Raw genomic sequence first — 56,188 nt, forward strand, 5'->3', positions numbered from 1 at the left:
CGCCGAGCATTCCCCCGAAAAGTTCGGGCCGCCGCAGCACACCATCGTGCAGCGCTTGTTGCGATCACTCAGACGCAACGGAGCCAAGGTGATCATCCCGCGTACAGTACCGGCCACTACTGGTGATCCCGGGACTGGGGCCGTCGCTGCGTGTGATGGGCACTCCGCGACGGCCCCAGTCCCTCCGATCCTGCGAGCAATGACGCAACCTCGGACCGGCCGACAGTCGGAGCTACATCCGTCAAGCGAAAGTAACATCCTCAGATGAGGCAATACGCAGATCCAATATTGTGCGATGTTGCCCGGGGAAACCGCGCATGATCGCAAGACTGCTGTTGCAGAATACGATCTTCGTCGTCGCGATGGGCGCGCTGCTGTTCGCGTCCGCCGGAACGCTGCACTGGCCCGGCGCCTGGGCAATGCTGGCCGCGTCCGCCCTGCTCGGCCCGCTCTGCGGCTGGTGGCTTTACCGGCTCGATCCGGCGCTCTTGGCCGAGCGTCTTCGCCCGGTCATCCAGAAGGACCAACCACCCGCCGACAAGGCCTTCATGACCGTGTTCGTGGTGGTAATGGTGGCGTGGCTGGTCGCCATGGGGATCGACCGGCGCTATCTCGCGTCCAACGTGCCGCTCGCACTACAGGCGCTCGGATTTCTGCTGTTCCTGGCCTCGACGTTGTTCACGATGTGGGTGTTCCGCGAGAACTCGTTCGCCGCGCCCGTGGTGAAGCTGCAGGCCGAGCGCGCGCAGCGCGTGATCTCGACCGGGCCTTACGCCCATGTCCGCCATCCCATGTACAGCGCCATGATCCTGTTCTTCGCCGGCGTGCCGCTGCTGCTGGGATCGTGGTGGGGACTTGCGATGACGCCTGTCTTCCTCGCCCTGTTCGCGGTCCGCATCCGCATCGAGGAGCGCACGCTGAAACAAGGTCTGCCAGGCTACACCGATTATGCGGCCCGGGTGCCCTATCGCCTGCTGCCGGGTATCTGGTGAGCGCGCATCAATAGCGCCGCGCAATTGGGAAAAGGATTCCTGTCCCCGATCAACTGACGGACCGGCTAATCATCGAGTTCGCGGTAACGGCGGAAGATGCCCTGCTCGTTGAAGGCAATGCGGCGGTCGCTGGCGAGATACGCCTCGATGTTCGGCCGCGCCGCGACGCGATCGTGCAGTCCGACCAGGCCCCGGATATCTGCCTCGAAAGCCTTCATCCGTTTGGGGAAAGCGTAGCGCAGCCCGTCGACGATCTGGAACAGCGAAAGATCGACATAGGTCAATTTGCGGCCGGTGATGTAAGCACCGCCACGATCCGTCAGAAGCTGCTCGAAATAGCCGAGATATTTCGGCACGCGCTCGCTCCAGAAATCGGCCGTTCGCTTCTTCGCCGGCGGCTTTTGATCCTCGTAATACAGCGAAGGCCCGAGCGGATGATGGGTGTCGTGGATCTCGACCACGAAGTCGGCGATGGTGAGCTGAAGCTGATGCACCCAGAGTTGGCCTGCTTCCGTCTTCGGCGCGAGCCCGTGGCGGGCGCCGAGATAGAGCAGGATGTTGGCGGTCTGGCCGATGACGAGCTTGCCGGCTTTCAGAAAGGGCGGCGCGAACGGCGGCGTGCCGCCATGCGCGTCCATCATCTTCATCATCGCACTGGTGCCGCGCGGACCGCGTGCGACATCGACGTACGTCGCACCCGCCTCCTCCAGGGCTAGGCGCACATATTCGCCGCGGCCCTGAATCTCGGGCCAGTAGTAGAGCTCGTATTTCATGAGGAGCGGTCCGTGAGCGTGGGTGCGGTCATACCAACGTAGCACGCAGGCCACGGTTCCGTCAGCGCTAGACGCACACACACTCGATTCGCCGGCGCGACGGCATTCCCGATCGCCACCCCCGCGGCACGGAGCCAGACCGCCCATGTCGATTAATTGCTTCCCCGGACCGCTGCGCCCGGCGAGCATGCCGAGCCTGGCCGATCGCAAAGTGATCGCCCAGGGAGGACGTGGGGACAATTTGTGCGGGCCGTTCAGGGCGTGTCCGCGATCGGGCTTTGCCGCGAGCCGCGGCGCTAGGGGAGATCGTCCATGCATCGGAAGACCACCAGCCGCATTGCAGCGCTTGCGAGCTATGTCGCGCTTTCGTGCCTTGCCGCCGGACCGGACCGCGCCTCCGCCGAGGAACTCCTGAAGGCTCGCCTTGCGCAAAACCTCGGGCCGATTTCCGGCCTTGCGATCGTAGCCAAGTCGAAAGGGATCTTCGAGAAGCATGGACTGGAGATCACGGTATCGAACTTCACCTCCGGCAAGCAGTGCCTCGACACCGTGATCGGCGGCGGCGCGGATATCGCAACGACGGCGGAAGCGCCGGTCACGGCGTCAGCGATGGCAAACCAGCCGATCGCCTTCGTGGCCGGCATGGAATATTCCGATCTCAAGACCGTGGTTGCCGCCAAGGCCGGCATCAAAACCAAAGCGGATCTCCGTGGCAAGCGGATCGCGTTCACCGCCGGCACCGGCAGCGAGGTCTATACGGCGACGCTGCTAAAATCGGCGGGCTTGATGGCCAAGGACGTCACCTTGGTCAATCTGCGCCCGCAGGAGATGCTGCCGGCGCTGGCGGCCGGAAGCATCGATGCGTTCGACACCTGGGAGCCACACATCTCCAACGCGAAGAAGGCGCTCGGCGAAGCTGCCGGCGAACTCGACACAAAGGGGACCTACTCCGAGACCTTCAATATCGTAGTGATGCGGGCTTATCTCGACGCCAATCCCGCGCTGGTCGAGAAGTTCATCGGCGCACTGATCGATGCCGAAATCTGGACGAAGGCGCATCCGGACGAAGCGATCGCGGTAGTGGCGGATGCGGCCGGCATGAAGCGCGACGAACTCTCGGCGATCTGGGCCGAGTACATTTACCGGGTGCGTCTTGATGACCGGCTGATCGAAATCCTTCGAACACACGCGGCATGGCGCCTTGAGAGCGGCAATCATCCGCCGGGCGCGACGATGCCGGATTTCCGCAACATCATCGCCGCGGAGCCGCTCAAGAAACTCGATCCCGCGCGAGTCACCCTGTCGTGGAAATAGGTGCCGAAGCGACCGTGCAGAACCAGACTCCAAAGCGCGCTGCTGTGACGGCCGGGGCTGATCGTCCCGGCCGGCGGCCGAGCTCAGGCCGTTTTCGTCGTCTCAATGTCTTGGTTGGGGTACTTTCGATCCCCCTGTTCGTCATTCTTTGGGAGCTGATCTCCCGATCGGGCATCGTCAATATGGTGCTATTCCCGCCGCCGACCGTGGTTGCGGCAGCCGTCCTGGAATGGATGCGAAGCGGACAGTTTTTTTGGGACGTAGCAGCAAGCCTCTATCGGGTCACCGCAGGTTTCCTCCTCGGCAGCGCGCTCGGCGTCCTGCTCGGCATTCTCACGGGCCAATTTCCCGTCATTTCCAGCCTGCTGTCGCCGCTGTTTCAGATCCTGCGGCCAATCCCGCCGATTGCCTTCGTGCCGATCGTCATTCTCTGGTTTGGCCTGTCGGAAGCAGGAAAGCTGTTTCTCGTCGTGTGGGGCGTATTCTTCACGGTATGGCTGTCGACCCATATTGGCGTTCAGAAGGTCGACCGCGGCTTGATCCGCGCCGCGTTGATGCTCGGCACGCCGCGGCGGCAGATGCTGCAGGAGATCATTCTGCTGGGCGCGTTGCCCTACATCGTGGTCGGGCTGCGCACTGCGGTCAGCATCTCCTTCTACACGCTGGTCGCAGCGGAACTTGCCGGCACGTTTGCGGGCGTTGTCTACCGGATCGAGATCGCGCAGCAAAATCTACAGACAGGCCAGGTGATGGGCGGGCTTGCGGCGCTCGGGCTGATTTCCTTCATCGCCGATCGGCTGTTTGCCGCTCTTGCAGAACGAACGGTTTGGTGGCGCTGATGTCGGGATATCGCTCGACCACAAAACTGGCGCTGGCAAGTTCGCAGCCGTCTGTCAAGGCGGCGTCGAAACAACCGGCGATACAAGTCTCAAACCTGAGCATCGTGTTCGACACCAATCGCGGCCAGATGATCGCGGTAGACCGGGTTTCCTTCGACGTCGCAGCCGGCGAGTTCGTCTGCATCGTCGGTCCTTCGGGCTGCGGCAAGTCCACAGTGCTCAATACGATTGCCGGGCTGGAGCTGCCGTTCGAAGGCGAAATCCTGGTGGAAGGGTCGCCCGTGGGCAATCCGCGGCCCGATATCGGCATGGTGTTTCAGCAGCCGCATCTGTTTCCCTGGAAGTCCGTTCGCAGAAACATCGCCCACGGTCCGAGAATGCTCGGAAGGTCCGCAAAGGAGGCCTGCGCCATCGCGGACGATCTGATCGCGATGATCGGCCTTAAACGCTTCGCCGACGCTTATCCGAACACACTGTCCGGCGGCATGCAGCAGCGCGTCGCAATTGCGCGCGCGCTTGCCAATGAGCCGCGCGTTCTGCTGATGGACGAGCCATTCGGGGCACTTGACGCGCAGACCCGAGCGGTGATGCAGGACAATCTGCTGGAGCTGCGGGACCGGATCAAGGCGACCATCGTGTTCGTCACGCACGATATCGATGAAGCCATCGTGTTGGCCGACCGCGTCCTGATCATGAGCGCGGGGCCCGGTCGCATCCTGCGGGAAATCGCCGTCAATCTGCCGCGTCCGCGTTCGAGCGCGATCCTGATCGAGCCGACCTACCTGGCGCTCAAGAGAGATTGCCTCGAAGTCATTCGCGCGGAAGGGTTGCGGGCGTTCAATCAATCGGACTCGAGCTGACCGCGCAGATGCTCGCGTGACGGCAAGCCCCCGGTAGTGCGCTGGCATGGTTCTTGAATAATCGAAGCCGTCTCTTGACGTGGAGCCGGCGATGCACAGGGCGAATAGCACGGTAGCGGCTGGCGTGATGCTGGCGGAGTCGGACAATCTTGTGAGGCCGCTGCCCGGCCTGTTGGATGGCCTGAGCAGCGTCGATTGCAAGCGGTTGCGCGCGATCGGACGAGAAAAGCTCTTGGAAGCAGGGCAGCTGGTCTGGAGCCAGGGCGATGCACAGAACGGAATCTATCTCATCCGCGAGGGGCGCGTTCGCAGCTATTACGTGGCGCCCTCGGGACGGGAGGTCACGCTCGCCTACTGGTTTGCGGGCAATTTCGTCGGCGGTCCCGATATCTTCGGAATGGGTCCACATATGTGGACCTCGGTTGCAGCAGAGCGCAGCCTGCTGACGTTCCTGCCTGGCTTGGCCTTGCGGCGCCTCGCGCTGGAATCCTCTTCGATCGCGGTCGCCTTGCTGGATGCCCTCGCTTTCAAGGCGCGGTGCTATTCGGCGATGGCCCAGATGCTGGGCACGCGGTCAGTCACAGAGCGGCTGCACCGGCTGTTGATCTTCCTCTCGCACGTCTATGGCGTGCAGCGCGACGGTGAGACCGTCATTGGCATGCCTTTTACCCACGGCGATCTCGCGAACCTGATCGGATCCACCCGTCAGTGGGTGACGGTGCAACTTGCGCGCCTCCAGGAGGAGGGCGTCATCACCTACGATCGATCGATGATTTCGATTCTTGATCTTTCGAGGCTTGATCGGGAGATGAACTAAAGCCTCTTGGAGAAAGGTGAAGAGGTCCGGCAGCCGATTTAGCCATCGAACATCACGCTCAGCTGTCGATCGCGCTCATGCGCGGGATTTCAGCTCGAACGCCGCGCTGCTGCACTTGCCTTCGATCTGGCGCGCCAGGCCGATCAGTGCTCGGTCCTGCCAGGCCGGCGCCAGCAGGGTCACGCCCATCGGCATACCGTTTGACAACGTCGCGTTCGGAATCGCCACGCCGCAGAGATCAAGCAGATTGGCGAAATAGGAGTAGTAACCGAGGCGATTGTTGAGGGTGATCGGATCGCGATGCATCTCCTCGAGCGTGAACGGCCGTGGCGCCGTCGGGACCATCAGCACGTCGATGCCGGCGAAGATCTTCTCCGCGTCCCGGCGCAGCCGATAGAGTGTGTGGATGGCGCCAAACGCATCGACTGCCGAATAGCCGAGCGCCGATTTCAGCACGGCGCCCGTGACCTCGAGCAAGGGAGGAGCTTCGATTTCCATGAGCGAGGCGATGGCCGAACGGCGCTCGGAAACCCAGGGACCATTGAACATCAACTCGCCCGTTTCGCGGAACGGGGCGAAGTCAATCTCGATCGGCGTTCCGCCGGCTTGCGAAAGACGCTCGCAAGCACGCTCGTACAGCTCACCGCATTCGGGCATGCCGAAGCATTCGACATGAGCTGCAGCGATGCGGCCGAAGCGGAACCACGGCCCGACCTTGCCGCCGGACAAGCCTTTGGGCAAACGGCTGTAGGGATCCTCGGGATCGAACCCTTCGATGACGTCGAGGACCGCCTCGCCGTCGGTGATGGTATTGCAGAACACCGAAACGCAATCGAGCGTCGGGCAGTTCGGCACCAGGCCGCGCGACGACACCAGCCCCACCGTTGGCTTGATCCCGACGATGCCGTTGAAGCCCGCTGGAATGCGGCCGGAGCCGCCGGTATCGGTGCCGAGCGCGAATGCGACATGCCCGGCCGCAACAGCAACCGCCGAGCCGGAACTGGAGCCGCCCGAGACGTAGCGCGCATCTGCAACTGACGCGCAGGAGCCGTAGGGTGAGCGCGCTCCGGAGAGTCCCGTGGCAAACTGATCGAGATTGGTCTTGCCAAGGCAGATGGCTCCGGCCACTACGAGACGCTCGACGCTGCGCGCGGAATGCCAGGGCATGTAGCTGAATGCCGGACACCCGGCGGTGGTCGGCATTCCCGCGACGTCTATGTTGTCCTTGACGCCAAAAGGAATGCCGAGCAACGGCAGGCTCTCGCCGGCTCGCGCGCGCGCCATGAACCTGCGGCACTCCTCACGTGCTTCATCCCTTGGACGCACATGAATCCAGCAGTTGCGGTCACGCTCGGCCTCGATCCGGTCATAGGCCACATCGATCGCCTCCAGCGGCGACATGGAATTTTTCGCAGTGACTTCGTGGCGTGTCCCGGAGCGCGCAATGGACTGGCTCACTGAGTATCTCCCTATCGGCCGGCGTGATCGAGATTGCGGGAGGGCTGTTTGTGCAACAAGCAATTAAGTGCCTTGCCCAAGCGCGAGGCGTCACCAAGGGCGAGCGCACACGCTCGGCGAACGCCCGGATACCTTCCGTGAGAAATGAAATCATGAGAAATGAAAATGGCGCCGCGGACTAAATCGCGGCGCCATGAATCTCGGGCCAGTAGTAGAGCTCGCATTTCATGGAAACAGTCCGTGATTGCGTTGCGGCAACCACGCAACCACGAACGCCATGACGGCGGAGAGCGTTCCGCGCCTCAATTCGACGCGAAGCAATACAGCAGCCCGTCGCCGCCGGTGCTCTTCAAGTCGGCCTGCGAGCAGCCGCCATCGGGGCCGCGCGAGAGATGCGAGCTGTTCCAGGATTTCGACGGCTCGTCGTCGCGCAGGCCCTTCCGGTCGGCATGGCCGACCACCGCGGCACCTTGCGTGCTGGACGACCAGTTCTTGCAGGTCTTGTCCTCGCCGGCGGCGAACGCAGTGCCATCGGGTTGCGATCCCGTGAGGATGTCGTGCCGGTTCGGTGTATCTCCGGCGCCGTTGTTGACCTCGCCCTTCTCGCTCAGCGCCGTCTGCTTTGTGAGGTTGTTGGCGGGGCCATGCAGGTCGGCAACGTCCTTGGCGATGACCGCGCCCTTGGCATTCTGCCACGGCCCCTTGCCAATGCGATCGCGCGCATTGATCGCCGGCTTGCCGTCGGCCGCCTGGGTCGACAGATAGGCGCGCCAGCTCTTGGCGCCGGCGCCGGCGGCCTGGGCGAGCTTCTGGCAATGCGCATCGGCCCCCTCCAGGCCGCCGAGATCGGCTCCCTTGCCGGGGCCGCTCGAGGTCACGAAGAAGGTCATGTCGGCCGACTGCGCCTGCGCGGATGGCGCCGCAAGCAAGGCAAAGGCGGCCGCGGCAAAAACAAGAGCTTGGGATTTCACGGATCCGTCGAAACGATTCATCTCTTCCTCCGATTGTGTTTTGTCGTTGGCTGCCTGACTTGAACCCAAGGCATGCCCTGTTATTCCGTGATACGAGGCGCGCACGACAAAAAGGGCGCCGTGCCGAAGCACGACGCCCTCATTTGTTACGTCACGTGCGATCAGTTGGTCTGCTGGATCGCCGACAGTTCCCAGCCGGCGCCCGGCCGTCGGGCAAACGTCCAGACTTCGGTGGCTTCGCCCGGTTGTTCGCTGCCTGCGACGAGCGCACCGGTGTTGCGGTCAACCGTCGTGTCGGTGAGCGCGAAGCGGAGTGCCACCGTCGCATACTCGGTCTCGCCTTCGCGCCAGGCTTCCGCAAGGTCACCCTGCAACAGCTTGACGTTGGTCACCTTGTTGACAGCGTTGCGCGCGCGGTTCTGGGCGAGGTCCTGCTCGAAGTAGGACACCATCTCCGGCGTCGCAAGCGTATGCAGCTTGGCCACGTCCTCGTTCGACCAGGCGGCCTGGACATCGCCAAGCAGGCGCTCGAACGCCTCATAGTCGTCCGGCTTGATCTCGAGCGGCGCGTTGTTGGCGCCGAAGCCGAAACCGCCAAGACCGCTGCGATAGTTCGTCTGCGGTCCCGGAGCGGCACCGGCACTGGCATCCGCATTGGCGTAAGCCGCCTGCGGCGTGTGGCGGCGCTGCCACCACGACATCGCCAGCCGCGCCACGACCACCACCAGCACGATCTGGATGATCAGGCCCAGGATGGACGACAGGCCACCGAGGCCGCCGAACAGGCCGCCGCCGAACAGCATGCCCAGAAGGCCTGCGCCGAGGAAGCCGGCGGCGAGACCGCCCAGGAAGCCGCCGCCGCGGCCGAACAGGCCGCCGCGCGCGGGCGCGGCTGCGGCCGAGTTCATGCCTGCGCCCGGCTGGGTGTAGGTGCGATTGAACTGCGACGTCGAGCCCGGCGCGGTCGTGGTCGACGGCGGGGCCGAGTAGGTCCGCGAGCCGCGCGAACCCGACGACATGCCGCCACCGACGCGGGCGTCGGCCGACGAGATCACCAGCGCAGTCGGCAGCCCGAGCGCCAGTACGACGGCAATCGTCTTGAAGAGACTGCGGCTACGTTGCGAGAAATTCATGTGCTTTTCCCAAATCCCCGGCATGGGGACGTGCTCCTAAGATGGTCAGCCTTCCCGAAAAGGGAAGCCGATTTCGGAACTTATGGCTGCGGCCCTCAGTCGCGGGGATGTGGCAAAAGCCCATATTTGGCGAGGGTTTGGCGGGAAAGCGCGCCGAACTGTGGTCGCCGGTTACCGGCGGGAGGCGGCTACCCCGCCTTCACCATCGTCTCCTTCACCGCCGCCACGAGCTGGCTGAGCGTGAATGGCTTTGGCAGGAAGTCGAACTGCTGCCCTTCGGGCAGGCTCTTCTCGAAGGCGTCCTCGGCATAGCCGGAGACGAAGATGAACTTGATCTCCGGGTTCTTCTCTCGCATCGCCTTCAGAAGCGTCGGGCCGTCCATCTCCGGCATCACGACATCGGAGACGACGAGATCGATCCCGCCGCTGTGCTCCTCGAGCACCTCCATGGCCTCGACGCCGTTCTCGGCCTCGACCACGGTGTAGCCGCGCGAGCGCAGGCCGCGCGCGTTGAGTGCGCGCAGGCCCTCTTCGTCCTCGACCAGGAGGATGGTGCCTTGTCCGGTGAGATCGGTGCGCGGCTTGGCCTCCGCCGCGGGTGCGGCTTCCCTCGCGCCATTGGGCGAGCCAACCGCCGCGGGCTGCTCGGGCTGCGCGTCCGGCTCGGCATGGTGCCGCGGCAGGAAGATGTTGAACGAGGTGCCCTGCCCCGGCTCGGAATCGACATAGATGAAGCCGCCGGTCTGCTTGACGATGCCGTAGACGGTGGAAAGCCCGAGACCGGTGCCCTTGCCCACTTCCTTGGTCGAGAAGAACGGCTCGAAAATCTTGTCGCGGATGTCGGCGGGAATGCCGGTGCCGGTGTCGGCGACCTCGATGCGGACATAATCCGCGGCCGGCATGCCCTTGTAGGCGAGCTTGGCCGCTTGTTCCGCGGAGACGTTGGCGGTACGGATGATCAGCTTGCCGCCGTCCAGCATCGCATCGCGCGCGTTGACCGCGAGATTGACGATCACCTGCTCGAACTGGGAGACGTCGACCTTGACCGGCCAGAGGTCGCGGCCGTGGATGGTCTCCTGCTTGACCTTCTCGCCGATCAAGCGCCGCAGCAGCATGGCAAGGTCGCTCAGCGCATCGCCGAGATCGAGCACCTGCGGCCGAAGGGTCTGCCGCCGCGAGAACGCGAGCAGCTGCCGCACCAGCGTCGCGGCGCGCGTCGCGTTCTGCTTGATCTGCATGATGTCCTGGAACGACGGATCGGTCGGCTTGTGCGCGTTCAGCAGGAAGTCGTTCGCCATCATGATGGCGGACAGCACGTTGTTGAAGTCGTGGGCGATGCCGCCGGCAAGCTGGCCGACGGTCTCCATCTTCTGCGACTGGTTGATCTGGTTCTCCAGCGCGCGCCGCTCGGTGGTTTCGAGCATGTGGACGATGGCGGCTTCAGTATCGTGCTCGGCTTCGTCGACCGGCGTGACGAAGAACTGCCCCCAGCGCTCCTTCGTGCCCTCGAGCGCCACCTCGACCGGCGCAACGTCGCCACGGCCTTCGGCGGCCTGGTTGATGGCCGCGATCAGCAGGTGCCGGTCGCGCGAATTGACCGCGCGGAAGATCGATTTGCTGGCGCTGTCGAGCCCGAGGGCCTGCCCGAGCTTGGCGTAACGCGCATTGGCACGCACGACGTTGCCGGCGCGGTCGACGGTCGCAATTGCCATCGGCGTGTGGTCGAAGAAGCGCATGAAGCGCACTTCGGCGGCGCGGTCGGGATCACTGCGCTCGTCGCGGGCGCGGCTGATGACCAGCGTGCGCGACGGTCCCGGCGCGCCGTCGGCGCCGAAGGCGAGTTTGTGATAGAGCCGCACCGGCATGGTCTTGCCGGTGCGCATACGCAGGTCGATGTCGAAGACTTCCGTCTTCACCTCGCCCGGCACCGCCACGATCGAGGTGAGCAGCGAAGTACCATCGCCGGAGACGATATCGGTCAGCTTGAGGCCGCCGGAGCCAATCTCGGCGAGGTCGTAGTCAAGCCAGTTCGCGAGCGTCGCGTTGACATAGACGAGCTCGCCGGCCGGATTGACCGAGAAGAAGCCGCAGGGCGCGTGATCGAGATATTCGATCGCATGCTGGAGTTCCTGGAACACGTCCTCCTGGCGCTCGCGGTCGCGGGTGATGTCGGCGATCGACCACACCGCGTATTTCGCTTCGCGCTTGCCGGTGCCGAGCGGGCGCACCCGCATGCGCAGCCAGCGCCCCTGGCTGCCGTCATGACCGGAAATGCGCACCTCTTCCTGCTGGCGTTTGCCTTCACGCGCGGCTTTCAGCAGGCGGAACACCGCCTCGGAGACGTCGGGATTGCCGATGAAGACGCGCTCGACCGGGCGCACCTCCTGCGGGCCGGTGGCGCCGGTCAGGGTCAGATAGGCGGCGTTGGAATAGACCACGTGGCCGCGCGGATCGGTCACCGCCAGCCCATCGAAGGCGTGGTCGGCGATCCGCCCCATCACGGGATCGTCGAGATTGCGGTCGACGAAGCGGATGATGCCCGCAGCAAAGGCGAACAGGTTGAACAGGCCGACCATCGCCAGCACGGCGAGGATGCCGAGAATGTAGGGCTGCGCCTGCGCACGCCCGAGCGTCATCAGCCCGACGGCGACGGCGACGAGGCCGGCGGCCACCAGCAGCACAAGCGCGATGCTGCCCGAGCGTGGCGACGGTTCGTGCGCCGCAACGGGCTCTCGCGTGAGGTCGTGGTCGGTCTCGGCGGTCATATCAAGCCGGCGCAGCCTGTCGGCAGAGAATCAACGCGCTACGGGGCGCGCCGGGTCCTCCCTGCCTGAATCGGACCCGCAGGCGCAAGGGCAGCAATGGCGAAAGGTACGCTGATTCCCAGATTACAGCCATTTTCGGTATTTTTCGTGAGCTTTATTGCCGTCCGGCGCCGAATCCGCGCTTCAGCCGCATGACGTAGCCGATGACTTCGGCGACCGCATGGTAATGCTCGGTGGGGATTTCCTCGTCGATCTCGACGGTGGCGTAGAGTGCGCGGGCCAATGGCACGTTCTCGACGATGGGGATGTCGTGCTCGCGCGCGATCTCCCGGATCTTGAAGGCGAGATTGTCGACGCCCTTGGCGACGCAGATCGGCGCCTGCATGCCGCGCTCATAGGACAGCGCCACCGAATAGTGGGTCGGGTTGGTGATGATCACGGAGGCCTTGGGAACCGCCGCCATCATGCGCTTCTTGGCGCGCTGCTGGCGCAGTTGCCTGATCTTGCCCTTGATGTGGGGGTCGCCCTCGGACTGCTTGTACTCTTCCTTGATCTCCTGAAGCGACATCTTCTGCCGCTGGAACCAGCTTCGGTACTGGAAGAAATAGTCGGCAATGGCGACGATCGCGAGCGCCGCGACCACCGCGCCGAGCAGGTGGATGGTCATGCTGGTCGTCGCGCCAAGCATGGCTGCGGGATCGAGCTTGACCATCGCCTCCATCCGGTGCCGCTCCGGCCATAGGATCACGGTCATGACCACGCCGACCGCGACCAGCTTGCCGATACCCTTCAGAAAGTTCGCCGCCGCCTGCTTGCCGAAGATGCGCTTGAAGCCGGCGCCGGGCGAGATCTTGCTGAACTTGGGCTTCAGGGATTCGGCCGACCACACCAGGCGATGCTGAAGCATGTTGCCGGCAATCGCCGCCAGCGCCAGCATCAGCAGCGGTACGCCGAGCGCCGCGAGCAAGGCGACTTCGAGCTGCTGCATCAGCGCAAGCAGAGCTTTTCCGTCGGTCTTGATCATCCAGGAATTGGCGAGCAGACCGCGCATTGGCGTCACCAGCCCGCTGCCGATCGAGCCCGAGAAGGTCGAGACCACGAGCGTGCCGCCCGCGATCACGAACCAGGTGTTGATCTCCTGGCTCTTGGCGACGTCGCCGCGTTCGAGCGCATCGTCCAGGCGCTTTTGCGTCGGGTCTTCTGTTTGACTCTCGGGATCGTTGTCTTCAGCCATCGATCCCTCGTTACCTGAGCGGCATCATCTGGTGCATGACACCGATGAAGTAATCGAGATACGTGCCCATCATCGCCGAGATCACCACGCCGAGCACAAGAAAGCCCACGAAGATCGACAGCGGCACGCCGACGAAATAGACCTGCATCTGCGGCATCAGCCGCGCCAGCACGCCGAGCCCGATGTTGAAGACGAGGCCAAACACCAGGAACGGGCCCGAAAGCTGCAAGCCGAGCCGGAACGCCGCGGCGAACGCGCGCGTCGCGAGCGAGGCGACGTCGCCGCTCGACACGGTCTCGCCCGGCGAGAAGATCGCATAGCTGTCGTTGAGCGCCGCGATCACCAGGTGATGACTGTCGGTCGCGAATAGCAGCGTCACGCCAAGCATGGTCAGGAAATTGCCGACCAGCACACCCTGCTGGCCCTGGGTCGGATCGACCGAAGTCACGAATCCCAGACCCATCTGCTGCGCGATCACGGCACCGGCGACCTGAAGCGCCGACAGCGTCACGCGCGCCGTCGCTCCCAGCACGATGCCGATCGCGATCTCGTGCAGCATCAGCACCAGCAGCGGAGCAATCGAACCCATGTCGACGTGATACGCGTTGCGGTGCAGGGGCAGGATGATCAACGTGAGCAGCAGCGCGATCGCCAGTTTGATCCGCGTCGGAATGTTGGACTCGCCCAGCCCCGGCAACAGCATCACCATCGCGCCGACCCGGGCGAAAGCGAGCATGAAGGCCGCGGCGAGCGCCGGCAGCAGCGAGACGTCGATGCGCATAGCGCCCGCATTCTGCCTCAGCCGCCGATGATTCGCGATGATATCCGCAGCATGTGGGAATGGAGAGCGTCGGCCATGAATGGCAGCGCCAGCAGCATGGTGGCGAATATGGCCAGGATCTTCGGCACGTAGATCAGCGTCTGCTCCTGGATCTGCGTCAGCGCCTGGAACAGCGACACGATGACGCCGACCACGAGCCCCACCACCATCAGCGGCGACGACACGATCACGATGGTCCAGATCGCATCGCGCGCGACGTCGAGGGTTTCAGGTCCGGTCATTACAAAGTTCCTTTTCATTCTCACCTCCCCATCGCTCCTGCGAGCGAGGTGAAGACCTATCCCCGTCATTGCGAGCGCAGCGAAGCAATCCAGACTGCCGCCGCGGAAAGGTTCTGGATTGCTTCGCTGCGCTCGCAATGACGATCGGGCGCCGAAATCAGATCGGCATCTTCATGATGTCTTCATAGGCCGCGATGACGCGATCGCGGACTGACACCAGCGTCGACACGGCGACGTCGGTGTCTGCGACCGCCGTCACCACGTCCATCACGTTGGCCTTGCCGGCGGCCATCGCAACCGTCTGCGCGTCGGACTTACGGCCGGACTCCATCACGCTGCCGACGGCGTCTTTGAGGAGCGAAGCAAAGGACGGTCCGGTCGCCTCGCTGCCCTTGCCGGCGCCGCTGTTTTCCAGCACGCGGGCGAGATTGGCATAGGCATTGGCTGCGATTGTCGGTGATGCCATGGCTTAAGGTGTCCCGTTCAGGATTTGAGGATGTCGAGCGTGCGCTGGATCATGCGGCGCGTCGCACTGATGATGTTGATGTTGGCCTCGTAGGACCGCTGTGCATCGCGCATGTCGGTCATCTCGACCACCGAGTTCACGTTGGGATATTTGACGTTGCCGGTGGCATCCGCCGCCGGATTGTTCGGCTCGTACTTGACGCGGAAGTTGGACTGGTCGGGCCGGATCTTGCCGAGGGTGACGACCTGCGCGTCGAGCGTACGGTCGAGCGCGGAGGAGAAGGTCGGCACCTTGCGGCGGTAGGGATCGCCGCCGGCAGTCTGCGACGTCGAATCCGCGTTCGCGATATTCTCCGAGATCACCCGCATGCGTCCGGCCTGCGCGCGCAGGCCGGAGGTCGCGATCGCCATCGAGCGGGCAAAGTCGCTGCTGTCATTCGCCATGGTTTACCTGCTCTAGCCCTTGCCGATCGCGGTCTTGAGCAGATGCAGGCTCTTCGAGTACAGCGAGGTCGCCGCCGCATAGTCCATCTGGTTGCTGGAGGACTTCATCATCTCCTGCTCGAGATTGACGGCGTTGCCCGCGGGGCGGGTCTCGAAGCCCGCATTCTTGTTCTGATCAAAGCCCGAGGGCGAGCCGGATGGCGTCATGTGGGAGCCGCTGGTACGGGCGAGTGCCAGGGGGCCCATCGAGCCGGTGACCGCGCCGCTCTTGTCGAACTTCGGCTCGACCAGCTCGCGCGGCCGGAAATTGGGCGTATCGGAGTTGGAGACGTTCTCGGACAGGACGCGCTGGCGTTCCTGGTGCCATTGCATCTTGGTGCGAAGCGCCGACAGCACTGGGAGGTCGTTGATGGACATCGTTGCGGCTCCTTCCGCCCCCGGACCTGTGTCCGAAGCTAGGCAGAATTTGCCGCGTGTATGGTTAACAGGTGGTTAAAGGTGGCGCAGGCGCATGTCCCCTGCCGGGACAAGTCTTTGCGCCCCGTGATTCTATGGTCCGAAAAGCGGCATTAACCCAACCGTTTGGCGGTGCGTGCACAGGCCAAGAAGTCGTTTTGGATCGGGCGATTCATAGGTTATTAAGAGTTGGGGACGGTAAAACCTGCCGTGGGACATTAAGAGATCGCAGTTTGGGGCATCGCGCGCCAGTGGTCGGCGCAGCTGACCACGGGCACAAGAAAAGCGCCATTTGTCGGGGACAAGTATGCAAGGCAGCCCTATCACCTTCATCGTCGCGTTCATCGTCGTTCTGGCGTTGATCGGCGTCGCTGCATGGCTGGTTCGCCGATTCGCCAGCAGCCGGCTCGGTGCCAACACCCAGCGCGGCAGGATGCCCCGGCTCGCCGTGATCGATGCCGCCGCAGTCGATGGCCGCCGGCGCCTGGTGCTGGTCCGGCGCGACAATGTCGAGCATCTCCTGATGATCGGTGGCCCGACCGACATCGTCGTCGAACCGAACATCGTGCGCGCCGCGCTCGGCCGCGACCAGCTGCCGCAGCGTTCCAACGCCGCCGAACCGCCGCGTCTTGCGCCCATGCCGGACACCGGCGGCTGGGCCGACGAAGCGCCGCGACCCGAACTGCTCGATCATCCCGAGCCGCAAATGCCGGAACCGCCGCCGCGGCCCTCGCGGCCGTCATTTGCCGACGAAGTGCGCCGGCCAGCGCCCGCTCTGGCCGAGCGCCGCAGCGATCCCCTCGCCGGCTTTACGCCCGAGCCGATCGCACCGCGCCCGGAACGCGGCGAGCCGCGTCCCGAGCCGGCGCCGCCGCGCGTTGCCCGCAGCGAACCACCCTTGATGCCGCGTCCGCCGCGCCACAGCGAGCCGGTGAAGGTGCCGCCGGTGCGCACCGAGCGCGCGGGCGCGCCGCCGCCTCCGCCGATCCCCCAGGCTCCGCCTGTTCCACGGCCGGACACGGCCCCTGCGGCGCCCTCGAGCGCCGAACAGAATCTGGCCGAAATGGCGCAGCGGCTCGAAGCCGCGCTGCGTCGTCCGTCCGGCGAGACGGTCGCGCCTCCGGTTGCGCCCGAGCCGCCGGCGCCTTCGCCGCGCGCGGCACGCGCCGAACCGCCGCCCCCTCCAGCCGCGCCAGCAAAACCAGCCACGGAAAAGACCAGCTTCGAGAACCTCGAAGACGAGATGGCCTCCCTGCTCGGCCGTCCAAAGCCACCTTCGTGAGGCTGCCGGCCCTCCCGCGTAGAGTTCTTGTTCTTTCAGTCCTGATCGGCGCGGCTTCGCTCGCAAGTCCTGCGCATGCGCAGGACATCAGCATCAATCTCGGCGGCCAGGGCGGCGGCGTCACCGAGCGCGCGATCCAGCTCATCGCGCTGCTCACGGTGCTGTCGATCGCGCCATCGATCCTGATCATGATGACGTCGTTCACGCGCATCGTGGTCGTGCTGTCGCTGTTGCGCACGGCGATGGGCACCGCGACTGCGCCGCCGAACTCGGTGATCATCGCGCTGGCGATGTTCCTCACCTTTTTCGTGATGGGCCCCGTGCTGCAAAAATCCTACGACGACGGCATTCGTCCGCTCGTCGCCAACCAGCTCGGCGTCGAGGACGCGCTCCAGCGCGCCTCGGTGCCTCTGCGCGGCTTCATGCAGAAGAACGTGCGGGAGAAAGACCTGAAGCTGTTCCTGGATCTCTCGGGCGAGCCGCCGCCGGCCACGCCTGACGAGCTCGGCCTGCGCATCCTCGTCCCCGCGTTCATGATTTCCGAGCTGAAGCGCGCCTTCGAGATCGGCTTCCTCCTGTTCCTGCCGTTCCTGATCATCGACCTCGTCGTCGCCTCCGTGCTGATGTCGATGGGCATGATGATGCTGCCGCCCGCGACGATCTCGCTGCCGTTCAAGCTAATCTTCTTCGTGCTGGTCGACGGCTGGTCGCTGGTAGCGGGGAGTCTGGTGCAGAGCTACGGGGGGTGAGCCCGACGCCTCGGGGACGACGTCGCCGACGCATCCCCTCAGTCCCCAACGATAACCTTCGGCCTCTCCCCGTCATTGCGAGGAGCCCTTGCGACGAAGCGATCCAGACTGCTTTCGCGCGAGATTCTGGATTGCTTCGCTCCGCTCGCAATGACGGAGAATGCGGAGCTGTCTCGGGCTGCGCTTCGCGCTGCGGCAGACACCCTACCGCGTCATCTTGATCTGCCGCACGGCGGGGATCTTCGGCAGCGAGCCGGTGTGCTCGGCTTCGTCCTTGGCCTGCGGGGCCGCCGGCGCGCGGGCGGTGGCGTCAGGGAAGCGCTGCTTCATCTCGCGCAGGAAGCCGTCGAGCGTGTCGACGCTGGCAGCCAACTTGGCGATCTCGGCAAATTCGGCGCTAGAGGCGCCGGCCGGCTTGCTCGCGATGTCGAAGGCGAGCCGGTCGGCGCTCTCGCTCATCAGCGGCGCATATTTCTCGCGGAAGCGCGACAGGCCGATCGAGTCGTCGGCCAGCGCATAGCCGACGGCGGCGCGGATGATGTCGCTCTTCTCCACCGAATTGAGCGGCTTGAAGTCGCGGAAGCGCTCGCCGTAATAGAGCTCGATCTGCTCGGCGGATTCGCGCCAGCGCCGCGCCGCCCAGAAGATATCGGAGCGCAGGCGCAGCACCTCTCGTCCCGAGACGTTGGAGACGATGTCGAGCGCGAGGTCATGGCGGCCGACATCGCTCTGCGCACGGGCTTCCAGCAGCAGGCGCTGCTGCCGCAGCTCGCCCGACAGATCGCTGATGCGGCTCGCGCGCAGCGCCGAAATCGCCATGTCGGGCTTGCGGTTGGCAAGATAGATCATGGAAAGGCGCGCAGCGACCTGCGCGCGCGCAGCGCCTTCGAGGCGGTGGTCGACCTGGTATTGCAACAGCTCGGCAGCCTGGTCGAGCAGATCGATCGAGGAAAGACGGTCGGCCAGGCGGCGGATCAGTTCGTCGCCGCGCCGGCCGATCGGCGTCAGCTCGCGGAACTCGTAGAACATTCCGAGCGCCTCGATCGGCGGCAACTCGTCGCCCTTCGGCCCCAGGAATATCTGCGTGAACAGGTGGGAGGCGAGATCCTGCGCCAGGCGCGAGGCCTCGGCATTCGGTTGAAGCTTGGTCGCCGTGCGTGCCGCGGTGAGCGCGTCACGGTAGCGCCCGTTCTCGGAGTACATCCGCGACAGCAGCTGGAGCGTCTTGACCTCGATCGCGTCGCCGCGCCAGGTCATCGACAGCGTCTCGAGCTCGCGCAGCGCCTCTTCCTTGCTGATCTCGTCGCGCTTCTGCCGCAGCGCGACTTCGAGCTGCTTGGCCTCTGCCGCGGCCTGACGGTCGTCCGAGGCAACCGCAATCTTGTAGTCGTCGAGCGCATCCTTGTCGTGACCGAGCGCCTCGGCGAGCCGGCCGCGCAGCACGGCAAAGGCGGGCGCCGTCTCGGGTGGCACGCCGACCACCTCGATCTCGCCGCGGCGCTTCGAGGCACCAGCATAGTCCTTGACCTCGAGCGAGGCGCGCATCGCATCCATTGTCACGATCCGCTGGATGTCCAGCGGCAGCGACGCGATGGCGAATTCGACGTTCTTGAATTTTTCGCGCGCATCGGCCCATTTGCCCTGGCGTGCATAGGCGAGCGCCTTCCAGAGCTGGGAGTCGTGGCTGTTGCCGATCACGGGATTGGCGAGGTCCTTCAGGCCCTGCGCCGGCCGGCCGATCAGGATGCTTGCGATCGCATGCATGATCAGCGCGCCGCTCTCCTCCTTGTTAAGGGGATCGCTCAGCATCACGTCGGTGACGGCCTTGGCTTCGTGATACATGGCGCGCGACATGTAGAACTGCGCGAGGTCGAGCCGCGGCAGCGAGCGCATCGCCGGTTCGACGGCCGAGATCGCCGCAATCAGGTCGGCCTGGCGCGCGATGAAGTTCTCCGACTGGCCCTTGCGCCAGTTCTCGGGACTGAAGATCGGCCGTACCGCGGTCGGCGCCCGCTCGGCCGAGATGTCGACCGGCGACAGCGTCAACCCGCCCTTCTTGCCGAGAATGACCTTGTCGGCCCCGACCTCGACCCCGATCTCGTCGGAATTCGGCCGGATCGCAATGCCGTGCGCGGATTCCAGCAGCGAGAGGTCGACGAGGTCCTGGCGCTTGATGAAGCCGCGGACCGGCCGCTGCGCAGTGACGACATAGAGCGTGTCGCCGGCGTCGGGATCGGTCAGCTTGTGCAGGAGGCCCGGATTGGCAAATGGAATGGCGATGTTGGCCAGCGCGGGATCGGTGATATTGCGCGACATCATCAGCGGCAGCGGCGTCGCCTGGATCTTGTCGGCCAGCGTCAGCAGCCAGTTCGTCTCCTTGCCGACCTCCTCGGTCGACAGCGAGTAGAGCAGCGGCCGGGTGAGGCGAATGCGAACGGCCTGCCCCTTGTCGAGCGGCATGCGGCTGACCTCGCCGATCATCGCGCCGCCCCTGGCGCGGATCGGCTCGACATCGATCGGCTTTGGCGTATCGAACACCAGCCAGATCGTATCGCCGCGGCGGAATGCCGCCCCGGGGGTCGCGACCTGAAGCGGGAACGTCACGCGCAGACCGTCGCTGTCGCGGCGCGCATCGACGCTGGCCGCGGCGGGCTGCGGCGCGGCCGGAGCTTCGGCAGCCTTGGTCGTTTCCTTGGTCGCTTCGTTGATCGTGTCCTTGGCCGGCTCCTTCACGACCTCCTTGGGCGCATCGGTGACCGCAGGCGCCTCCGGGTTGGCGGGCGCAACCGCAGCTTCCGCGACCGGCGCCGCAGGCTTGGGCGCTTCGGCGGCGTGCAGCGCTTCGGGCACGGCCGCAACAGGTGCCGGTGCCGGTTTCGGAGCGTCGGCAGGCGGCGCTGCAGCGGGGGGGTCCGGCTTCACGTCGGGCTTGACGTCGATTTGGGCTTCGCGCGCGATCGTCTCGGACGTCGGCGGGATGATCCCGCGATGGGCGTCCTTCTCGGCCGCCGGCTTTTCAGCAGCCGGCGCTGGTCCGTGACCGGCCGGCTTGGCCTGCGCGATCGCCGCCTCGGGCGTCGCGGCAACCTTGCCCTTGTCCGGCTGGAAGGCGATGTCGACGACGTAATTCTTCTCGTCGCGGAAGGAGTGCACGTCGGAATCGCCGATCAGCGATATCTCAACCGCAGTCTGGTCAATGTCGCCCCTTTGCTTGATCGAGGCCACGTTCGGCGGCGCCGCCACCACCGCATCGGCCAGATCGAAATTGAGGTTGGCGTTGAAGGCCAGCGTGAACTTCTGTTCGTTGAGCACGGAGGAGACCCCGACGCCGTCGGGCATTTCGAACACGAAACGCACGAAGGTCGGTTGCACCGAGGCACGCACGCGGATTGTCGGACGTTTTTTGCTCTCGGCCGCGGCACGCTGGGCGCGCAGCGCGCGCTCGGCGACGCGCGCCCGTTCGGCGAGCTCCTTGACGACGTCCATGGGCAGGCTCGGCGGCGGCCCCTTCCAGCCCTCCGGCAGCAGGTCGATGAAGGTGCGCTCGCCTGCATTCATGGTGTTGACGGTGACACGCCGCGCCAGCGACAGCCGGATCGCACTACCGTCGGGGTCGCGCCGGGCGGAATTGACGTAGTCGGGCGCGCCCTCCGGAACGCGGTCGACGGGAACGTCGACGGGGCGATCGAAGCGGATGATGAGGATCGAGCCCGCGGTCGTCACCTCGGAGGGAACATCCTCGCCGAGCTTGATCACGAGACGGGCAAAGCCGCCGCCGGCCGCGAAAGTCGCCTCGCCCCGGATCGGGTCGGCAGCACGGGCAGCCGAGCTGAGGCCGATCAGAAGGCAGGCCGCCAGCACGGGCGCCTTGCGGACATGGCGCGACAGTCCTCGCGCCATTGCGCGGGCTCGCGACAACAATCCAGCGGCAGCCTCTCGCGCCATTGGCGGCAATTCTTCCGGTTCGACCGTCCATGCCGGCACTGCCGCCGGCCCGTGCCGTCGACTGTAGATTTTGGCAATTAAGGACTTCTTAAGTATGAGCCTTCAATTCGGCTTTTGCGTCGGCTTGCCATCGATCTTCGGGAGGTCTCCGGCGGAGGCGGACTGGTCTCCGCCGCCATTGGCACGCCGCGCCATCTCGACCGTCAGCCGCTCGGCGGCTTCGGACGACATCAGGCCGAGGATGTCCGACATCTTTCGCGGGGCGATTTGCGAGGCGATCTCGATCAGCACGCCCATCTCCAGCCGGTCGAACACCCGCGCAGCGTCCTTGGGCTTCATGCCCTCATACATGGTCACGAGGCCCTTCATGCGCTGGGCCTCGGCGGCCTTCTGCTCGGCCTGGGTGGTGGAGATGCGGGATTCAACCGCCTTCATCTCCTCGACCTTGTTCTCGATGCGCTTCTCGGCCGACTTCAACAGGCTCTCGCGGATGTCGATCTCGCGCTGGCGGGCCTCGATCTCCTGGCGGCGCGACTGCAGCCGCTCCAGGATCGCGCGCTCCGAGGCCGAGACCTGCGGTTGGGCCTCCTCGACCTTGACCACGGTGCCCTCGGGCTTGGTCTCGGGCGCGGCCGGCTTGGGCGCCTCCTTCGGCGCGCCATGCGTCGATCCCGTGATGTCGGGGTCTTCCCGCCCGGTCGGGAAATTCAGGTTCTCCTCCGCCCACGACTTCTTCGTCGGATTCGGCTTGTAGTCGAAGACATAGCCGCCGTTGATCGCGAGGCCCGCGACCTTCAACGTGGCGAGACCTGCGACCGCAACCAGGACGACGGGAATGACGCGGATGTTACGAAAGGACTTCATACCTGGACTTTATGCAGCCAGACCGTTGGACCTTCGGCGCTCGGAGAATGCTTCGGCCGCAGCCGCCACCGCCTTCGCCGCCGAGGGCCTAGCCGCTGGCGAAGCAGCTGGTTCTGGACTCGTGACCGGTCGCGCGGCGATCGCGATCTTGGAGAGGCGCCGCACCACGTTGTCGGCTTCCCCCAGCTGCTTGTAGAGCTGGTCCGACATCTGGGTGGCGGCAGCGAGCTGGCTGCCGAGATTCTCGTTGACGTCGCGCACGGCGAGCTTCAGCCCGCCGATCGCGCGCTCGGCGATCTCGGTCGCGGTGATCAGCTCGGCGATGACCGCCTTCAGCGAATGCTCGTCCGCCTTCAGCCGCGTCAGCCGCTTGTTGAGCAGGATACAGTAGCCGATCGTGAGCATCAGCAGGATAGCCACCAGCGTCTCGATCGCCATTCCCAGGGAGTGGTTCATTGGGCCTCCATCATCTTGTTCTGCTCGTCCACTTTCTCGAACATCGCAAGTGTCGTACTTGGCTTGCGCAGGGGTTTCGTCACCCGTATAGCGACGCGGTCGCCGACCCGGCCCATGCGTCCTTCGGTAAGGGTGACGTCGCCGCAGCGCACGGTGACGTTGGCATCCGCGCGCATCTCGAGAGGCAGCGTGTCGCCGACCTTCAGCCGCATCAGCTGCTTGAGCGGAATGTCGGCCTCGTAGAGCACGGCATCGACGGAGATCTCGGCCTGCCCGATCTCGGTGGCGAAATGGCCTTCCCAGATCTGATCGCGGCCGAACTTTTCGCCCATGAACATCTGGAGCAGAACGCCCCGGATCGGCTCGATGGTCGCATAGGGCAACAGGAGTTCGATGTTGCCGCCGCGGTCTTCCATGTCGATGCGCAGGCGCACCAGGATCGCGGCGTTGGCGGGACGGCTGATCGCGGCGAAACGCGGATTGGTCTCGAGCCGGTCGATCGTGAACGTCACCGGCGACAGCGGCCGGAACGCCTGCTCGGCGTCGGCCAGGACCACCTCGACAAGGCGCTTGACCAACTCAGTCTCGATCGTGGTGTAGGGCCGGCCCTCGATGCGAAGCTGGCTGGTGCCGCGGCGCCCGCCCAGCAGCACGTCGATCATCGAGTAGATCAGGTTGGAATCGACCGTCGCCATGCCGAAGTTTTCCCACTCCTCGGCCTTGAAGACGGTGAGGACGGCCGGCAGCGGGATCGAGTTCATGTAGTCGCCGAAGCGCACCGAGGTGATGCGGTCGAGCGAGACTTCGACGTTATCGGAGGTGAAATTGCGCAAGCTGGTCGTCATCAGCCGCACCAGGCGGTCGAAGACGATTTCGAGCATCGGCAGACGCTCGTAGGATACCATCGCCGAATCGATGATCGCGCGAATGCCGGAATGATCGTCGAGGGTGACGTCGCCGACGGTGAAACCGAGGAGATTGTCGATCTCCTCCTGCGACAGCACGCGCTCGCCGGAGTTCTTGCCGCTGCCGAGATCGCGGCTGCCGTCCTCGACCATGGCCGCCCATTGCAGGGCCATGGTCTCGGATAATTCATTCTCGGAAGCAGCCTTCGCGGCCTCAGCGGGATCCTCGGAATCAAGTGAGGCCTCCCATTGGGCGGCAATTGCATCCTGGTCGACCTGGTCGTTGCCCGCCATGATCCCTAGTCCGCCCTGTTCACTGGATCACGACTTCCTTGAACAGCACCGCGCTGACCTGGATCGGCGCGACCGCGGCATTGACGCGCTTGGTCAGCTCTTCCTTGAGGCGAAAGACGCCCGCGGAGCCGTTGAGGTCGGATGGGCGCAGTTCCCGCACATAGGTCTGGAAGATGTCGGTGACGCGCGGCATCGTCGGCTTGATCGCCTCGATCTGCTTCTCTTCCTTCAGCTCCAGCACGATCTTCAGCCGCAGATATTGCACGCGCTCCCCGGGCGTGCCGGCGAGGTTGACCATGATGTCGGGCACGTCGACAAAAGCCGGCGGCTTCGGCGGCGGCGCCGCCTCGGCATGATGCTCGTCGTCGCCGTGACGAAAGAAGAAGAACCAGGTCGCCGCACCGCCGCCGAGGATGGCGAGCAGGCCCATGGCCATGATGATGAGCTTGAGCTTGTTCTTCGGCGCAGCGGCTTCCGCGCCTTCGGTGGCTGCGCCGCCTTCCGCTTCATTCTCTGCCATGGTTGCCGGGCTCGCTCATCTCTAAGTCGGGTCGAAAGAGCGAAGCCCCCTGGCAGACAATGACGCGATACGAATGCCCCAGCGCAACGCGCTCCGCTTGCACGCAAACGCTACGGTAATAATGGTTAACGGAATCTTTCGATTGGGCCTCAGCTAGGAAAATTCTGCCGGGCAAACATGGTCAACAGACCCTTTCTGCCGCCCCTCGGCGCCCGTGAAAAACAGCCAAACAATTGCAACAACGACATTTTCCGAGTTGGCACGACTTTCGCTGAGAAGGGGCGAGACCCAACGGTTTGGGAGAACCTGACGGTCTCGTTCACGGGGTTGGCCAAGGCGCTTGGGAGAGCGACGCGGCGGGCCCCACTCAGGGGAGATTGATCCGATGCAGAACGCGCTTCTGATCGGCTTGTCACGGCAGATGACGTTGGAACGGCAGATGGATATCATCGCCAACAACGTCGCCAATGCCAATACCAACGGCTTCAAGGCCGACCATTCGCTGTTCGAGGAGTACCTCAACTCCAACGCACGCGAGGACAATTTCGTCGGCTCCGACCGCCGTGTCTCCTATGTGCAGGATCGCGGCACCTTTCGCGACGTCGGCCAGGGGCCGATGGAGCCGACCAATAATCCGCTCGACATGGCCATCGACGGCAACGCCTATTTCGCGGTGCAGGCCAATGGCGGCGAGCGCTACACCCGCGACGGCAAATTCTCGCTCAACAGCACCGGCCAGCTCGTCACCTCCGACGGCAACCTCGTGCTCGGCACCGGCGGCCCGATCACGTTCCAGCCGACCGATCACGACATCAACGTCGCCCCGGACGGCACCGTCACGGTGCTGGAAGGCACGGCAAAGACCGACTCGATCCGCGGCAAGATCCGCATGGCCTCGTTCGACGATCCGGCCAAGCTGACCAAGCTCGGCGCCAATCTCTATGACGTCGGCTCCGCGACCCCGCGGGCCGACGCTAGGTCGAACGTTCGCCAGGGCTACATCGAGAAGTCGAACGTGAACTCGGTCGGCGAGATGAGCCGCATGGTCGAGGTGATGCGCAGCTACACCGCCGTTGCCAACCTGCTCCAGCAGCAGAGCGACATGCACAAGTCGGCGATCGAGAAGCTCGCCGACGTTCCGGCCTGATTAGGGAGAACTGACATGCAGGCGCTTCATACCGCAGCGACCGGAATGGCGGCACAGGAACTCAACGTTCAGGTGATCTCCAATAACATCGCCAACCTGCGCACCACCGGCTTCAAGAAGCAGACGGCGGCGTTCCAGGACCTGATCTACGAACACGTGCGCCGCGTCGGCGCGCAGGCTTCGGACCAGGGCACCATCGTGCCTGTCGGCGTCGACATCGGCGGCGGCGTCAAGACCGTCGGCACGCCGCGCAGTATGACGCAGGGCACGCTATCGCAGACCGGCAACGATCTCGACCTCGCGATCTCGGGCGAAGGCTTCTTCAAGATCCTGATGCCCGACGGTACCTTCCAGTACACCCGCGACGGCACCTTCCAGATGGACAATCAGGGCCGCATCGTCACCGCGCAGGGCAACCCGGTACAGCCGACCATCACCATCCCGAACAACGCCTCCGGCCTCACGGTCAACGAGCAGGGCCAGGTCTCGGTGACGCTGCCGGGTTCGTCGACCTCGGCCGTCCAGGGCCAGATCGGCGTGACCCGTTTCATCAACAAGGCGGGCCTTCAGCCCGTCGGCAACAACCAATTCACCGAGACGCCCTCCTCCGGCCCGCCGCAGGACGGAACCGCGAACGCCGAAGGCTACGGCAAGCTCACGCAGGGCAGCCTGGAGCAGGCCAATGTCGACGTCGTCTCGGAGATGAGCGACCTGATCGCGGCTCAGCGCGCCTACGAGATGAACGCCAAAGTCATCAGCGCCGCCGACCAGATGATGCAATCGACCACGGCGCTGTTCCGCTGAGGTGATGACGATGATCCGCACCACGCTCGTCACGATTTCTGCCCTCATCGCGCTGGCTCTGCCGGCGCAGGCCGCCGACGACGGCATTGCCGCGCCGACGCTGCGTGCCAGCGTCACCGTCACCTCCGACCTGGTGCGGGTCGGCGATCTCATCGACAATGCGGGCTCGGCCGCGCTGATCCCGGTGTACCGCTCACCCGATCTCGGCACCACCGGCGCGCTGCCGGTCGCGCAGGTCCTGAGCGTGCTGCGGGCCAAGCAGGTGATCGGCGTAATGACCGGCAACATCAAGGAGGTCGCGGTCACCCGCCTCGCCCGCACGCTCGCCAACAAGGACCTCGAAAACGCGGTCGCCACCGCGCTGGAGCGCCGCTTCGGCCTTGGCGATGCCACCAACATTACCGTCACACTCGACCGCGGCATCTCCGAGATGCGGCTGGATGCCTCCAACTCCGGCGCGCTCCAGCCGGTCGCCACGCGCTACGACGCACGCAGCGGCCGTTTCGACCTGACGTTTGAGATCAGCAACGACAACAACCCGACGGCGACCAAACTGCGCTTCACCGGCACCGCGATCGAGACCGTAGAGGTCGCCGTGCTGACGCGGGACATCGAGCGCACCGAGATGCTGAAATCCTCCGACCTCGCGCTGGAGCGCCGGCCGAAAGCGGAGGTTACGGGCGAGCCTGCCTCGCGCGACCGCGCCGTCGGCATGCAGCTCCGCCGGCCGATGCGGGCGGGGACGCCGATCCGGGTTGCCGACATGGCGCGGCCGGAATTCGTGCAGCGCGACCAGAACGTGACCATCATCTACCAGGTGCCCGGCCTCTACCTCACCACGCGCGGCAAGGCGGTCGAGAGCGGCGCCGAAGGCGACATCGTCAGCGTGCTCAACATCCAGACCAAGCGCACGCTGAGCGGCGTCGTCACCGGCCGCGGCCAGGTCACGGTCCAGGGCGCCAGCCAGGCCGTGCCAATGGCCCCTGCCGTCGAGCAGACCTTGTCCCTTCAGCGCGAAACGCCCGCCCCGGCTGCCCCTGCTCCGGCCTCGCAGACCAAAGTCTCGCAAGCCCAGATCCCGCCAGTGCAGTTCCTGCAAGCTCAAGCCAAGTCAGAGTAAGTCATGTCCGCTTTCAGTTCGGCTTCCCGTCTTCGTCGCCTCGCGCTCGCCGGTTTGCTGCTCGCAACCTGCACCCTCGCGAGCGGCTGCTCCTCGATCGACCGCCTGTCGCAGATTGGCGAGCAACCGAAGCTGTCGGCGATCGATAATCCGACGACGCAGCCCGGCTACAAGCCCGTGCAGATGCCGATGCCGAAGCCGGAAGTCGCCTCCTACAATCCGAATTCGCTGTGGCGCAGCGGCAGCCGCGCCTTCTTCAAGGACCAGCGCGCCCACCAGGTCGGGGACCTCCTGACGGTGGCCGTCAACATCACCGACAAGGCCAACATCGAGAACGACACTCAGCGCAGCCGCACTAACTCGGAAAATTCCGGGATCAGCGACTTCCTCGGCGCCAAGACGATCACCCAGGCCAACAAGATCTTGCCCGGCCGCATCCTGACCGCCGACTCCACCGCATCCAGCGAGGGCAAAGGCAGCGTCGAGCGCAAGGAAGCTTTGCAGACCAACGTCGCCGCCGTGGTGACCCAGGTGCTCCCGAACGGCAACCTCGTGGTCGAAGGCAAGCAGGAGATCCGCGTCAATTACGAGATCCGCGAACTCGTGGTCGCCGGCATCGTCCGCCCCGAGGATATCCAGAGCGACAACACCATCGATTCCACCAAGATCGCCCAAGCGCGCATCGCCTATGGCGGCCGCGGCCAGATCATGGACGTGCAGCAGCCGCGCTACGGCCAACAAGTGATGGACGTGTTGCTGCCCTTCTAGCCTTCTTCCGAGCTCCCACATCGTGTTCGCGAACCTAGGCGCGAACGACGATGTACGACGCGGCCCTCGCTAGCTCCCCTGGCGAGGGCCGCATGTATTTCAGCGTTGTTACTATTGGGAGCTACAAATCGGCGATCAAAGTTTGACCAGGCCGCCAACGCACACTCCGTCATTGCGATCGGAGCGAAGCAATCCAGGCTGCCGCCGCGGAAAGATTCTGGATTGCTTCGTCGCCAAGGGCTCCTCGCAATGACGATGCGGAGACGTCACGTAAACTCCGCCTCCACCGCGCCCAGCCCGTCCAGCTCCATCCGCACCTTGTCGCCAGCCTTGACCCACAGCGTCTTGACCAGGCTGCCCGTCAGCACGAGCTGGCCCGCATGCAGACCCTTGCCTTCGGCGGCGAGATGGTTGGCGAGCCAGGCGAGGGCGTTGTGGGGGTGGCCGAGCACGTCGGCGCCGGTACCGTGGCTGACCTCTTCGCCGCCCACGATAGCGCGGCCCTTGACCGCCTTCAGGTCCGGCACGGACGAGCGCGAGACCGACGGCCCGAGCACGCAGCCGGCGGCGAAGAAATCGTCCGCGATCAGCGTGGCTGCGCCCATCGTCTCCCATTTCACATAGCGGTCGTCGACGATTTCGATCGCGGGATGATAGGCATCGACGGCTTCGCCGACCCATTCGGCCGTGAACGGCGCCTCGCCGGGCGCGAGGTCGCGCTGCAGCCGCACCGCGATCTCGCATTCGACGCCGACGCGGACATAGTCGGAGGCGGCGAGCTTGACCCCGCTCTCATGCACGCCCTTCTGGAACACGCCGCCGCCGCAGGGATGGGGGATGCCGATATAGTCCTGCATCACCTGGCTGGTGCAGCCGATCTTGTAGCCGACCAGCGGCCCGAGATGCGGCAGCAGGAGATCGTGGAGCGCGCGCTGGACCTGATAGCCCTCGGCCTCGTCGGCGGGCGGAACCTGCAGCGCCGCGAGCGGCGCATGGTTGCGGCGCGCGAGCGCGATCGCCTTTGCGGCCTGGAGAATTTTGTCCATCGGCGCCGGCCTCCCCCACGCTACGCGATTGTGTGCGGCAGTGGAGCATCCCCGCCCCGGCCTGACAAGCACGGCCGGGGCTGCGCAGCGTCCCGCCTCGACCAAGCCAGGCCGGGACCATCCGCAAGACCAGGCCAACCCGGTCGCGGAACGATTGCCGTCGCGTGCGTACATTTAAGGAAATATTGAGGTGCGCGAGGATTTATGCGGAGGCGCTCAGCTTGCAGCCTCGCCGCAGGTGACGCGAAAGGCGTGAGTGCAGCGATGCTTGATGTGGCTCGCCCGGCGCCTCAACATTCGAGTCGATCCGGTTGATGCGACTCGCAAAATTCGCCCCATTTGAAGTGAAGCCTGTTTCTCATCTGAACTCACGTGAGCTCGGAGGAGTTGAGTCTAGCCTATTGATCGCGATTCAGTTTTCCCAATCGCGGCGGGCTCGGGGCGGACGAAACAGCACACGACTCCACGGGCGGCGCGAAGCGGCGCCTTGCGTCCACAAAAGCAAAGAGCCGCAACTCTGCGGCTCGGACTTTATTCGTCGCGATAGACCTTCTCGCGCTTCTCGTGGCGCTCCTGCGCCTCCACCGAAAGCGTCGCGATGGGCCGGGCTTCGAGCCTCTTCAACGAGATTGGCTCGCCGGTTTCCTCGCAATAGCCGTAGGTGTTGTCCTCGATGCGCTGGAGCGCTGCGTCGATCTTGGCGATCAACTTGCGCTGGCGGTCGCGGGCGCGGAGCTCGATGGCACGGTCGGTTTCGGACGAAGCCCGATCGGCAAGATCGGGGTGGTTCACGTTCTCCTCCTGCAAGGCTTGCAGGGTGAGCTTGGACTCTTTGAGGATCTCATCCTTCCAGGCCAGGAGCTTCAAACGGAAGTACTCCTTCTGCCTGTCGTTCATGAAAGGCTCTTTTTCGGTTGGTCGGTAATTTTTCAACTTTTCCAAGGGCGGCCCATCTGTCTAAGCAACGACTCGCACACGGAACAGAGTGCGTTGAGCCGGGCTTATATAGCGGCGTCCTGTGACAGACAATATTTCCCTCCTCCCCGGGAGGCCGCCTCCAAGCCCTTGCACAGGAAGGTTTATCCGCAAGGGCCCGGGGACGACCGAGACTCAGTAGCCGACCGTGAAACGCTGCCTCAGGTGGGCGGGACGCTCGATTTCGTCGGCCAGCGCAATGGCGTAGTCCGCGAAGGAGATCCAGCTTTTTCCGCTCGCATCTGCGAGAAGCTGATCCGTCCCGAGCCGGAACTTGGCCGTCCGTTCGCCCTCCATGAACAGGGCCGACGGCGAAATGAAGGTCCAGTTCAGGTCCTTTTCCTGCCGCAGCAGGTCGAGGAAGGCGGAACCCGCCTCGGCCTCAGCCTTGTATTGGGCCGGAAAACCGGGAGTTGTGACCAGCTTCACGCCGGGAGCGACCTCCAGACTGCCCGCTCCGCCGACGACGAGGTAGCGCCCCACCTTCGAGTCCTTGGCCGCGCCGATCAGCTTGAGCGGGTCGCTGGCCAGGAAGTGCACGGAACTGACGGCAACGTCGTGCCCGGTCCACAGCCTGGCGACGCCGGCCTGGTCGAGCACGTCCCCCTTGGTCGGCGTGACGTTGGGCAGGGCCGCGATCTTCTCGGGGTTCCGGGCGATGGCCGTGACCGCGTGGCCGCGGCGGGACAGTTCCTTGGTGATCTCCGACCCGGCCCGGCCCGAGGCGCCGGCGACTGCGATTTTCATGGAAGGCTCCTTTGCTTCTGTGGTAACTAACAGTAACTAGATATCTCAAAGGATGCTGGTGTTAAGAGAGCACTTTGTGCTTACCTGATTACATAGGAGTAACCGGCGCGCGAGCCGGCAAGCGACAAGAACGGATCCAGAGGACCCGACGATGAAGCCAGACGTCTATGCAGCGAACTGCCCCACGCGCCAGATCCTCGACCGCGTCGGCGACAAATGGGCAGTGCTGATCCTGCTGCTGCTGCGCGAGGAACCAATGCGCTTCAATCAGTTGCGCCGCACGATCGAAGGCATTTCGCAAAAGATGCTGAGCCAGGTTCTCAAGTCGCTCGAACGGGACGGTCTGATAAAGCGTCACGCTATCGCAACCGTACCGGTGACGGTGGAATATTCGATCACGCAGCTCGGCGTGACGCTTGCCGGCGCGGTCGATCCCCTGCGCGATTGGGCCGAACAAAACCTGAAAGACGTGCTCGCTGCCCAGCGCCGCTACGACGCGCAGCAGAAGGATGTAGCGGCGTAGGCGCTAAGCCTGCCCGGCCTTCGCCAGCTCGACCTCGACGCGCAGCTCGATTTCGGAGAGCACGGAATCGAGGCCAGGATCGCCCGAGGACGATTTCAGGTTGGCTGCGGCATCGCGCAGCCGCATCACGGTCGACGCATCGAGATTGCCGGACAGGAGGCCCATCTTGAGATCGTCGAGCACGTCGAGCGCAGTCCTGCCACGGGTGACCGAGCGCTTGCGGCGCTCGACCAGGTCTTCCTCGATGCCTTGCAGTGCGAGCAGCCCGTCGATGTTCGCGGCGGCCTTCGGTGCGGCAGCGCCCCGCGTCTCCTGCGCCGAGGAGGTGTCGGGCAGCACGAAAGTGCCGGAGCTCGTCCGCCTGGCCTGGCTGGCCGGCGTTCCAAGCGTGGTGCCGTTCGGTCCGTAGATGCGCATCGCAGCAATCCGGGTGATCGATGCGCTACATTCGCTGTTTTATGGTTAACGGCGCGTAAACGGCTCGGCAAAATCTGCCGACAGGCGGCAGTTTCGCTCCTCACGGCCAACACCTGCTGACACCGGTCGAAACAGATTTATTCAACCTTCTCAACCACCTAACCCTATATTCCCGTGTTGGCACAGCGCTCGCAAGGAAAGCGTCGGACCAGCTCATCATGGGAGTGTCGAGCAGGTCCGAGATTTGAGGAGCCTCGGGGAGCAGAGGATGCCAGGCGTTCGTTGGGTGAGATTTTTGGGGGTGGCCTGCGCCGCGCTGTCAGCGCTGGCGCTCTCGGCCGCGTCCGTCAATGCGACCTCGCGCATCAAGGACCTCGCCAATATCGAAGGGGTCCGGCAGAACCAGCTCATCGGCTACGGCCTCGTTGTCGGCCTCAACGGCACCGGCGACACCCTCAACAACATCCCCTTCACCAAGCAGTCGCTGCAGGCGATGCTCGAACGCATGGGCGTCAACATCCGCGGCGCCACCATCCGCACCGGCAATGTCGCCGCCGTGATGGTGACCGGCAATCTGCCGGCCTTCGCGACGCAAGGCACGCGCATGGACGTCACCGTGTCCGCGCTCGGCGACGCCAAGAACCTCCAGGGCGGCACCCTGCTCGTCACCCCCCTGCTCGGCGCCGACGGCAACGTCTATGCGGTAGCGCAGGGCTCGCTCGCAATCTCGGGCTTCCAGGCTGAGGGCGAAGCGGCGAAAATCGTACGCGGCGTGCCGACCGTGGGGCGCATCGCCAACGGCGCCATCATCGAGCGCGAGATCGAGTTCGCACTCAATCGCCTGCCGAACGTGCGTCTTGCGCTGCGCAACGCCGACTTCACCACCGCCAAGCGCATCGCGGCGGCCGTCAACGACTATCTCGGGGTCAAGACCGCCGAGCCGATCGACCCCTCCACCGTGCAGCTTTCGGTTCCGCCTGAGTTCAAGGGCAACGTGGTCGCCTTCCTCACCGAGATCGAGCAGCTCCAGGTCGATCCTGATCTCGCCGCCAAGATCGTCATCGACGAACGAAGCGGCATCATCGTGATGGGCCGCGACGTCCGTGTCGCCACCGTCGCGGTGGCGCAAGGCAACCTCACGGTCACCATCTCCGAGAGCCCGCAGGTCAGCCAGCCCAACCCGCTGTCACGCGGGCGGACGGTGGTCGCGCCGCGCAGCAGCGTCAGCGTCAGCGAGGACGGCAAGAAGTTCGCCGTCGTCAAGGACGGCGTCTCGCTTCAGCAGCTCGTCGACGGTCTCAACGGCCTCGGCATTGGCCCGCGCGACCTCATCAGCATCCTCCAGGCGATCAAGGCCGCCGGCGCGATCGAAGCCGACATCGAGGTGATGTGATGCAGACCGGCATGATCAGCACCGCGCACGTCGTCACCTCCTCGGCCTTCTCCGTGGAAAGCCGCAACGGCCGGCCCGACTTCGAGCTCGCGAGCGCGCTGCAAAAGGTCTCGCCGCAGCAGCAGGCCAGGGCGCAGAAGACCGCCACAGATTTCGAGGCGATGTTCCTCAACAGCATGTTCGCGCAGATGACCTCGGGCCTGAAGGGCGAAGGCCCCTTCGGCGACACGCCGGGCACCGGCGTGTGGCGCTCGATGCTGACCGAGCAATATTCCAAGAACTTCGCCAAGGCCGGCGGCGTCGGCGTCGCCACCGAAGTCTACCGCACCCTGATCATGCAGCAGGCGAAAACGATCCGCACGGCATAAGGTCAACCGAGATGAATCACTTCAACGCCTCACGTCAGCCAATGCAAGCGCAGCGCCCGAACACCGCACCCGGCAACGCCGAGGCGCGCAAGATCGCCGAGCAGCTGATGGATGCGATGAGCGCCCTGCTCGGACTGATCGAGCGCGAGACCGAGCTCGTTCGTGCCGGCAAGGTCCGCGAGGCGATGACTCTCGAGAGCCAGAAGCAGGAGCTGTCGCGAAACTATATCGTCGCCGTCAGCGCCTTGAAGACGAACCAGGCCCAGCTCGCGAAATCCGCGCCCGAGCTGCTCTCGACGCTGCATCGGCACCACGATGCGTTCCGCGCGATGCTCCAGGTCAATCTCACCGTGCTCGCGACCGCTCACGCGGTCTCGGAGAGCGTGGTGCGCGGCGTCAATGCCGAGATCCAGAAGCGCAACGTGCCGAACACCTACACGGCCGCAGGGCGTCGCGCCACTCCGGGCCCGCGCCACATCACCCCGCTCGCGGTCAGCCGCTCGCTCTGAGCGCGCGCAAAACCAGCTACAATTTTACGAAAAACCGCGCGACGATGTCGTCGCGCGGTTAGTCACGTTTCCTTACCGGATCTTCAATCCCGGTGGTCCATGGTTGCGTATTGAGAGGGGTTGGGATTTGACTCGCGTGAGGCAACCAGGAGGCTGCCATGAGTACAGATTTCAGCATCAGGCCGGTGGGGATACCGCCCCCCGCGCAGATCGTAACGACGTCGAACTCGGCGGCGAACGAGGCGGTGCAAACCGATTTGCCGGTCAGCCAGACGGTTGCCGCGAGCGATTCCAGCGCAGCCGTGCGCAACGATCTGCACAGCAATGAAAACGTCTCGCGCCAGGTCGTGTTCGACCAGGCGGCCGCATCCTTCGTCTTCCAGGTCGTCAACGAGAGGACCGACCAGGTCGTGGAGCAATTTCCCGACGAAGCGATGCTGCGCCGCCGCGCCTATTTTCACGCGCTCGACCTCAGCAAGGCCGATACAGAACGCCCGCTGTCGACCGACCGCAGCGCCTGAAGTAGTGGAGGCTGATCAGCAGAGCTAGACGCTCTGCTTCAGCAACTCGTCCTCCCGTCTGACGAGCCTCTGGATCTCCTTCAATGAATTGTACAGAGAGCCGCTCAGGATCAGCTTGCTTGCGGCCTCGATCGACGTTCTGAAGCTCGGCACCGCCTCGAGCAGATCCTTGACGAAGCTCACATAGAGCTCCTGGTATTTCGGAATATCGTCTTCCAGGTACATCATCTGGATGCAGAGATAGAGCCGCTTCACGGGCGTATTGGCGGTCTCCGCGGTCAGCAGGTCCTTCTCGCGGAGGATCGGCGCCTCCCCCGAGATCAATAGCCTGGTTCGCGTATCGGAGTTGGTGATGAGGCTTTGGCCGATGATGATTCGCTCGAAGGGCTTCAGTTCAACTTTCAGCGCCATCGCTGTTACCTCCTGCGCTCATACCAAAACAAGCCGTCTGCGTTGGCACATTCGGCGAAGCGAGAAATGAAAGACTCCTGCTCCGGCGCGCTGACCAGGTTCATCGTATGGAACCCCACCGCCGGCTGTGCACGGGCCGGCTGAGCTACTTTCGAACGGTCGGCTTGTGGCCTTAACGTCGACTTCCATTGCCAAACGGTAAATGGGTTTGGTTAACGAGACTTTAACTACCCAGGCGCGACAACGCGGACCGGTGACCAGAACGCTTCGCGATGCGAAGTCCGGCCGCGATCAGACCAGGTCGGCGTATGCCGTGTTGAGCACGGTCGCCCCGGTCGCAGGATTGGTGACCACCGTCTTGATCTGCGCGTGACCGATCTTCTTCAGCAGGAACTTGGTGTCGCCGATCCGGAAGGCATTCTCCTTGATCAGCACGTCCTGGTACTGAATTGGGCCCGTGCCGCTCTGGTATTTGACCTTGGCGCGAAACCCTTTAACGTCAACGATTGTGAACGAAAACTTCTCGCCTGTAGAGTACGTTCCCTTCCAGGTTCCCGTATAAAGAGTGGAATCGACCGGAACATACTTCACATTCGATGACGACGCTGCTGGCGCCGTCTTATAGCTGTTGCTCAGAATGCTAAGGATGTCTGCCATCGCTTGAGTTCACCTCAATCGGCACGTCCTCTCAGACGCGCCCGCTCAATCCGGCTGCAATGTTGCGGTTTATCTCGATCAACGGCTTGAAGTGCTCCCGCTGGGGGCTGATCTGCAGCGCCGCTGTCTGGGACAGCACGAAGATGCTGATGTTGGCGATGTTCTGCCGGACATGCGCTGGCTGCGGGTTCTCATCGCGCTGAGCTTCGCTGAGAAAGATTGTCCAGAGCTTGCGGTTATAGATCAACGCCTCGGACATCTGCACATAGCTCGCGTCGGGGTCGGACATGACGGCTTGCAACTTATTCGCCGCCTTCAACAATGCCTGGGCTTCAATATCGCGCGGGGATGAGGTGGTACTCGCGACGCGCGCGTAGGCTTGAGCGGCAGCACTAGACATTCGTCACCTCAGCAAACCTTTGTTCCGTCTGACAAGCTTCCGGACTTCCTCGTAGTAACCCCTAAAGGCGGCCAATTAAGATTAACTTACTCGCTGCCTGAATTCGCGTCACCAAATCTGACCCAAGGGAAGTTTCGGGCTCGAACCAAGGGCGGATTTCAAATTGAGATCATCGCTGACCGGCCTGATTCGGTCGAAGTAGATTTCCTCGGGCCAGAAGCGCGGCGTTGTCCAGCACTGCCCCAGCAGTCGCCCAGTCGGAACGTCTCGTTAACCACGTTTCGTAAGCAGTGGTTAATCATATTTTAAAAGCTTTTGTTCACACTTGCGATGGCTGGAATCATAAGGCGCATTGACCCGGACTAGGACGCCGGCGGTGCACACAAGGAAAGTCATTCAAATGTCCGACGTCGTCCTTACCGCGGCAGTCCGCCAGAATCTGCTCTCGCTGCAGGGAACCGCTGAACTGCTCGCGACAACGCAGAGTCGCCTTGCCACCGGCAAGAAGGTCAACAGCGCCCTCGACAATCCGACGAACTTCTTCACCGCGGCCGGCCTCGATGCCCGCGCCGGCGATATCAGCAACCTGCTCGACAGCATCGGCAATGGCGTGCAGGTGCTGCAGGCCGCCGATACCGGCATCACCTCGTTGCAGAAACTGGTCGATACGGCGAAATCGATCGCCAATCAGGTGCTGCAGCAGCCCACTGGATACAGTACGAAGTCGAACATCCAGTTCACGGGCACAGGCGTTCCCACCGGGACCGGCGGAGCCACCGCCGCGGACCTCACCACCAGCAAGCTCAATGGTGGCGTTTACACCTTCACGAATTCGGCCGGCACGGCTGCCACGATCACGATTGGCAATTCGCCGTCGAGCTTCAATCCAGCGACCAAGACCGCGCAGGTCCAGTCGCTGGCCCAGCTCAACCAGGCATTGGCGGATGCGGGCGTGAACCTGGCGACCTCGATCACTGGCCCTGACAACCTGACTTTTGTCTCGACCAATGACGCCGCGGGCCAGGTGATCACTGGCACTGCTGCTGCCACAGCTCCCACGGCACTGGATGCCATCAACGTCAGCGCCAATGCCGCTGGTGGCGGCGCAGGTGGCGCGGTCGTTCCAGCGGTGCCGGACCCGGTCTCGCAATCAGCTCGGGCCACCCTCGTCAGTCAGTACAACCAGATCCTTCAGCAGATCACCACGACGGCGCAGGACGCCTCCTTCAACGGCATCAATCTGCTTGATGGCAATTCGCTGAAGATGATATTCGACGAGACCGGCAAGTCGACATTGACGATCGCCGGCGTCACCTTCAATCCGAACGGTCTCGGCCTGAGCCAGTTGACTCCGGGCTCCGATTTTACGGACAACGTCCTGACCAGCAAGGTCTTGGGCGCGCTCAACGCCGCCAGTACCACGCTGCGGTCGCAAGCCTCGGCGTTTGGCGCCAACCTGTCGATCGTGCAGATCCGCCAGGACTTCTCCAAGAAGATTATCAACGTGCTGCAGACCGGCTCGTCCAACCTGACGCTCGCCGACTCCAACGAGGAAGCCGCAAACAGCCAGGCACTCTCGACCCGGCAGTCGATCGCAGTATCGGCGCTCGCGCTCGCCAACACGTCACAGCAGAGCGTCCTGCAGCTGCTACGCTGAGCGCTAGTTTCGCCGACGCTGCGGACGAGTGGATTACGGCGGCGAGGTATCCTCTCGCCGTCGCTTTATGCGCTTCGCGCAAACTCCCATGAACAGAAATCGCGGTATCATCCCGGAGGGGCGCGATGCCGCCAGGCGATTAAAGATGCACGTGAGCGGCGCGCACGAAAAAAAACGGCGGGACCGAAGCCCCGCCGCTTGAGATACGAGCGTTCCGCCGAGATCAGCGCAAGAGCTGGAGCACGCCCTGCTGCGACGTGTTGGCGAGCGAGAGCGCAGACGTCGCGATCGACTGCCGGGTCGAGAGCGCCTGGCTGTTCGCCGCTTCCTCGTTGGAGTCGGCCAGCGTCAGGGCGGACGAACCCGTCTGTAGCACGTTGATGATGTTCTTGTTGAAGTCCTGCCGGATCTGCACGATCGACAGGTTGGCGCCAAAGGCCGACGCCTGCGACCGCAGGGTGACGCTGGCGGTGTTGAGCGCCGTCAGAACAGTGTTCGTCGCAGTGTTGTCGATGAAGTCAGTGCCGGCGGTAAGCGAATGGAGCCCGAGTCCGTTTGGATTGAAGGTGACGCCCGCGATCGTTACGGTCGATTTGCCGGTTTCGTCGAACACCAGCTTCAGTGAGTCGCCGTTCAACAGGTTGATGCCGTTGAACGAGGCGTCCTGCGCCGTCGTGGTGATCTGCGTGATGATCTGGTTGTACTGGCTCACCAGCGACGAGCGCGTGGCCTGCGACACCGCGTCCGTAGTCGCAGCGGTCACCGCGCCGAAGGTTGCCGTACCTGAGACGTCCACAGAGGTGGAGGAACCTGCCGGCGGAGCGGCATAGGTGCCCGTCGCGGTGATGGTCTGGGAGGCGGCATCGTTGCTCGAGGTGAAGGTGAGCGAGCCATTGCTGTTGAAGTTTGCAATTAGCTCAACACCCGCCGCCGAAAGCGCGGTGTTGAGGCTGTCGATCGAGTTCACCTTGCCGGCGCCTGCGACGTTGCTGAGGGTCAGCGTGGTCGTGCCAGCTGCCGTCTTGAAGACCAGCGTTTCGCCTTGCAGCGAGTTCGTGCCGCCGTTGGTCAAGTCAGTTGCGGTACCCGGGACGGCCGCCGCACCTGCACCGGTCGGCGCGGCGATGGAGACGTTGGCTTTCGTCAGGTAACCGCTCGGCTGCTGCAGCACCTGGTTGGCGATCGACTTTGCGGTATCGACCAGCTTGGAGAGCGAGGTGATGCCGGTATTGGCCGCCTGCAGGACCTGCACGCCGTTACCGATGCTGTCGAGCAGGTTGCTGATGTCGCTGGCGCGGGCATCAAGGCCAGCCGCGGTGAAGAAGTTGGTCGGATTGTCGAGCGCGCTGTTGACCTTCTTGCCGGTGGCGAGACGGCCCTGCGTGGTCGCGAGCAGCTCAGCGGTGCCCTGCAGCGAGAGCAGGTTCTGGCGGACTGCAGCCGAGAGGGTGATGTTGGACAGAGACATCGGGGACAACCTTTCTGGTGTAACTCAACGGCGGGCCTTCTTGGCCGCGCATGGCCGAACCGTAGGAATTCTATGGTCAACAAAAGATGAAATTCGCCGGGCTTGGTTAACGCGCGCGACGCTTTCGAAGAATCATGGTTAAAAAACGGTCAACACGGGACCGACGAGTTAAGCAGGCTCTCACGGCGCGGCCGGCGCTCAGGCCTCCCACGCAACCTAAGCAATCGGATAGGAGGAAGCCTCGCGGCTTCCCCCTCCCCACACCACCGTACGTACGGGCCCGTATACGGCGGTTCGTCAGGCACGATTACCTCTGCCGCCCCATCCCGACGTCTCGCGACGCCGATAGTATACCCGTTGCCGGGGGCAGGACGACAGATCTCCCAGGGTCATTCGCGTGACCTTCGTGCCACTCTCACCTCCAAGTCATCAACCGGACACTACTCCGGTCAAATCGCGCCAGTCACGGCGCTCCGCGCCATGCCTGGCGCACCCAAAAGAAAACGGCGGGGCCGAAGCCCCGCCGCTCGACGTACGTTGGTCTCGCCGAAATCAGCGCAGCAGCTGCAGCACGCTCTGCTGCGACTGGTTGGCGAGCGAGAGTGCAGACGTCGCGATCGACTGCCGGGTCGAGAGCGCCTGGCTGTTCGCCGCTTCCTCGTTGGAGTCGGCCAGCGTCAGGGCGGACGAACCGGTCTGCAGCACGTTGATCAGGTTCTTGTTGAAGTCCTGGCGGATCTGCACGATCGACAAGTTGGCACCGAAGGCCGACGCCTGCGAGCGCAGCGTAATGCTTGCGGTGTTGAGTGCCGTCAGAACAGTGTTCGTCGCAGCGTTGTCGATGAAGTCGGTCCCGGCAGTGAGCGAACCCAGACCAAGACCGGCCGGATTGAAGGTCACGCCCGTGATCGTGGAAGCCGATTTGCCGGTTTCGTCGAACACCAGCTTCAGCGAGTCGCCGTTCAGCAGGTTGATGCCGTTGAACGAGGCGTCCTGCGCCGTGGTGGTGATCTGCGTGATGATCTGGTTGTACTGGCTGACCAGCGACGAGCGCGTGGCCTGCGACACCGGATCGGCGACCGCGGCGGTTACCGCGCCGAAGGTTGCCGTACCGGAGACGTCCACGGAGGTGGAGGAACCGGCCGGCGGAGCGGCGTAGGTGCCCGTCGCGGTGATGGTCTGGGAGGCGGCATCGTTGCTTGAGGTGAAGGTCAGCGAACCGTTGGTATTGAGGCTTGCGGTCAGCTGGATACCCGCGGCCGAAAGCGCCGTGTTGAGGCTGGTGATCGAATTCGCCTTGCCAGCGCCGGCGACGTTGCTGAGGGTCAGCGTGGTCGTGCCAGCTGCCGTCTTGAAGACCAGCGTTTCGCCTTGCAGCGAGTTCGTGCCGCCGTTGGTCAAGTCAGTTGCGGTACCCGGGACGGCCGCCGCACCAGCACCGGTCGGCGCGGCGATGGAGACGTTGGCCTTCGAAGAGTAGCCGCTCGGCTGCTGCAGCACCTGGTTGGCGATCGACTTTGCGGTATCGACCAGCTTGGAGAGCGAGGTGATGCCGGTGTTGGCCGCCTGCAGGACCTGCACGCCGTTACCGATGCTGTCGAGCAGGTTGCTGATGTCGCTGGCGCGGGAGTCGAGACCGGCGGCGGTGAAGAAGTTGGTCGGATTGTCGAGCGCGCTGTTGACCTTCTTGCCGGTGGCGAGACGGCTCTGCGTGGTCGCGAGCAGATCAGCGGTGCCCTGCAGCGAGAGCAGGTTCTGGCGGACTGCAGCGGAGAGGGTGACGGTGGAGAGGGACATGGAAACTACCTTTCTGGCGTTACGCAATAATCGGCCTTCTTGGCCGAGTGCCGGACCGTACGAAGCAAGTGATCAACGAAAACTGAATCGGTCCCGTACGATTCCTTGATCCCGGCGCGCTTCGGAGCGCATGCTTTAAGAAGGATGAATATTGTTCGGAAGACATGATGTGATCGACGGTGGCCGTCCGATCCCACCCTGATCACGTGGTTAACAAGCAACGAACATATTGCAGAAGCAATGGCTCGCATGCCAGATTACAACCGTCAGCGGGCGCACCACGGTCGCTGGTTACACAAGGGTCGATGGAGAACAGGCATGGCTCTCAAGGTCGAACTCAAACCACACGAACGCATCATCATTGGCAACTGCGTGATCACTAACACCGATCAGCGTGCCCGCCTTCTGATCAACGGCGAGAACGTGCCGATCCTGCGCGAGCGCGATATTCTCACCCCAGAGACCGCCGATACTCCGGCCAAGCTCATCTATCTGGCAGTCCAGCTGATGTACATCTCGCCGGATCCGCAGAGCCAGCACGGCACCTATTTCAACCTGGTGCGCGACATCGTCACCGCGGTGCCGAGCGCCTGGCCGATCATCGAGGAGATCAACAACCATATCATGAGCGGCGATCTCTACCGCGCGCTCAAGAATGCCCGCAAGCTGATCGCTTATGAAGACAAGCTGCGGGATCAGTACGAGGCCACGCATCCCAAAAACGACGCCAAGGGCGACGTCAGCTCGGCTGCCTGACTACGCTTTCGCAGATCTGAACGAAAACGCCCCCGGACCAAGTCCGGGGCGTTTTCGTTTCAATCGGCGTTGTTGACCTCACTGCACCGCGAGCGGCGGCGCCTCGATCTCGATCAAGCGCTCGCCGGTCCTCCGCGCGCCGAACTCCAGCACGGCCGCGACCAGCGCGTCGATATCCCTCTCATCGGTGCGGTGATTGACGATCGCGGCGCGGATCGCGAACCTGCCGTCCAGTGTCGTGCCCGACGGCGCCGCGATGCCGGACTCCTGGATGTCGGCGACGATCTCGCGATTGACCGCATCGTCGGCGCGATAACGGAAGCAGACGATGTTCAGGTTCACCGGCGCCAATAGTTCCAGCCGGGGCTCGGCGAGAACGCGTGTCTCGAGATATTTCGCCAATGCGCAGCTTCGCGCGATCACTGCGCCCAACCGGTCAGTGCCGAATGTTTTCAGCGTGAACCAGGTCTTCAGCGCGCGGAAACAGCGCGATAGGTCGGGACCGAGATCGCAGGGCCAGACCGTGCCCACCGCAAGCCCCCTCGCCTCGCGCTGCAGATAGGCCGCCGGCTGCGCAAAGGCCTGCCGATGCTGCTCGCCGTCGCGCACCAGCAGGAAGCCGGCATCGTACGGCACCTGCCCCCATTTGTGGAAGTCCAGCGCAATGGAGTCGGCGAGCTCGATACCGCCGAGCAACGGTGCAAGCTCGGGCGAGAGGATCGCGAGCGCACCGAAGGCGCCATCGACGTGAAACCAGATCCCCTCCTCGCGGCACAGCTGCGCGATTTCCTTGAGAGCATCGATCGCGCCGATATCGACCGTGCCGGCAGAGGCAACCACCAGGAACGGCTTGAAGCCGACCTCGCGATCGATCGCGATCTGAGCGCGCAGCGCCGCGACGTCGATGCGATGATCGGCATCGACGCCGATCTTGCGCAGCGTATCGGTGCCGAGCCCTGCAATATCCATCGCCCTCGAGATACAGCCGTGCGCGGCCTTCGACGTATAGGCGGTGAGCAGTGCGCCGTCATTGCCGATGCCGCGCTGCCGCGCCAGCGCGCCGAGCGCAGCGGTACGCGCCACCAGCACCGCCATCAGATTGGCCATGGACGTGCCCGTGACGAAGATGCCGCTCGCGCCGTCGGGAAAGCCGAACAGGCGGCGCATCCAGTCGACGATCTGGCGCTCGACCTCGATCGGCATGTGGTCGCGTCCGCCGAGATTGGCATTGAGGCCGGCCGCGAGCATCTCGGCAAGCATGCCGACCGCGGTGCCGCCGCCATGCACCCAGCCCATGAAGCCGGGATGGACGTTGCCGGTCGCGTAGGGCGCGATGTGCTCTGCGAATTCGCGATAGACATCGGCAAGATCGCTTGGCCCGCGTGGCACGTCGGCCTTCAATGCCGCACGGATGTCGTCGGGGATCGGCTGCCACACCGGACGCGTGCGGACATTGGCGATACCGTCGATCGCCTCGTCCAGCATGCGATGGGCGAGCGCGCGAAATTCGCTCCAGTCCTGCGGATCCAGCGAAGTGTGCCCGACGGCTGGTGGCGCGTTGCGGATGATCTCGTTCATGCTGCGCTCCCCTCGCCTGCCTCTGCATGCCGTGACAGCATCGCCGTGAACGCGGCAAAGATCTTGCGCATCTGCGGCGGCTTGTACGGAAACACGACCGGCGAATCCATATTGTGCACGACGGCGGTATTGTCGGCTTCGAAGACCAGCAGCTCGCGGTTCTGGTTCTCGGCGCAATCGACGATGAAATAGTCGAGGCCGACACGCCTGCTCATCTCGTCGAGCGCGGCTCCATGGCGCGCAGCGAAAGCATGGTCGAAGTCGAGCATGAAGACGGCTTCCTCGGCCCGCTTCTCCTCGCTGAACGCCATGTAGGCGTTGAGATACCAGATGTCCCAGCGCTCGGCGATCGCCATGTGACAGGCATAGGGTTTGCCGTCGACCATGGCGAGACGATATTTGCGGTAGAGTCCGTCGGGGCTGACATAGTCGACGAAGCGCGCGACGAAGAAATCCTGCTCTTGCCGCTCGGCAAGGTAGGCCGCGAGCGCCGACGTATCGTCGAGCTTCGCGAGCCCGACGCCGGCATGCGTGCCGCGCGGCCGCGCGATCACCGGAAAGTACAGTTCGCCCGCGATGTCCTCGCAAGCGATTCGGCCCTGCACGAGATCCGACAATTGCGCACGCGTCACGTGGGTGGTCGCGGGAATGTCGAGACCGGAGATACCGTTCAGCAGCCGATAGAGCTTGTCACGATCGAGGTTGCCGATGAGATCGGGGCGATTGAGCAGTGGCCGCGGCCAGGCCGGCGCAGCCTTTTCGATCAGAGCCAGCGCTTCCCCGCATTCCTCGGAATCGGATGCAATCACGATGGCGACGTCGTGATCGGGCAAATTCTCCGGAAGACCGGAGCTCTTGACCACATAGAGCGTCAAGAGCTCGATGTCGGAGCCCTCCAGCAGGAAATCGATCGGCGTATTGCCGCCCATATCGATGTCGGCCGCAAGCGCCAGCACGCGCAGGCTCGGTTTCGGAGCCGCGGAGGGCGTGCGAAACAATTGATGGAAGGTCAGTACCTCCGACTGGATCGCGAGCCCCGCCGCCTTGTCGCCGAGAAGCTGGACGATCAGCGACAGATCGAGGCCCTCGCCCGCCTGCGCGTTGCCCTCCGTAATCCGGACGACGAGCTGGTCGCGCAACGGCTGCAAATCGACACCCTCGAAGGCCCGGCGCGTCAACTGCGCAAAGCCGATGCGATCGGTATAGTTCGGCGTGGTCACGCCCAGCGGCGCGGAAACTGGATGCTGCATCTCACACCTCGAACGCGGGCTCTTTCGACACGGTTGCGGCCATGCCGCGGTCAAGCAGCAGTTCGATCTTCACCAGGACGTGGGCGATCCGATCAAGAACGTGCTGCACATTGCGTTGCGCCTGCGCCGGATCCAGCGCGCTGACGCAATCTTCCGGATCGAGCGCCAGCCGCGGATCCCCGCCGGAGACGAGCAGCATCTCCAGCGGTGTGAAGAGATCGCGCAGGCGATAGCGCGAGCCGCCGTCGAACGTGCGCCCGGAGACCGACAGAGGAGATGCGCCGGCGCTCATCCCGGAAGGCTCACGCCGCATCGGCCGCCGCCGTGGGCGACGGCGCGAATTGCGAGGCGATGTCGCCGCGTAACGCCAACGGCCCGACGTGATCGAGCGAGCTCTGGATATCGGCCCAGATCTCGCCGCCGATGTCGGTCCAGCGCTTGCAGAAGGCGAAGTCCTCGGAGAGATACGTGCCGCTCGCCGGATCGATCATGCATTCGAACAAGGCGAAGCGGTTCTGGCTCGCCGCCAGCGTATCGTGTAAATGCTCGCGGAAGAATTGCAGGCTCGCGTAGTCCGGATGGCGGCACATCGCCTCCAGCTCATGGCGGCGGATCATCAGGAAGCCGGTGCCGGCGTAGCGCACGCGGGTAAACCCGTTGACCACCACGATGCGGTCGGGGTCCTCGATCTCGAGCACGTAGTCGAGCGAGGCGGCGGGCACGTCGGCACGGCCGGCTTCAATCGCCCGCTTCGCCTTGTCCCAGTTGACCCGCTTGATCGGATAACAGCCGGCAACGACATCCGCGCCGCACTCGATCAGCCGAAACACCTGCTCGGGCTTGAAGCCGATGTCGGCGTCGATGAACAGGAAATGGGTCGCCTTGGGATCGTCGAGGAACATCGCGGCCAGATTGGCCCGCGCGCGCGTGATCAGCGCATCCCCATCGCGCAAGAGCACCTTGAGCTCGAGATTGGACATGCCGTGCACGGCGCGCTGGAGCGCGAAGATCGAGCTCGCATAAATGCTCGAGACCTGCCCGCCGAAGCACGGCGTCGCCACCACCAGCTGCATCTTGTCCGACATTGACGGCTCCGCCCCCGCTCAAATCCTCACCAAGAGGTAAAGAGGCATGGTTAACGGCGTCTTAATGCGCCTTACAGGAACTTGACGAGCGAGAGCTGCGCGAGGCTCGCGGTCGTCTGGTAGGACGCCTGAAGCGCGTTCTGGAGTGCGAGGATCTCACTGGCGACCTGGTCCGGCGGGGCCGACTCGGCCTGGTCGATGATGGACTGGAGCTGCGCCTTGGCCTGAGTCTGGCGCGTGCTCGCGTCCTTCATTGTGTTCTGGGCCATCGCGAGGTCGGTCTGGATGTCCTCGATGCGCTGCTGGCCGGGCTGCTTCGTCACCGCCTGCGTTACCCGCAGGCTCAAGGCGGCGACCTGCCCGCCCGAATACTGCCCGGTCGGCGAGGTCGAGAACGTCCCGAACACCGCGATCGCCTGCAACTGCTGGCGGATCGCGTCCTCGTCGGCCTGCGCGCCATATTGCACCGTGACTGAATCGTCGACCCGCGCCATCGCGGTGGAGCGCGGCGAGCCGGGCCCGTCATTGCCCAGGTACCATTTCACCGTGGTGGCCGAGCCGTTGACCAGCGTCGTCGCCGAGCTTGCGGGCGACGAGCCGACGCGCAGCGGCGGTTGCGTGGCGGTCACCGGCGCCGAACCGAAGCCAAGCGAACCCAGCGCTCCCGTATTCGAGGTCGTGATGTCGAGGCTCGCTGCATCGTCGGTGGTGATCGTGATCGAGCCGCCATGGACCGTCGAGGGCTTCGAAGTCCCCGTGATCTGGTCGATCTTGCTCAGCAGGGTTTGGATGCTGTCGGTGACGTTGAGCTGGTTGCCGGTCGCGCCCGAGCTGACGAAGGAGAGCGTGGTGCCATTGACGGTGATGGTGTCGCCGGCGACGAAGCCGGGCGAAATCGAGTCCGAAGGGCTCGGGCCGGACAGCGCCGTCGCGCCGGTCACGGGCGCCGGCGTCGCCGCCTGGTTGTTGACGGGCGTGCCGATCACAGAGCTGGCGGTGTTGAAGAAATTGTCGCCGGCGACAATCGCGGATGCTGCCACGAGCGAGGTGTTGGCGAGCTTTGTGATCGCGGTGTTCAGCGCGGTGTTGAGATTCGTCGCGGTGTTGGTCGGGTTGACCGGGACGCTTGCATCGATCGCAAAACTGCCGAGCGGTGTCGGCGTCGCCGTCGATGCGGTCAGGTCGATCTGCTCGGTGGTGCCGTCCGGAAGCGTAAACTTGACGCTCAGCTTGTCGCCGTTGTTCGGATTGACGCCGTTGAGATCGACCGAGAACGACACCGGCGAGCCGCTCGGGCCGGTCACGGTCGCACCCGTCAGCGTCGAGGAGACCGCCGCGATCTTGAGCCCGAACGGCGATCCGGCGACGTCCTCGACTACCTGCACCGAGCTCGGCGTCGGCTGCGTCTGCACCAGACGGCCCTTGCCGTTGGCGCCGAGATCGGCGGCCTGGCGTTCCGCCAGGACGGTCTTGAAGCCCGCCTGCGTGGTCGTGCCGTTGATGATGTCGCCGGCATTGGCAACCGACTGCGTATTCAACGCCGTCCCGGAGAACAGATAGCGGTTGCCAGACTGCGTGTTGAGAACACCGACCATCGAGCCGAACTGCGCGGCGGCGGTGTTCTGCGCGACGGTCTGGCCATTGACGTTGAGATCCTGCGCGGTGTTGGCCGAGCCCGTCTGCACCGTGTTGCGGATCGTGGTCAGCGACTGCAGCGCGGTATTGGCAAGGTTGATGCTGACGTTGACGTTGGTGATCGTGTCGGTATAGGCCGCGATATTGGACAGCTGCGAGCGGCCGGCGATCGCAAAGCCCTCATTGGTCCCCATCCCGGAATAGTTCTGCGACAGCTTGCCGGTCGAGAGCTGCGTCGAAAGGTCGGTAAGCTGCTGATTGATGTTGCGGATCTGCGAGCCGAGAACCGACGAGGAGTAGTTGATGCTGCTGATCGACATGTTTCAGAGCCCTGTACTGGTTACACTTGAGCCTGGAGCAACGTATTCATCATGCTCTGCACCACCGACATGACGTGGGCGTTGGCGGCATAGGCATTCTGAAGTTGGATCAGGTTCGACATCTCCGAGTCCAGATTGACGCTGGAGGTCGAGTTGAACTTGGCCTGAAGCGTCGAGACCACGACGCTCTGGCCCTGCTGGAGCTGGGTCGCCTGGGTCGCGGCATTGCCCTGAACGCTCAGGAACTGCTGGAGGTAGTTCGAGACGCTGCCGGTGAAGGGCTGGCTCGCCGAGCCGAGGCCGCTCTGCGGCGAATAGGAGAACACCGCCGAGGTGAGCTGCGAATAGAGATAGTCCGAGCGCGTGGTGTCGCCGGCGGGCGTCACAGGCGAGGTGTTGTAGACCGACATCCTGGTCGGGTCGGTGGTCAGCTGTGTGTTCACGGCGATGCGCCCGGCAAGGCCGGTCAGCTGCGAACCCGACGCCGTGATCGCACCGGTGTAGAGCGCCTGCCCGCCGTCGGTGAACAGCGGCAGCTGCGGATTGCCCGAGGTCAGCGACGAGATCGTCTTGGTGATCGAGGATGAATTGACCTTGGCAAGGCCGGTGTTGTCGTCGGTCACCCGCAGCGTGGTGGCCGTCGCCGGCGACGGGGCGGCGGCGAACGACAGATGCGAGCCGGACAGCGCGGTGTTGAGCGCGGAGGCGATCGCGCCCATGCCGCCGGAGAAGTTCACCCCGATCTGCATCGGATTGGCGTTGGTGGCGTTCTGGAGCGGCAACGCCGCCGGATCGGTCACGTTGACCAGCGTGATCTGGCGCTGCGTGTTGGTGGTCGTGTCCGTGTAGGTGATGTTGACGCTGTTGCCCGGCGCTGCCCCGGCGAGGTCGAGATCGAACCCGGCCGGCGGACCGGAGAGCGTGCTGCCGGCCGTGGTCTTGTCCGACAGCGCGCTCGACATCGTCGCGGCGAGCTGGTCGATCTGGTTCTGCGCCTGCACCAGCGTCTGATCGCGCAGCTTGAGATCGGCCGCGATCTGGCCCGAAGACACCACGTTGTTGGCGACGACGTCGACCGACGATCCGTTCGGAAGCTTGATGTTGAACGCGCCGACGCCGGACTTGGCCGGATCGATGTTGTAAAGCGAGGTCGCCGACAGCGCGCCGGCGGACGCGAAGGTGAATTGCGAGGCGAGCCCGGCGCCAACGAGCTGGATACCGGTCGTGGTGTAGATGTTGGCCTGGTTCGAACCGTCGGTGGTGACGCGGACGTCGACATATTTCGACAGCGTGTTGATGGCTTGGTCGCGCTGGTCCATCAACGTCGCGGCCGAGGGATCGTTTGCCGACAGCCCCTGGAGCTTGGTGTTGATGTCGGCGACCTGCTGCATCGCCGCGTTGGCGGCTAGCGCCGAGGTGCCGAGATCCTGCTCCACGTTGGAGCGCAGCGACTGGATGCCCTTGGTGGTGAGGTTGAGCTGCTGCGCCAGTGCCTGCGCCGCACCGAGGGCGACCGTCTGCGCCGATGACGAGCCCGCGCTCGTCGACAGCGCCTGCAGCGCGGTGGTGAAATTGTTCAGCGCGGTTTCGAGCGTGCCGCTATTGCCGGGCGTGCCATAGACATTCTGAAGCTGCTTCAGGATGTTGGCCATCTGGTCGGCGTAGCCGCTGCCGCCGGTCTCGGTGCGCAGCTGGTTCAGCACGTAAGTGTCGAGCTCCCGGCTGACGCCGGTCGTCATCACCGTCGAGCCAAAGTCGCCGGTGGTGACCTCGATCTGGTTCGGAGTCTGGACGACGTAACCCGGCGTCTGCGAATTGGCGACGTTCGAGGAGACGATCGAGAGCGCGGCCTGGTTGGCACGCAGACCGCTCATCGCACTGGCGAGGGCTGAACTCAAACCCATGTTGACTTGCCGCCTTTGGTTACGTTACGCGCGATCAGCGCAACACGTTCAAGAGGTCCTGCACCATCGAATTCGCGGTCGTGATCACCTTGGTGTTGGCCGAGTAGGCCTGCTGGGTCACGATCAGCTTGGTGAATTCGTCAGCGATGTCGGTGTTGGACCCTTCCAGCGACGAACCGCTGATGGTGCCCGAAGCGCCGTCGATTGCGGGCCCCGACTGTTCGGTCGCGGCATAGGCGCCGCCATCGAGCGCCTTGAGGTAGTTGGTGCCGTTGAAGTGCGACAACGAGACCTGGGCGAGGTCGAGGTTCTGGCCGTTGGAGAAGGTGCCGACCACGAGGCCGTTGTTGTTGACGGCGACGGAGCGGAGCTGACCTGCGGCGTAGCCGTTCTGGGTGATGGTGTTGATGGTCACCGCGCCGCTGGTGCTGGCATATTGCGTCAGCCCGCCCGAGGAGATGTTGAAGGCGACCGAGCCGAGCGATTGGCCGCTAACGCTGACATTGTTGATGGTGATGCCCGAGCTGCTCGGCGAGGTCAGCGAGCCGTCGGCGGCAAAGGTGAAGGCCTGGCCGGTGTTGACCCAGCCGACCGTGGTGCCGGTTGCGTTCGGGTCGGTCTGGTAGAACAGGTTCCAGGTGTCGGAATGGCCGGTACCCAGCGAGGCGCTGTCGGTCTTGGCCCAACGCATCTGCAGGTTCACCGGCGTGCCGGCGGCGTTATAGGCGGTGACCGCACCGCCGCTGATCGATTCCTTGGTGAAGGTGGCGATGTCGTTGCCGATCACGCCGCCCGCGCCGGCCGTGCCGCCACCGCCGCGGTTCTTGGAAATGGATGACGTGAAGCCGAGCGCGGCGAAGGCGCTGTTGTTGTTGCTCGTCACCGTCAAGGTGGGATTAGCGATACCGGTATTCAGGGTAATCACGCCGTTGCTGATCGAAGAACCGCTCGCACCGCTGAGCGTGTCGATCCTTTGGAGCAAGGTCGCGATGTCGTCGGTGATGTTGATCTGGTTCGGAGCGACAGCACCGGAGGCCACGAAGGTGATCGTATTGGCGGGTGCCGTGCCATTCACCTGGATCGTGTTGCCGACCACGAAGGGCGTCGAGAGGACTTCCGGCCCGCCGGCCGTGGCGGTGCCGCCGAGTTGTGTGGCACCCGTAATCGCGGGATTGGACAGCACGTTACCGCCGCGCGTCACGCTGCTGACGCCGAGCAAGCTTGCCGCAGTGCCGCCGATCGTGACGTCGGCTGTGGTGTTGGTCGTGATCTGGATGTTACCGCCGGCGGTCATTGTCGCGGTGGCGGGGGCGCCGCCGGCGCCCAGGGTGATCGCATTCAGGATGTCCGAGATCTTTGCGCCGGTAGGCGAGAGCAGGCCGATCGTGGTAACGCTGCCGGCCGTCGAGGCGCCAGAAACGGTGGCGTCAAAGTTGATGGTCTGGCCGTTGACCGTCAGCGACTTGCCGGCCAGATTGGTGAGAAGGCTGGTGTTGAGATGCGGGGGCACGGCGGAATCGAGAGACGTGCCGCCAGTTGCCACCGCCGAAGCGCTGTCCAGCAGCGCCACCGAGCCAGTCGCAGTCGTCGCCGTATAGGCCGAGCGCAGATTGCCGGTGGCCGCCGCGCCGGAGACCGTCGCATTCGTATAGGGCGGCGGCGGCGTGCCGATGATCAGCGGGTTGGAGGCGAAGTCGGACGGGTTCAGGCCGCCGGCCGCCAGCAGTGTGCCGCTCGCCGCGGTCGAGCTTGCCGCCGTGTTCGGCTGGCTCGGCAGGTTCGCCGCGTACTGGATCGAGGTTGTTGCCTGTGCCGGGATGAAGTTGTTCTGGAATTTCAGGACGGTCGCCACATTGCCGGTCGGGTTGCCGGTCTTCGGGTCGACCGTGACGCCCATCAGGTAATAGCCGGCGCCGTTGACCAGATTGCCGTTGGCATTGAGCTGGAAGTCGCCGCGCCTCGTGTAATAGGTGACGCCGCTGAACACCGGGGAGTTGTCGACGATGCCGGTCGCCTTCTGGATCGAGAAGAAGCCGTCGCCGGTGATCGCCATGTTGGTGGCGACGGTGGACCCCGAGATCGTGCCCTGCGTGGTGATGGTGGCCTTGGCGTTGGCCGTCACGCCGCCCGCGACCTGCTTGCTCGGCACAGAGGAGTCGGGAATGAGATCGACGAAGCTGGTCCCGATGCCCTTGTAACCGGTGGTGGATGAGTTCGCGATGTTGCCGGAAATGTTCTGAAGCGCGTAGGACTGCGCCTGCAGGCCACCCACCGAGGTGTTCATTGCATCGAAGATACCCATAACTTTGTCTCCAAATCCGATCTCGGCGGCCGGTCGACCAGGGCCGCAATCGGAGGAGACAGTCGCAAGGGCTATGCCAATGCGGGTATTCTCAAGAAATCAATGACTTAACAAAATATACCCCGGTCGGACGACCGGGGCACAATTGCCGGGCCGGCAACAATTGCCGGGATCATTCTAGGTTGCGGACGCCGCCGCCGGATGGAAGACCAGCGCGAAGCCATCGATGCAGTAGCGCAGCCCAGTCGGCTTCGGACCGTCGTCGAAGACGTGGCCGAGATGGCCGCCGCAGCGGCGGCAATGTACCTCGGTGCGGAGCATGCCGTAGGTGCGGTCCTCGGTCTTGCCGACATTGCCCTCGATCGGCGCGTAGAAGCTCGGCCATCCCGTGCCGCTCTCGAACTTGGTGTCCGAGGCAAACAGCGGCAGGTCGCAGCCGGCGCAGGCGAACACGCCTTTGCGATGCTCCTTCAAGAGCGGGCTCGAGCCCGGGCGTTCGGTGCCTTCCTTGCGCAGGATTTCGTATTGCTGCGGCGTGAGCTGGGCGCGCCACTCGGCGTCGGTCTTCTCGATCTCGAACTTCCCGGCGGCCTTGTCGCCAGCTTCGGCCGGGGTCGCTCTCAGCCAGCGGAAGGCCGCAAGGCCAAACAGGCCGGCGACGGTCGTCAACAGAATGCGGCGGTCATACATCTCATTCTCCGTGCGCGGAAGTCCCACGCCTCAGATACGGGCTCTAACGGTTGACGTTACACTTTCGGGCGCAATTTTTCTCGATTTACTGCGCGATGCCGTGGTCGTGAGGAGCCGGTTCCGCGGCCACGGTCGCAGGCGGTTCCGGCCGCGGGACGGGCGCCGCCGGGCGCGGCCGGCCATTGGGCGGCGGACGGCGCGGGCCGGTGCCGGCAGCCCGGTTGGCCTCGGCCAGCCGCGCCTCGCGCTCCCGGTCCTTGACCCGCGCCCGTTCGCGGTAGCGGGCGAGCGACCCGGCGGCGGCGGAGCTCGCCTTGCCCCAGATTCCGACCAGCTGGCCGGCGACCCGCCCGGTCGCGCCCCCTGCCCAGACCAACTCGAACGGCGAGAACAGCCGCCAGCGCTCGTCGCCCCACAAGATGCTGCGCGCGATCATCTGCCCGGCCATGGCCGAGGTGTTCATGCCCTGACGTCCAAACCCGCTCGCCACCCACAGGCCTTTGCGCAACTGGCCGATCTGCGGCATGCCGTGCACGGTCTGGCCGATGGCGCCGCCGAATGTATCGGTGATCTCGACATTGCCGAGACCGGAGAAGATGGTGCCGATCCTGCGCCTGACGGCGCCGGCAAAGCGCTGCGGGCGCGCCGCCCAGGTGGTCTCCGGGCTTTCCCACATCAGGCGGTCGCCATCGACGATGCGGAAATGGTCGACGCCGTCGGAATCCATCACCGATCCCTTGAAGGCGATGATCTCATGCACGCGCTCGCCGAGCGGCGCGGTGACGCCAGCATAGCGCCAGACCGGCAGCAGCGTCTCCGACAGCCGCTTCAGCGGCGCACCGAGATGGATGTTGCCGGCAAGCACGATGTGGGTGGCGCGCAGACGCGCCGAAGGCGTGACGATGCGCTTGCGGATGCCGGAATGATCGATGCTGACGACCGGCGTGTCCTCGAAGATGCGGGCCCCCGCCCGCCGGGCCAGCGCCGCGAGGCCATGCACGTATTTGCGACCGTCGACTTGGAACGCCTTGGGATAGTAGACGGCGTGGAAATAGCGATCGGTCTTGAGCACGTCGCGGACGCGATCGGCCTGCCAGCCCTCGACCTCGGTGTCGAAATCCTCGGTGAGCATCTGCAATCGGCTGATCAGCCGGTCACCGCCATCGACGTTGGAGACCTCCAGCACGCCGTCGCTCGGGCCGATGCCCGGCATGTTCTCTTCCGTGGCGTTGGCGCGGACGAACTCGGCCCCTTCCTTCGACAGCGTCCACAATTCGCGCGCGTCCTCGAAGCCGATGCGTTCGATCAGCTCGGTGAGCGGCAGCGCAAAGCCCGGCATCACGGTGCCGAGCTGGTTGCCGGAGGCGTTCCAGCCGACATGGCGGCCCTCGAGCACCGCGACGCTGGCCCCGAGCCGGGCAGCCTCGAGCGCGACGGAGAGCCCGGCAAGCCCTGCCCCGATGACGCAGATGTCGGCATCGAGGTCAAACGGCAGCCGGACGCGCTCGCGCAAGCCGGCTTCTTCCTGGGACACGCTTGTGAAAGTCTCGCTCATGTCGCTTTCTTAAAGGACTGTGCGGGCGCTTGCCACCTTGTCCTCAACCGGCGCCTGTAGATTATCCTTTTAGATTATCCTGGACGTGTAACGATTCGAGAATGCCATGCGCCGTTTGATGCTGCTGCGTCACGCCAAGACCGAGACTGACGCGCCAAGCGGCCGTGACCGGGATCGCCGGCTCGACGACCGCGGTCACAAGGATGCCGCAGAGATCGGCGACTGGATCGCCGCCCATCCGCCTGCCCCCGAGACCGTGCTGGTGTCTCACGCCGTCCGGACCCGGCAGACCTGGGACACCGCCTGGGAGGCGATGAAGGACCGCGTCGCCGCGCCGCAGGTCGAGATCCTGCCCGAACTCTACGGCGCCGATCCGGCGCAGATCTTGGAGACTCTTCGCACCGCAACCATCCCGGCAAATCCGAGGCGGCTGATGCTGGTTGGCCATAACCCCGGCATGCACGAGGTCGCGCTGATGCTGATCGGCAGCGGCGATCCGGCCGGCGCCAAGGCGCTCGCCCACAATCTGCCCACCGCGGGGCTTGCGATCTTCGACTTTGACGTCAAGGATTGGGGCGACGTGGCCTACCGCCGCGGCAAACTGGTGCTGTTCGTCAGCCCCAAGCTGCTTCGACTGGGATGAGACGCGCGGGCGCCGTCTCGATCGGTTGGTGTGGCTTGATCGCAAGACCTGCTGAGCGCAAGACTAGCTGACTGCAAGACTAGCTGACTGCAAGACTCGCTGACTTCAAGACTCGCTGACTGCAAGACTCGTTGATTGCAAGATTTGGAGGCGCAGATGTTCAAGTCCATCCTCGTGCCCATCGACCTCGCCGACACGGATCTGGCAAAGCCGGCGATCGCAACCGCGGCAACGTTGTCGCAGACCTGGAGCGGCACGGTGCGCCTGCTCAACGTGCTGCCGATGACGCCGGTCATGCTCGCCGAATACGTACCGGCCGATTTCGACGAGCAGCAGCGCCAGACCTCGGAGGAAGCGCTCGCCATCGTCGCACGCGAATCCGGCATCGACGCCGCCCGCATCTCCAGCGTGGTGCGCCAGGGCGGCATCTACCACGAGATCCTGGAGGAAGCCATGCACATGAAGGCTGATCTGATCGTGATGACCTCGCACCGGCCGGCGATGCGCACCTATTTCCTCGGCTCCAACGCCGGACATGTCGTGCGCTACGCCAAGTGCTCGGTGTTGGTGGTCAGGCACTGAGTGTCGCGCGCTGCACGCAGCGCGTCGGCAGGTTTGAAACTCTAAAGCCTGCCGGCCGCTTCGAAGAAGCGATGAGCTGCGAGTGGTGGAAGACGAAGTGGCATCACACATCCTCGACTGCCGCATTATCGTATTGGGCCATCCAACCGCCGCAAGCACGCCGTCACGTTCTCGCACCGCAGATGTTGCAATGAAGCCATGCATGATCAGCGCAAAAGCGGACGTCGGAGGTCCTTAGCGCCACTACGCGCATGCTGCCGGCCTCAAAAACGCATGGCGGCTAGGGGCCCCAGCAGAACCGTGCCTGAGACGGGCAAAAGACCACGACCATATTGATCAGGTTTTGTGCAGCCATCGATATCGTCGATGCTGCATAAGCGGGCGGCGGGCCCGTCCTTGATTTTCCACCGGCGGGTTACAACGCCGATAGCGAAACGAGATCGGATTGGCGGAATTAGTGGAACTCTCGACGACGACAAACTTTCGACGTGATCCATCGACTCTATTCTTTTGTGTAACAGTATCGACAAGCAATGCCGACGAGGCTGAGTGCGACATGCGC

General features: G+C 64.2%; 55 protein-coding genes (1 of these 55 cut by a window edge). 21 read left to right on the top strand and 34 right to left on the bottom strand.

From position 1 onward, the window contains the following. The first annotated feature begins 317 nt into the window (after nt 1–317). Nucleotides 318–992, top strand: coding sequence for an isoprenylcysteine carboxylmethyltransferase family protein (locus IVA82_RS27595; RefSeq protein ID WP_247384864.1), 675 nt, complete (start codon nt 318–320; stop codon nt 990–992). Nucleotides 993–1,057: 65 nt separating this feature from the next. On the opposite strand, the gene IVA82_RS27600 is transcribed toward IVA82_RS27595, so the two are convergent. Next, complete coding sequence (locus IVA82_RS27600) at nt 1,058–1,765, bottom strand: glutathione S-transferase (protein ID WP_247384865.1); 708 nt, start codon at nt 1,763–1,765, stop codon at nt 1,058–1,060. A gap of 312 nt (nt 1,766–2,077) precedes the next feature. Here IVA82_RS27600 and IVA82_RS27605 point away from each other — a divergent pair, with 312 nt between their 5' ends. From IVA82_RS27605 to IVA82_RS27620, 4 genes are all read left to right on the top strand, one after another. Next, nucleotides 2,078–3,079: an NrtA/SsuA/CpmA family ABC transporter substrate-binding protein gene (locus tag IVA82_RS27605; protein ID WP_247384867.1), complete on the top strand. Its 1,002-nt coding sequence runs from the start codon at nt 2,078–2,080 to the stop codon at nt 3,077–3,079. Then, nucleotides 3,070–3,918, top strand: coding sequence for an ABC transporter permease (locus tag IVA82_RS27610; protein WP_247384869.1), 849 nt, complete (start codon nt 3,070–3,072; stop codon nt 3,916–3,918). The genes IVA82_RS27605 and IVA82_RS27610 overlap by 10 nt, the downstream gene beginning before the upstream one ends. After that, nucleotides 3,918–4,778, top strand: coding sequence for an ABC transporter ATP-binding protein (locus tag IVA82_RS27615; RefSeq protein WP_247384870.1), 861 nt, complete (start codon nt 3,918–3,920; stop codon nt 4,776–4,778). Before IVA82_RS27610 ends, IVA82_RS27615 begins: the two co-directional genes overlap by 1 nt. Before the next feature lie 91 nt (nt 4,779–4,869). Beyond that, entirely contained in the window at nt 4,870–5,595 is a 726-nt protein-coding gene (locus tag IVA82_RS27620; RefSeq protein ID WP_247384872.1) for a Crp/Fnr family transcriptional regulator, read from the top strand. Between the two features lie 75 nt (nt 5,596–5,670). On the opposite strand, the gene atzF is transcribed toward IVA82_RS27620, so the two are convergent. The 10 genes from atzF to flgB all read right to left on the bottom strand — a co-directional run bounded on the left by atzF (nt 5,671) and on the right by flgB (nt 15,544). Further along, nucleotides 5,671–7,053, bottom strand: coding sequence for an allophanate hydrolase (gene atzF, locus IVA82_RS27625; RefSeq protein ID WP_247384873.1), 1,383 nt, complete (start codon nt 7,051–7,053; stop codon nt 5,671–5,673). A 302-nt stretch (nt 7,054–7,355) separates the two neighbouring features. Beyond that, nucleotides 7,356–8,045 (bottom strand): lectin, encoded by a 690-nt coding sequence (locus IVA82_RS27630; RefSeq protein ID WP_247384874.1) that lies wholly within the window; start codon nt 8,043–8,045, stop codon nt 7,356–7,358. Nucleotides 8,046–8,185: 140 nt separating this feature from the next. Beyond that, nucleotides 8,186–9,181 (bottom strand): Tim44 domain-containing protein, encoded by a 996-nt coding sequence (locus tag IVA82_RS27635; RefSeq protein WP_247384875.1) that lies wholly within the window; start codon nt 9,179–9,181, stop codon nt 8,186–8,188. Between the two features lie 164 nt (nt 9,182–9,345). Beyond that, nucleotides 9,346–11,922, bottom strand: coding sequence for a PAS domain-containing protein (locus IVA82_RS27640; protein ID WP_247384876.1), 2,577 nt, complete (start codon nt 11,920–11,922; stop codon nt 9,346–9,348). Between the two features lie 154 nt (nt 11,923–12,076). Next, nucleotides 12,077–13,156: a flagellar biosynthesis protein FlhB gene (gene flhB, locus IVA82_RS27645; protein WP_148742092.1), complete on the bottom strand. Its 1,080-nt coding sequence runs from the start codon at nt 13,154–13,156 to the stop codon at nt 12,077–12,079. 10 nt (nt 13,157–13,166) lie between these two features. Next, complete coding sequence (gene fliR, locus IVA82_RS27650; protein ID WP_247384877.1) at nt 13,167–13,937, bottom strand: flagellar biosynthetic protein FliR; 771 nt, start codon at nt 13,935–13,937, stop codon at nt 13,167–13,169. Between the two features lie 17 nt (nt 13,938–13,954). After that, nucleotides 13,955–14,218, bottom strand: a complete 264-nt coding sequence (fliQ, locus tag IVA82_RS27655; protein WP_015684971.1) for a flagellar biosynthesis protein FliQ — start codon at nt 14,216–14,218, stop codon at nt 13,955–13,957. Nucleotides 14,219–14,375: 157 nt separating this feature from the next. Next, complete coding sequence (gene fliE, locus IVA82_RS27660; RefSeq protein ID WP_247384878.1) at nt 14,376–14,684, bottom strand: flagellar hook-basal body complex protein FliE; 309 nt, start codon at nt 14,682–14,684, stop codon at nt 14,376–14,378. 17 nt (nt 14,685–14,701) lie between these two features. Continuing rightward, nucleotides 14,702–15,127 (bottom strand): flagellar basal body rod protein FlgC, encoded by a 426-nt coding sequence (flgC, locus tag IVA82_RS27665; protein ID WP_247384879.1) that lies wholly within the window; start codon nt 15,125–15,127, stop codon nt 14,702–14,704. Nucleotides 15,128–15,139: 12 nt separating this feature from the next. Beyond that, entirely contained in the window at nt 15,140–15,544 is a 405-nt protein-coding gene (gene flgB / locus IVA82_RS27670; protein ID WP_247384880.1) for a flagellar basal body rod protein FlgB, read from the bottom strand. Nucleotides 15,545–15,890: 346 nt separating this feature from the next. Between flgB and IVA82_RS27675 the strand changes: the two genes are divergently transcribed. Then, nucleotides 15,891–16,865, top strand: coding sequence for a flagellar biosynthetic protein FliO (locus tag IVA82_RS27675; protein WP_247384881.1), 975 nt, complete (start codon nt 15,891–15,893; stop codon nt 16,863–16,865). Next, the gene (fliP, locus tag IVA82_RS27680) at nt 16,862–17,614 is read left to right on the top strand and encodes a flagellar type III secretion system pore protein FliP (RefSeq protein WP_247384882.1); all 753 of its coding nucleotides are present in this window, start codon (nt 16,862–16,864) and stop codon (nt 17,612–17,614) included. Before IVA82_RS27675 ends, fliP begins: the two co-directional genes overlap by 4 nt. 204 nt (nt 17,615–17,818) lie before the next feature. Here fliP and IVA82_RS27685 read toward each other — a convergent pair whose 3' ends face one another. From IVA82_RS27685 to fliL, 5 genes are all read right to left on the bottom strand, one after another. After that, complete coding sequence (locus tag IVA82_RS27685) at nt 17,819–21,559, bottom strand: tetratricopeptide repeat protein (protein WP_247384883.1); 3,741 nt, start codon at nt 21,557–21,559, stop codon at nt 17,819–17,821. A 102-nt stretch (nt 21,560–21,661) separates the two neighbouring features. Then, nucleotides 21,662–22,423: a flagellar protein FlbB gene (locus IVA82_RS27690; RefSeq protein ID WP_247384885.1), complete on the bottom strand. Its 762-nt coding sequence runs from the start codon at nt 22,421–22,423 to the stop codon at nt 21,662–21,664. 9 nt (nt 22,424–22,432) lie between these two features. Then, the gene (locus tag IVA82_RS27695; protein WP_247384887.1) at nt 22,433–22,879 is read right to left on the bottom strand and encodes a DUF6468 domain-containing protein; all 447 of its coding nucleotides are present in this window, start codon (nt 22,877–22,879) and stop codon (nt 22,433–22,435) included. Then, nucleotides 22,876–24,078: a flagellar motor switch protein FliM gene (gene fliM, locus IVA82_RS27700; protein ID WP_247384889.1), complete on the bottom strand. Its 1,203-nt coding sequence runs from the start codon at nt 24,076–24,078 to the stop codon at nt 22,876–22,878. The genes IVA82_RS27695 and fliM overlap by 4 nt, the downstream gene beginning before the upstream one ends. A 19-nt stretch (nt 24,079–24,097) precedes the next feature. Continuing rightward, nucleotides 24,098–24,598, bottom strand: coding sequence for a flagellar basal body-associated protein FliL (gene fliL / locus IVA82_RS27705; protein WP_247384890.1), 501 nt, complete (start codon nt 24,596–24,598; stop codon nt 24,098–24,100). A gap of 385 nt (nt 24,599–24,983) precedes the next feature. On the opposite strand from fliL, the gene flgF reads away from it, so the two are divergent. From flgF to flgH, 4 genes are read left to right on the top strand one after another with little or no spacing between them, the layout of a single operon-like run. Then, nucleotides 24,984–25,745, top strand: coding sequence for a flagellar basal-body rod protein FlgF (flgF, locus tag IVA82_RS27710; RefSeq protein ID WP_247384892.1), 762 nt, complete (start codon nt 24,984–24,986; stop codon nt 25,743–25,745). A 15-nt stretch (nt 25,746–25,760) separates the two neighbouring features. Beyond that, the gene (flgG, locus tag IVA82_RS27715) at nt 25,761–26,549 is read left to right on the top strand and encodes a flagellar basal-body rod protein FlgG (RefSeq protein ID WP_148742065.1); all 789 of its coding nucleotides are present in this window, start codon (nt 25,761–25,763) and stop codon (nt 26,547–26,549) included. Between the two features lie 10 nt (nt 26,550–26,559). Next, a complete protein-coding gene (gene flgA, locus IVA82_RS27720; RefSeq protein WP_247384893.1) occupies nt 26,560–27,669 on the top strand; it encodes a flagellar basal body P-ring formation chaperone FlgA in 1,110 nt (369 codons plus the stop codon). Nucleotides 27,670–27,672: 3 nt separating this feature from the next. Continuing rightward, nucleotides 27,673–28,437, top strand: a complete 765-nt coding sequence (gene flgH / locus IVA82_RS27725) for a flagellar basal body L-ring protein FlgH (protein ID WP_148742063.1) — start codon at nt 27,673–27,675, stop codon at nt 28,435–28,437. Between the two features lie 266 nt (nt 28,438–28,703). Here flgH and IVA82_RS27730 read toward each other — a convergent pair whose 3' ends face one another. From IVA82_RS27730 to IVA82_RS27740, 3 genes are all read right to left on the bottom strand, one after another. Further along, nucleotides 28,704–29,483 carry a fumarylacetoacetate hydrolase family protein gene (locus IVA82_RS27730; protein ID WP_247384894.1) on the bottom strand — a complete coding sequence of 260 codons (780 nt, stop codon included), beginning with the start codon at nt 29,481–29,483 and terminating at the stop codon, nt 28,704–28,706. A gap of 531 nt (nt 29,484–30,014) precedes the next feature. Beyond that, a complete protein-coding gene (gene dksA, locus IVA82_RS27735) occupies nt 30,015–30,380 on the bottom strand; it encodes an RNA polymerase-binding protein DksA (protein ID WP_085966600.1) in 366 nt (121 codons plus the stop codon). A gap of 213 nt (nt 30,381–30,593) precedes the next feature. Beyond that, nucleotides 30,594–31,205: an NAD(P)-dependent oxidoreductase gene (locus tag IVA82_RS27740; RefSeq protein ID WP_247384895.1), complete on the bottom strand. Its 612-nt coding sequence runs from the start codon at nt 31,203–31,205 to the stop codon at nt 30,594–30,596. 151 nt (nt 31,206–31,356) lie between these two features. Here IVA82_RS27740 and IVA82_RS27745 point away from each other — a divergent pair, with 151 nt between their 5' ends. Then, on the top strand, nt 31,357–31,728 hold the full coding sequence (locus IVA82_RS27745; protein ID WP_247384896.1) for a helix-turn-helix domain-containing protein: 372 nt from the start codon (nt 31,357–31,359) through the stop codon (nt 31,726–31,728). 3 nt (nt 31,729–31,731) lie between these two features. On the opposite strand, the gene IVA82_RS27750 is transcribed toward IVA82_RS27745, so the two are convergent. Further along, nucleotides 31,732–32,145, bottom strand: coding sequence for a flagellar assembly protein FliX (locus tag IVA82_RS27750; protein WP_247384897.1), 414 nt, complete (start codon nt 32,143–32,145; stop codon nt 31,732–31,734). A 268-nt stretch (nt 32,146–32,413) separates the two neighbouring features. Here IVA82_RS27750 and IVA82_RS27755 point away from each other — a divergent pair, with 268 nt between their 5' ends. The 4 genes from IVA82_RS27755 (at nt 32,414) to IVA82_RS27770 (ending at nt 34,936) form a co-directional block, all read left to right on the top strand. Then, complete coding sequence (locus IVA82_RS27755; protein ID WP_247384898.1) at nt 32,414–33,538, top strand: flagellar basal body P-ring protein FlgI; 1,125 nt, start codon at nt 32,414–32,416, stop codon at nt 33,536–33,538. Continuing rightward, nucleotides 33,538–33,906, top strand: a complete 369-nt coding sequence (gene flgJ, locus IVA82_RS27760) for a flagellar assembly peptidoglycan hydrolase FlgJ (RefSeq protein ID WP_247384899.1) — start codon at nt 33,538–33,540, stop codon at nt 33,904–33,906. The genes IVA82_RS27755 and flgJ overlap by 1 nt, the downstream gene beginning before the upstream one ends. A gap of 11 nt (nt 33,907–33,917) precedes the next feature. Next, nucleotides 33,918–34,415: a hypothetical protein gene (locus IVA82_RS27765; RefSeq protein ID WP_247384900.1), complete on the top strand. Its 498-nt coding sequence runs from the start codon at nt 33,918–33,920 to the stop codon at nt 34,413–34,415. Between the two features lie 158 nt (nt 34,416–34,573). After that, nucleotides 34,574–34,936 (top strand): hypothetical protein, encoded by a 363-nt coding sequence (locus IVA82_RS27770; RefSeq protein ID WP_247384901.1) that lies wholly within the window; start codon nt 34,574–34,576, stop codon nt 34,934–34,936. A gap of 24 nt (nt 34,937–34,960) precedes the next feature. On the opposite strand, the gene flbT (IVA82_RS27775) is transcribed toward IVA82_RS27770, so the two are convergent. From flbT (IVA82_RS27775) to flaF, 3 genes are all read right to left on the bottom strand, one after another. Beyond that, the gene (gene flbT, locus IVA82_RS27775; RefSeq protein ID WP_247384902.1) at nt 34,961–35,347 is read right to left on the bottom strand and encodes a flagellar biosynthesis repressor FlbT; all 387 of its coding nucleotides are present in this window, start codon (nt 35,345–35,347) and stop codon (nt 34,961–34,963) included. Nucleotides 35,348–35,638: 291 nt separating this feature from the next. Then, complete coding sequence (locus IVA82_RS27780) at nt 35,639–36,004, bottom strand: hypothetical protein (protein WP_247384904.1); 366 nt, start codon at nt 36,002–36,004, stop codon at nt 35,639–35,641. Nucleotides 36,005–36,035: 31 nt separating this feature from the next. Then, nucleotides 36,036–36,404, bottom strand: coding sequence for a flagellar biosynthesis regulator FlaF (flaF, locus tag IVA82_RS27785; RefSeq protein ID WP_247384906.1), 369 nt, complete (start codon nt 36,402–36,404; stop codon nt 36,036–36,038). Between the two features lie 400 nt (nt 36,405–36,804). Between flaF and IVA82_RS27790 the strand changes: the two genes are divergently transcribed. Further along, a complete protein-coding gene (locus IVA82_RS27790) occupies nt 36,805–38,061 on the top strand; it encodes a flagellin (RefSeq protein ID WP_247384908.1) in 1,257 nt (418 codons plus the stop codon). A gap of 223 nt (nt 38,062–38,284) precedes the next feature. On the opposite strand, the gene IVA82_RS27795 is transcribed toward IVA82_RS27790, so the two are convergent. Further along, complete coding sequence (locus tag IVA82_RS27795; RefSeq protein ID WP_247384996.1) at nt 38,285–39,523, bottom strand: flagellin; 1,239 nt, start codon at nt 39,521–39,523, stop codon at nt 38,285–38,287. A gap of 558 nt (nt 39,524–40,081) precedes the next feature. Beyond that, nucleotides 40,082–41,326 carry a flagellin gene (locus IVA82_RS27800; RefSeq protein WP_247493646.1) on the bottom strand — a complete coding sequence of 415 codons (1,245 nt, stop codon included), beginning with the start codon at nt 41,324–41,326 and terminating at the stop codon, nt 40,082–40,084. A 318-nt stretch (nt 41,327–41,644) separates the two neighbouring features. Here IVA82_RS27800 and flbT (IVA82_RS27805) point away from each other — a divergent pair, with 318 nt between their 5' ends. Next, a complete protein-coding gene (flbT, locus tag IVA82_RS27805; protein ID WP_247384997.1) occupies nt 41,645–42,082 on the top strand; it encodes a flagellar biosynthesis repressor FlbT in 438 nt (145 codons plus the stop codon). A gap of 78 nt (nt 42,083–42,160) precedes the next feature. On the opposite strand, the gene IVA82_RS27810 is transcribed toward flbT (IVA82_RS27805), so the two are convergent. The 9 genes from IVA82_RS27810 to IVA82_RS27850 form a co-directional block, all read right to left on the bottom strand. Next, complete coding sequence (locus IVA82_RS27810; RefSeq protein ID WP_247384911.1) at nt 42,161–43,660, bottom strand: aspartate aminotransferase family protein; 1,500 nt, start codon at nt 43,658–43,660, stop codon at nt 42,161–42,163. Beyond that, nucleotides 43,657–44,910 (bottom strand): hypothetical protein, encoded by a 1,254-nt coding sequence (locus IVA82_RS27815; RefSeq protein WP_247384912.1) that lies wholly within the window; start codon nt 44,908–44,910, stop codon nt 43,657–43,659. The genes IVA82_RS27810 and IVA82_RS27815 overlap by 4 nt, the downstream gene beginning before the upstream one ends. Nucleotide 44,911: 1 nt before the next feature. Beyond that, the gene (locus tag IVA82_RS27820) at nt 44,912–45,202 is read right to left on the bottom strand and encodes a hypothetical protein (RefSeq protein WP_247384913.1); all 291 of its coding nucleotides are present in this window, start codon (nt 45,200–45,202) and stop codon (nt 44,912–44,914) included. 10 nt (nt 45,203–45,212) lie between these two features. Continuing rightward, entirely contained in the window at nt 45,213–45,995 is a 783-nt protein-coding gene (locus IVA82_RS27825; protein ID WP_247384915.1) for a hypothetical protein, read from the bottom strand. Between the two features lie 71 nt (nt 45,996–46,066). Then, complete coding sequence (locus IVA82_RS27830; RefSeq protein ID WP_247384917.1) at nt 46,067–47,950, bottom strand: flagellar protein; 1,884 nt, start codon at nt 47,948–47,950, stop codon at nt 46,067–46,069. A gap of 20 nt (nt 47,951–47,970) precedes the next feature. Further along, nucleotides 47,971–49,854, bottom strand: coding sequence for a flagellar hook-associated protein FlgK (gene flgK / locus IVA82_RS27835; protein WP_247384918.1), 1,884 nt, complete (start codon nt 49,852–49,854; stop codon nt 47,971–47,973). Nucleotides 49,855–49,888: 34 nt separating this feature from the next. Further along, nucleotides 49,889–52,156: a flagellar hook-basal body complex protein gene (locus tag IVA82_RS27840; protein WP_247384920.1), complete on the bottom strand. Its 2,268-nt coding sequence runs from the start codon at nt 52,154–52,156 to the stop codon at nt 49,889–49,891. A gap of 177 nt (nt 52,157–52,333) precedes the next feature. Next, a complete protein-coding gene (gene msrB / locus IVA82_RS27845) occupies nt 52,334–52,846 on the bottom strand; it encodes a peptide-methionine (R)-S-oxide reductase MsrB (RefSeq protein ID WP_247384921.1) in 513 nt (170 codons plus the stop codon). Nucleotides 52,847–52,931: 85 nt separating this feature from the next. Next, on the bottom strand, nt 52,932–54,401 hold the full coding sequence (locus IVA82_RS27850; RefSeq protein ID WP_247384924.1) for an FAD-binding oxidoreductase: 1,470 nt from the start codon (nt 54,399–54,401) through the stop codon (nt 52,932–52,934). A gap of 106 nt (nt 54,402–54,507) precedes the next feature. Between IVA82_RS27850 and IVA82_RS27855 the strand changes: the two genes are divergently transcribed. The 3 genes from IVA82_RS27855 to IVA82_RS27865 form a co-directional block, all read left to right on the top strand. Then, a complete protein-coding gene (locus IVA82_RS27855) occupies nt 54,508–55,044 on the top strand; it encodes a histidine phosphatase family protein (RefSeq protein ID WP_247384925.1) in 537 nt (178 codons plus the stop codon). Nucleotides 55,045–55,200: 156 nt separating this feature from the next. Further along, nucleotides 55,201–55,626 carry a universal stress protein gene (locus IVA82_RS27860; protein WP_247384926.1) on the top strand — a complete coding sequence of 142 codons (426 nt, stop codon included), beginning with the start codon at nt 55,201–55,203 and terminating at the stop codon, nt 55,624–55,626. Between the two features lie 549 nt (nt 55,627–56,175). Further along, nucleotides 56,176–56,188 carry the 5' portion of an autotransporter assembly complex family protein gene (locus tag IVA82_RS27865; protein WP_247384927.1) on the top strand. Its footprint extends 1,958 nt past the window's final position, so the window shows 13 of its 1,971 coding nt (coding positions 1–13); it begins with the start codon at nt 56,176–56,178; its stop codon lies beyond the right edge, outside the window.

This window comes from Bradyrhizobium sp. 142, from assembly GCF_023074015.1.
Lineage (GTDB): Bacteria > Pseudomonadota > Alphaproteobacteria > Rhizobiales > Xanthobacteraceae > Bradyrhizobium.

Bases quoted from the DNA above. Each gene is read 5' to 3' on its own strand.
- IVA82_RS27595 (WP_247384864.1), top strand. From the start codon at position 318: ATGATCGCAAGACTGCTGTTGCAGAATACGATCTTCGTCGTCGCGATG.
- IVA82_RS27690 (WP_247384885.1), bottom strand. From the start codon at position 22,423: ATGAAGTCCTTTCGTAACATCCGCGTCATTCCCGTCGTCCTGGTTGCG.
- IVA82_RS27640 (WP_247384876.1), bottom strand. From the start codon at position 11,922: ATGACCGCCGAGACCGACCACGACCTCACGCGAGAGCCCGTTGCGGCG.
- flbT (WP_247384997.1), top strand. From the start codon at position 41,645: ATGGCTCTCAAGGTCGAACTCAAACCACACGAACGCATCATCATTGGC.
- IVA82_RS27605 (WP_247384867.1), top strand. From the start codon at position 2,078: ATGCATCGGAAGACCACCAGCCGCATTGCAGCGCTTGCGAGCTATGTC.
- IVA82_RS27745 (WP_247384896.1), top strand. From the start codon at position 31,357: ATGAAGCCAGACGTCTATGCAGCGAACTGCCCCACGCGCCAGATCCTC.
- IVA82_RS27755 (WP_247384898.1), top strand. From the start codon at position 32,414: ATGCCAGGCGTTCGTTGGGTGAGATTTTTGGGGGTGGCCTGCGCCGCG.
- fliE (WP_247384878.1), bottom strand. From the start codon at position 14,684: ATGGCATCACCGACAATCGCAGCCAATGCCTATGCCAATCTCGCCCGC.
- IVA82_RS27820 (WP_247384913.1), bottom strand. From the start codon at position 45,202: ATGAGCGCCGGCGCATCTCCTCTGTCGGTCTCCGGGCGCACGTTCGAC.
- IVA82_RS27695 (WP_247384887.1), bottom strand. From the start codon at position 22,879: ATGAACCACTCCCTGGGAATGGCGATCGAGACGCTGGTGGCTATCCTG.
- flgG (WP_148742065.1), top strand. From the start codon at position 25,761: ATGCAGGCGCTTCATACCGCAGCGACCGGAATGGCGGCACAGGAACTC.
- flgA (WP_247384893.1), top strand. From the start codon at position 26,560: ATGATCCGCACCACGCTCGTCACGATTTCTGCCCTCATCGCGCTGGCT.
- IVA82_RS27765 (WP_247384900.1), top strand. From the start codon at position 33,918: ATGAATCACTTCAACGCCTCACGTCAGCCAATGCAAGCGCAGCGCCCG.
- IVA82_RS27635 (WP_247384875.1), bottom strand. From the start codon at position 9,181: ATGCCGGGGATTTGGGAAAAGCACATGAATTTCTCGCAACGTAGCCGC.
- IVA82_RS27770 (WP_247384901.1), top strand. From the start codon at position 34,574: ATGAGTACAGATTTCAGCATCAGGCCGGTGGGGATACCGCCCCCCGCG.
- fliL (WP_247384890.1), bottom strand. From the start codon at position 24,598: ATGGCAGAGAATGAAGCGGAAGGCGGCGCAGCCACCGAAGGCGCGGAA.
- IVA82_RS27815 (WP_247384912.1), bottom strand. From the start codon at position 44,910: ATGCAGCATCCAGTTTCCGCGCCGCTGGGCGTGACCACGCCGAACTAT.
- IVA82_RS27685 (WP_247384883.1), bottom strand. From the start codon at position 21,559: ATGGCGCGAGAGGCTGCCGCTGGATTGTTGTCGCGAGCCCGCGCAATG.
- IVA82_RS27620 (WP_247384872.1), top strand. From the start codon at position 4,870: ATGCACAGGGCGAATAGCACGGTAGCGGCTGGCGTGATGCTGGCGGAG.
- flgC (WP_247384879.1), bottom strand. From the start codon at position 15,127: ATGGCGAATGACAGCAGCGACTTTGCCCGCTCGATGGCGATCGCGACC.
- flgJ (WP_247384899.1), top strand. From the start codon at position 33,538: ATGCAGACCGGCATGATCAGCACCGCGCACGTCGTCACCTCCTCGGCC.
- fliQ (WP_015684971.1), bottom strand. From the start codon at position 14,218: ATGACCGGACCTGAAACCCTCGACGTCGCGCGCGATGCGATCTGGACC.
- IVA82_RS27860 (WP_247384926.1), top strand. From the start codon at position 55,201: ATGTTCAAGTCCATCCTCGTGCCCATCGACCTCGCCGACACGGATCTG.
- IVA82_RS27810 (WP_247384911.1), bottom strand. From the start codon at position 43,660: ATGAACGAGATCATCCGCAACGCGCCACCAGCCGTCGGGCACACTTCG.
- flgK (WP_247384918.1), bottom strand. From the start codon at position 49,854: ATGGGTTTGAGTTCAGCCCTCGCCAGTGCGATGAGCGGTCTGCGTGCC.
- IVA82_RS27850 (WP_247384924.1), bottom strand. From the start codon at position 54,401: ATGAGCGAGACTTTCACAAGCGTGTCCCAGGAAGAAGCCGGCTTGCGC.
- IVA82_RS27615 (WP_247384870.1), top strand. From the start codon at position 3,918: ATGTCGGGATATCGCTCGACCACAAAACTGGCGCTGGCAAGTTCGCAG.
- fliR (WP_247384877.1), bottom strand. From the start codon at position 13,937: ATGCGCATCGACGTCTCGCTGCTGCCGGCGCTCGCCGCGGCCTTCATG.
- dksA (WP_085966600.1), bottom strand. From the start codon at position 30,380: ATGAACGACAGGCAGAAGGAGTACTTCCGTTTGAAGCTCCTGGCCTGG.
- flgB (WP_247384880.1), bottom strand. From the start codon at position 15,544: ATGTCCATCAACGACCTCCCAGTGCTGTCGGCGCTTCGCACCAAGATG.
- IVA82_RS27830 (WP_247384917.1), bottom strand. From the start codon at position 47,950: ATGTCGATCAGCAGCATCAACTACTCCTCGTCGGTTCTCGGCTCGCAG.
- IVA82_RS27740 (WP_247384895.1), bottom strand. From the start codon at position 31,205: ATGAAAATCGCAGTCGCCGGCGCCTCGGGCCGGGCCGGGTCGGAGATC.
- IVA82_RS27855 (WP_247384925.1), top strand. From the start codon at position 54,508: ATGCGCCGTTTGATGCTGCTGCGTCACGCCAAGACCGAGACTGACGCG.
- IVA82_RS27630 (WP_247384874.1), bottom strand. From the start codon at position 8,045: ATGAATCGTTTCGACGGATCCGTGAAATCCCAAGCTCTTGTTTTTGCC.
- IVA82_RS27750 (WP_247384897.1), bottom strand. From the start codon at position 32,145: ATGCGCATCTACGGACCGAACGGCACCACGCTTGGAACGCCGGCCAGC.
- fliM (WP_247384889.1), bottom strand. From the start codon at position 24,078: ATGGCGGGCAACGACCAGGTCGACCAGGATGCAATTGCCGCCCAATGG.
- IVA82_RS27730 (WP_247384894.1), bottom strand. From the start codon at position 29,483: ATGGACAAAATTCTCCAGGCCGCAAAGGCGATCGCGCTCGCGCGCCGC.
- flbT (WP_247384902.1), bottom strand. From the start codon at position 35,347: ATGGCGCTGAAAGTTGAACTGAAGCCCTTCGAGCGAATCATCATCGGC.
- IVA82_RS27600 (WP_247384865.1), bottom strand. From the start codon at position 1,765: ATGAAATACGAGCTCTACTACTGGCCCGAGATTCAGGGCCGCGGCGAA.
- IVA82_RS27800 (WP_247493646.1), bottom strand. From the start codon at position 41,326: ATGTCCCTCTCCACCGTCACCCTCTCCGCTGCAGTCCGCCAGAACCTG.
- IVA82_RS27675 (WP_247384881.1), top strand. From the start codon at position 15,891: ATGCAAGGCAGCCCTATCACCTTCATCGTCGCGTTCATCGTCGTTCTG.
- IVA82_RS27840 (WP_247384920.1), bottom strand. From the start codon at position 52,156: ATGGGTATCTTCGATGCAATGAACACCTCGGTGGGTGGCCTGCAGGCG.
- flgH (WP_148742063.1), top strand. From the start codon at position 27,673: ATGTCCGCTTTCAGTTCGGCTTCCCGTCTTCGTCGCCTCGCGCTCGCC.
- flhB (WP_148742092.1), bottom strand. From the start codon at position 13,156: ATGGCTGAAGACAACGATCCCGAGAGTCAAACAGAAGACCCGACGCAA.
- flgF (WP_247384892.1), top strand. From the start codon at position 24,984: ATGCAGAACGCGCTTCTGATCGGCTTGTCACGGCAGATGACGTTGGAA.
- IVA82_RS27790 (WP_247384908.1), top strand. From the start codon at position 36,805: ATGTCCGACGTCGTCCTTACCGCGGCAGTCCGCCAGAATCTGCTCTCG.
- IVA82_RS27825 (WP_247384915.1), bottom strand. From the start codon at position 45,995: ATGTCGGACAAGATGCAGCTGGTGGTGGCGACGCCGTGCTTCGGCGGG.
- IVA82_RS27780 (WP_247384904.1), bottom strand. From the start codon at position 36,004: ATGGCAGACATCCTTAGCATTCTGAGCAACAGCTATAAGACGGCGCCA.
- flaF (WP_247384906.1), bottom strand. From the start codon at position 36,404: ATGTCTAGTGCTGCCGCTCAAGCCTACGCGCGCGTCGCGAGTACCACC.
- msrB (WP_247384921.1), bottom strand. From the start codon at position 52,846: ATGTATGACCGCCGCATTCTGTTGACGACCGTCGCCGGCCTGTTTGGC.